Annotated in this window: 45 protein-coding genes and 3 pseudogenes; 16 read left to right on the forward strand and 32 right to left on the reverse strand. The window is 58.5% G+C overall.

The window, feature by feature from the left end:
- The first annotated feature begins 356 nt into the window (after nucleotides 1-356).
- The 3 genes from JAO82_RS12985 to JAO82_RS12995 all read left to right on the forward strand — a co-directional run bounded on the left by JAO82_RS12985 (nucleotide 357) and on the right by JAO82_RS12995 (nucleotide 3,107).
- Entirely contained in the window at nucleotides 357-1,826 is a 1,470-nt protein-coding gene (locus JAO82_RS12985) for a catalase (RefSeq protein ID WP_198686823.1), read from the forward strand.
- A gap of 155 nt (nucleotides 1,827-1,981) precedes the next feature.
- Entirely contained in the window at nucleotides 1,982-2,671 is a 690-nt protein-coding gene (locus JAO82_RS12990; protein ID WP_198686824.1) for an MOSC domain-containing protein, read from the forward strand.
- Between the two features lie 64 nt (nucleotides 2,672-2,735).
- The gene (locus tag JAO82_RS12995) at nucleotides 2,736-3,107 is read left to right on the forward strand and encodes a DUF4189 domain-containing protein (RefSeq protein ID WP_198686825.1); all 372 of its coding nucleotides are present in this window, start codon (nucleotides 2,736-2,738) and stop codon (nucleotides 3,105-3,107) included.
- A 125-nt stretch (nucleotides 3,108-3,232) separates the two neighbouring features.
- Here the strand turns inward: JAO82_RS12995 and JAO82_RS13000 are convergent, their stop codons facing one another.
- From JAO82_RS13000 to JAO82_RS13010, 3 genes are all read right to left on the reverse strand, one after another.
- A complete protein-coding gene (locus JAO82_RS13000) occupies nucleotides 3,233-3,406 on the reverse strand; it encodes a hypothetical protein (protein ID WP_198686826.1) in 174 nt (57 codons plus the stop codon).
- A 462-nt stretch (nucleotides 3,407-3,868) separates the two neighbouring features.
- Entirely contained in the window at nucleotides 3,869-5,674 is a 1,806-nt protein-coding gene (locus JAO82_RS13005; RefSeq protein ID WP_332872530.1) for an amidohydrolase, read from the reverse strand.
- A 126-nt stretch (nucleotides 5,675-5,800) separates the two neighbouring features.
- Complete coding sequence (locus JAO82_RS13010) at nucleotides 5,801-12,319, reverse strand: autotransporter outer membrane beta-barrel domain-containing protein (protein ID WP_198686828.1); 6,519 nt, start codon at nucleotides 12,317-12,319, stop codon at nucleotides 5,801-5,803.
- A 413-nt stretch (nucleotides 12,320-12,732) separates the two neighbouring features.
- Here JAO82_RS13010 and JAO82_RS13015 point away from each other — a divergent pair, with 413 nt between their 5' ends.
- Nucleotides 12,733-13,746 (forward strand): hypothetical protein, encoded by a 1,014-nt coding sequence (locus tag JAO82_RS13015; protein WP_198686829.1) that lies wholly within the window; start codon nucleotides 12,733-12,735, stop codon nucleotides 13,744-13,746.
- Nucleotides 13,747-13,757: 11 nt separating this feature from the next.
- Here JAO82_RS13015 and upp read toward each other — a convergent pair whose 3' ends face one another.
- Complete coding sequence (gene upp, locus JAO82_RS13020) at nucleotides 13,758-14,399, reverse strand: uracil phosphoribosyltransferase (protein WP_198686830.1); 642 nt, start codon at nucleotides 14,397-14,399, stop codon at nucleotides 13,758-13,760.
- Nucleotides 14,400-14,546: 147 nt separating this feature from the next.
- Between upp and JAO82_RS13025 the strand changes: the two genes are divergently transcribed.
- From JAO82_RS13025 to JAO82_RS13035, 3 genes are all read left to right on the forward strand, one after another.
- Nucleotides 14,547-16,826, forward strand: coding sequence for an NADP-dependent malic enzyme (locus tag JAO82_RS13025; RefSeq protein WP_198686831.1), 2,280 nt, complete (start codon nucleotides 14,547-14,549; stop codon nucleotides 16,824-16,826).
- A 328-nt stretch (nucleotides 16,827-17,154) separates the two neighbouring features.
- A complete protein-coding gene (gene prpE / locus JAO82_RS13030) occupies nucleotides 17,155-19,044 on the forward strand; it encodes a propionate-CoA ligase PrpE (RefSeq protein WP_198686832.1) in 1,890 nt (629 codons plus the stop codon).
- A gap of 87 nt (nucleotides 19,045-19,131) precedes the next feature.
- Complete coding sequence (locus JAO82_RS13035; protein WP_198686833.1) at nucleotides 19,132-19,977, forward strand: MBL fold metallo-hydrolase; 846 nt, start codon at nucleotides 19,132-19,134, stop codon at nucleotides 19,975-19,977.
- A 503-nt stretch (nucleotides 19,978-20,480) separates the two neighbouring features.
- Here the strand turns inward: JAO82_RS13035 and JAO82_RS13040 are convergent.
- Nucleotides 20,481-21,548 (reverse strand): hypothetical protein, encoded by a 1,068-nt coding sequence (locus JAO82_RS13040; protein WP_198686834.1) that lies wholly within the window; start codon nucleotides 21,546-21,548, stop codon nucleotides 20,481-20,483.
- The gene (locus JAO82_RS13045) at nucleotides 21,545-22,252 is read right to left on the reverse strand and encodes a hypothetical protein (RefSeq protein ID WP_198686835.1); all 708 of its coding nucleotides are present in this window, start codon (nucleotides 22,250-22,252) and stop codon (nucleotides 21,545-21,547) included. Before JAO82_RS13045 ends, JAO82_RS13040 begins: the two co-directional genes overlap by 4 nt.
- Nucleotides 22,253-22,316: 64 nt before the next feature.
- Here JAO82_RS13045 and JAO82_RS13050 point away from each other — a divergent pair, with 64 nt between their 5' ends.
- On the forward strand, nucleotides 22,317-23,306 hold the full coding sequence (locus JAO82_RS13050) for a hypothetical protein (protein WP_198686836.1): 990 nt from the start codon (nucleotides 22,317-22,319) through the stop codon (nucleotides 23,304-23,306).
- Nucleotides 23,307-23,313: 7 nt separating this feature from the next.
- Here JAO82_RS13050 and JAO82_RS13055 read toward each other — a convergent pair whose 3' ends face one another.
- The gene (locus JAO82_RS13055; RefSeq protein ID WP_198686837.1) at nucleotides 23,314-23,940 is read right to left on the reverse strand and encodes a hypothetical protein; all 627 of its coding nucleotides are present in this window, start codon (nucleotides 23,938-23,940) and stop codon (nucleotides 23,314-23,316) included.
- Between the two features lie 425 nt (nucleotides 23,941-24,365).
- A complete protein-coding gene (locus JAO82_RS13060) occupies nucleotides 24,366-25,058 on the reverse strand; it encodes a winged helix-turn-helix transcriptional regulator (protein WP_198686838.1) in 693 nt (230 codons plus the stop codon).
- Nucleotides 25,059-25,153: 95 nt separating this feature from the next.
- On the opposite strand from JAO82_RS13060, the gene JAO82_RS13065 reads away from it, so the two are divergent.
- Nucleotides 25,154-25,969, forward strand: coding sequence for a methyltransferase domain-containing protein (locus JAO82_RS13065; RefSeq protein WP_198686839.1), 816 nt, complete (start codon nucleotides 25,154-25,156; stop codon nucleotides 25,967-25,969).
- A gap of 300 nt (nucleotides 25,970-26,269) precedes the next feature.
- Here the strand turns inward: JAO82_RS13065 and JAO82_RS13075 are convergent, their stop codons facing one another.
- From JAO82_RS13075 to JAO82_RS13090, 4 genes are all read right to left on the reverse strand, one after another.
- Nucleotides 26,270-27,628 (reverse strand): amidase, encoded by a 1,359-nt coding sequence (locus JAO82_RS13075; protein WP_198686841.1) that lies wholly within the window; start codon nucleotides 27,626-27,628, stop codon nucleotides 26,270-26,272.
- A complete protein-coding gene (locus JAO82_RS13080) occupies nucleotides 27,618-29,036 on the reverse strand; it encodes a TRAP transporter large permease (RefSeq protein WP_198686842.1) in 1,419 nt (472 codons plus the stop codon). The genes JAO82_RS13075 and JAO82_RS13080 overlap by 11 nt, the downstream gene beginning before the upstream one ends.
- The gene (locus tag JAO82_RS13085) at nucleotides 29,033-29,617 is read right to left on the reverse strand and encodes a TRAP transporter small permease subunit (RefSeq protein WP_198686843.1); all 585 of its coding nucleotides are present in this window, start codon (nucleotides 29,615-29,617) and stop codon (nucleotides 29,033-29,035) included. Before JAO82_RS13085 ends, JAO82_RS13080 begins: the two co-directional genes overlap by 4 nt.
- Before the next feature lie 75 nt (nucleotides 29,618-29,692).
- Complete coding sequence (locus tag JAO82_RS13090; RefSeq protein ID WP_198686844.1) at nucleotides 29,693-30,823, reverse strand: TRAP transporter substrate-binding protein; 1,131 nt, start codon at nucleotides 30,821-30,823, stop codon at nucleotides 29,693-29,695.
- 462 nt (nucleotides 30,824-31,285) lie between these two features.
- Between JAO82_RS13090 and JAO82_RS13095 the strand changes: the two genes are divergently transcribed.
- From JAO82_RS13095 to JAO82_RS13105, 3 genes are all read left to right on the forward strand, one after another.
- Entirely contained in the window at nucleotides 31,286-32,305 is a 1,020-nt protein-coding gene (locus tag JAO82_RS13095; RefSeq protein ID WP_198686845.1) for a glycosyl hydrolase family 8, read from the forward strand.
- 157 nt (nucleotides 32,306-32,462) lie between these two features.
- Nucleotides 32,463-33,581 carry an HlyD family efflux transporter periplasmic adaptor subunit gene (locus tag JAO82_RS13100; RefSeq protein WP_332872531.1) on the forward strand — a complete coding sequence of 373 codons (1,119 nt, stop codon included), beginning with the start codon at nucleotides 32,463-32,465 and terminating at the stop codon, nucleotides 33,579-33,581.
- On the forward strand, nucleotides 33,581-35,560 hold the full coding sequence (locus tag JAO82_RS13105) for a glycosyltransferase (protein WP_198686846.1): 1,980 nt from the start codon (nucleotides 33,581-33,583) through the stop codon (nucleotides 35,558-35,560). Before JAO82_RS13100 ends, JAO82_RS13105 begins: the two co-directional genes overlap by 1 nt.
- A 6-nt stretch (nucleotides 35,561-35,566) precedes the next feature.
- Here the strand turns inward: JAO82_RS13105 and JAO82_RS13110 are convergent, their stop codons facing one another.
- From JAO82_RS13110 to JAO82_RS13120, 3 genes are all read right to left on the reverse strand, one after another.
- Nucleotides 35,567-36,139: a hypothetical protein gene (locus JAO82_RS13110; RefSeq protein ID WP_332872532.1), complete on the reverse strand. Its 573-nt coding sequence runs from the start codon at nucleotides 36,137-36,139 to the stop codon at nucleotides 35,567-35,569.
- Nucleotides 36,140-36,230: 91 nt separating this feature from the next.
- Entirely contained in the window at nucleotides 36,231-37,406 is a 1,176-nt protein-coding gene (locus JAO82_RS13115; RefSeq protein WP_198686848.1) for a cache domain-containing protein, read from the reverse strand.
- A gap of 644 nt (nucleotides 37,407-38,050) precedes the next feature.
- Nucleotides 38,051-38,521: a YcnI family copper-binding membrane protein gene (locus JAO82_RS13120; protein WP_198686849.1), complete on the reverse strand. Its 471-nt coding sequence runs from the start codon at nucleotides 38,519-38,521 to the stop codon at nucleotides 38,051-38,053.
- Nucleotides 38,522-38,828: 307 nt separating this feature from the next.
- Between JAO82_RS13120 and JAO82_RS14325 the strand changes: the two are divergent.
- Nucleotides 38,829-39,026: pseudogene (locus tag JAO82_RS14325) on the forward strand (integrase core domain-containing protein); the annotation flags it as partial.
- A gap of 102 nt (nucleotides 39,027-39,128) precedes the next feature.
- Here JAO82_RS14325 and JAO82_RS14330 read toward each other — a convergent pair.
- From JAO82_RS14330 to JAO82_RS13195, 15 genes and pseudogenes are all read right to left on the reverse strand, one after another.
- Nucleotides 39,129-39,419, reverse strand: a complete 291-nt coding sequence (locus JAO82_RS14330; protein ID WP_269812840.1) for a DUF6525 family protein — start codon at nucleotides 39,417-39,419, stop codon at nucleotides 39,129-39,131.
- A complete protein-coding gene (locus tag JAO82_RS13130) occupies nucleotides 39,419-40,054 on the reverse strand; it encodes a DUF1826 domain-containing protein (protein ID WP_198686850.1) in 636 nt (211 codons plus the stop codon). Before JAO82_RS13130 ends, JAO82_RS14330 begins: the two co-directional genes overlap by 1 nt.
- Complete coding sequence (locus JAO82_RS13135; RefSeq protein WP_198686851.1) at nucleotides 40,051-41,262, reverse strand: GTP-binding protein; 1,212 nt, start codon at nucleotides 41,260-41,262, stop codon at nucleotides 40,051-40,053. Before JAO82_RS13135 ends, JAO82_RS13130 begins: the two co-directional genes overlap by 4 nt.
- Entirely contained in the window at nucleotides 41,259-42,350 is a 1,092-nt protein-coding gene (locus tag JAO82_RS13140; RefSeq protein WP_198686852.1) for a CobW family GTP-binding protein, read from the reverse strand. Before JAO82_RS13140 ends, JAO82_RS13135 begins: the two co-directional genes overlap by 4 nt.
- Before the next feature lies 1 nt (nucleotide 42,351).
- The gene (locus tag JAO82_RS13145) at nucleotides 42,352-43,314 is read right to left on the reverse strand and encodes a metal ABC transporter solute-binding protein, Zn/Mn family (RefSeq protein WP_198686853.1); all 963 of its coding nucleotides are present in this window, start codon (nucleotides 43,312-43,314) and stop codon (nucleotides 42,352-42,354) included.
- A 12-nt stretch (nucleotides 43,315-43,326) separates the two neighbouring features.
- Nucleotides 43,327-44,196: a metal ABC transporter permease gene (locus JAO82_RS13150; RefSeq protein WP_198686854.1), complete on the reverse strand. Its 870-nt coding sequence runs from the start codon at nucleotides 44,194-44,196 to the stop codon at nucleotides 43,327-43,329.
- Entirely contained in the window at nucleotides 44,193-44,936 is a 744-nt protein-coding gene (gene aztA, locus JAO82_RS13155) for a zinc ABC transporter ATP-binding protein AztA (protein WP_232897402.1), read from the reverse strand. The genes JAO82_RS13150 and aztA overlap by 4 nt, the downstream gene beginning before the upstream one ends.
- A 124-nt stretch (nucleotides 44,937-45,060) precedes the next feature.
- The gene (locus JAO82_RS13160) at nucleotides 45,061-45,462 is read right to left on the reverse strand and encodes a hypothetical protein (RefSeq protein WP_198686855.1); all 402 of its coding nucleotides are present in this window, start codon (nucleotides 45,460-45,462) and stop codon (nucleotides 45,061-45,063) included.
- A gap of 619 nt (nucleotides 45,463-46,081) precedes the next feature.
- Nucleotides 46,082-46,588: pseudogene (locus JAO82_RS14490) on the reverse strand (ABC transporter ATP-binding protein); the annotation flags it as partial.
- Nucleotides 46,585-47,625, reverse strand: coding sequence for a FecCD family ABC transporter permease (locus tag JAO82_RS13170; protein ID WP_198686857.1), 1,041 nt, complete (start codon nucleotides 47,623-47,625; stop codon nucleotides 46,585-46,587). The pseudogene JAO82_RS14490 and the gene JAO82_RS13170, both read right to left, overlap by 4 nt.
- 23 nt (nucleotides 47,626-47,648) lie before the next feature.
- Nucleotides 47,649-48,044: pseudogene (locus JAO82_RS13175) on the reverse strand (ABC transporter substrate-binding protein); the annotation flags it as partial.
- A 187-nt stretch (nucleotides 48,045-48,231) separates the two neighbouring features.
- A complete protein-coding gene (locus JAO82_RS13180; RefSeq protein ID WP_198686858.1) occupies nucleotides 48,232-49,113 on the reverse strand; it encodes a nickel/cobalt transporter in 882 nt (293 codons plus the stop codon).
- The gene (locus tag JAO82_RS13185; protein ID WP_332872534.1) at nucleotides 49,104-49,751 is read right to left on the reverse strand and encodes a DUF1007 family protein; all 648 of its coding nucleotides are present in this window, start codon (nucleotides 49,749-49,751) and stop codon (nucleotides 49,104-49,106) included. Before JAO82_RS13185 ends, JAO82_RS13180 begins: the two co-directional genes overlap by 10 nt.
- A 2-nt stretch (nucleotides 49,752-49,753) precedes the next feature.
- Nucleotides 49,754-50,029, reverse strand: a complete 276-nt coding sequence (locus JAO82_RS13190) for a metal ABC transporter solute-binding protein, Zn/Mn family (RefSeq protein ID WP_332872533.1) — start codon at nucleotides 50,027-50,029, stop codon at nucleotides 49,754-49,756.
- A 400-nt stretch (nucleotides 50,030-50,429) separates the two neighbouring features.
- The gene (locus tag JAO82_RS13195) at nucleotides 50,430-51,356 is read right to left on the reverse strand and encodes a cation diffusion facilitator family transporter (RefSeq protein WP_198686861.1); all 927 of its coding nucleotides are present in this window, start codon (nucleotides 51,354-51,356) and stop codon (nucleotides 50,430-50,432) included.
- Between the two features lie 351 nt (nucleotides 51,357-51,707).
- Between JAO82_RS13195 and JAO82_RS13200 the strand changes: the two genes are divergently transcribed.
- Nucleotides 51,708-52,406 carry a tyrosine-type recombinase/integrase gene (locus tag JAO82_RS13200; RefSeq protein ID WP_232897403.1) on the forward strand — a complete coding sequence of 233 codons (699 nt, stop codon included), beginning with the start codon at nucleotides 51,708-51,710 and terminating at the stop codon, nucleotides 52,404-52,406.
- A gap of 84 nt (nucleotides 52,407-52,490) precedes the next feature.
- Here the strand turns inward: JAO82_RS13200 and JAO82_RS13205 are convergent, their stop codons facing one another.
- A complete protein-coding gene (locus tag JAO82_RS13205; RefSeq protein WP_198686862.1) occupies nucleotides 52,491-53,246 on the reverse strand; it encodes an enoyl-CoA hydratase/isomerase family protein in 756 nt (251 codons plus the stop codon).
- 13 nt (nucleotides 53,247-53,259) lie between these two features.
- Nucleotides 53,260-54,585, reverse strand: coding sequence for a phenylacetate--CoA ligase family protein (locus JAO82_RS13210; RefSeq protein WP_198686863.1), 1,326 nt, complete (start codon nucleotides 54,583-54,585; stop codon nucleotides 53,260-53,262).
- A gap of 81 nt (nucleotides 54,586-54,666) precedes the next feature.
- Between JAO82_RS13210 and JAO82_RS13215 the strand changes: the two genes are divergently transcribed.
- Nucleotides 54,667-55,587: a LysR substrate-binding domain-containing protein gene (locus JAO82_RS13215; RefSeq protein WP_198686864.1), complete on the forward strand. Its 921-nt coding sequence runs from the start codon at nucleotides 54,667-54,669 to the stop codon at nucleotides 55,585-55,587.
- Nucleotides 55,588-55,934: 347 nt separating this feature from the next.
- Nucleotides 55,935-56,345 (forward strand): hypothetical protein, encoded by a 411-nt coding sequence (locus tag JAO82_RS13220; protein WP_198686865.1) that lies wholly within the window; start codon nucleotides 55,935-55,937, stop codon nucleotides 56,343-56,345.
- Nucleotides 56,346-56,365: the final 20 nt, after the last annotated feature.

Consider the following 56,365-nt stretch of genomic DNA (forward strand, 5'->3'; position numbering starts at 1 on the left):
CCCAAAACCCCGACTCGCACCTTACCCACAGACTTACCCACAGAAACAAACCGGAATCACCCGACTCAACTCAGAACAAAAGCGAATCCCGAAAGTGGATTCGCGGCTCTGAAGGGCCTCGCCACAAGAATCGCCAAAAGCCTTAGTTCGCAACCGCGAATCCCCCGCTATAGCTATAGCGCCGCAAGATCGGGCTTTCAGGAGGGCTAGCGTCCTGATTGCCACCTCCCCGAGACAAGCGTGCGATGCGTAGAAAACTTGCAATGCGCCGATGCTACATTACGGTGAAAAGGGACCGCATCCGTAGGTGCGGATGGTCGGCGCTTGGCCCTCAAGACCGACGGGAGGAGGAAAACATGACTGATATGGACAAGAAACACGGCACCGGATCGACGATGAGCACCGGCGCGCCGGCGGCGAGCGACCGGCATTCGCTGACAATCGGCCCGGACGGCCCGATCATGCTTCACGATGTGCATTTCCTAGAGCAAATGGCGCATTTCAACCGGGAGAAGGTGCCTGAGCGTCAGCCCCATGCCAAGGGGTCGGGCGCGTTCGGCATATTCGAGACAACGGCTGATGTGTCCGCCTATACCAAAGCCGCCCTGTTCCAGCCTGGCGCTACCACAGAGATGCTGGCGCGATTTTCGACCGTGGCTGGTGAGGCCGGAAGCCCCGATACATGGCGCGATGTGCGTGGGTTCTCGCTCAAGTTCTATACCGATGAAGGCAATTACGATCTGGTGGGCAACAACACCCCGATCTTTTTCGTGCGCGACACCATGAAATTTCCGCACTTCATCCGCAGTCAGAAACGTCTGCCGGATTCAGGCCTTCGCGACAATCATATGCAATGGGACTTCTGGACCAACAATCCGGAGTCCGCCCATCAGGTGACCTACCTCATGGGCCAGCGCGGTTTGCCGCGGACCTGGCGCAATATGAACGGCTACGGCTCGCACACCTATATGTGGATCAATGCTGCTGGCGATAAATTCTGGGTAAAATACCACTTTCACACGCAACAGGGCATGAAATTCTTCACCAATGCGGAAGCCGCCGAAATGGCCGGTGCCGATGCCGACTTCCATCGCCGCGACCTCTTTGATGCGATCGCGCGGGGCGAGCACCCGAAGTGGACAATGTCGGTTCAGATCATGCCCTATGATGAGGCCAAGACATATCACATCAACCCCTTCGACCTGACCAAGACCTGGCCCCACGCCGATTATCCGCTGATCGAAGTCGGCTCCATGACGCTGAACCGCAACCCGGAAAACTTCTTTGCGCAAATCGAACAGGCGGCGTTTTCGCCGGGTAATACTGTGCCGGGGATCGGCCTGTCGCCCGACAAGATGCTGCTTGGCCGCGCCTTTGCCTATAATGATGCCCAGCGCAACCGGATCGGCACGAACTTTCATCAGCTGCCGGTCAACCGCCCCAAGGTAAAGGTCAACACCTATATGTTTGATGGCCAAATGGCCTATGAGCACAGCGGCAATGCGCCAGTTTATGCCCCCAATAGCGGCGACCGCAGTTGGGCCGACGAGACCGGGCCGGTCGAGGATGGGTGGGAAGCTGACGGCACCATGGTACGCAGCGCCTATACATTACGTGAAGGAGACGATGATTTCAGCCAACCGGGCATCTTGGTGCGCGATGTCTTTGATGACAATCAGCGCGCACAGCTGGTTGAAACCGTAAGCGGCGCGCTGCTCGCGGGGGTCCGCTCCCCGGTGCTTGAACGCGCTTTCGATTATTGGAAGAATATCGACGCCGAGGTGGGGCTGCAAATTGAGGAACGGGTCAAGGCCGGCGCTGGATAAAGCGCCATTGTCCTGAGACCGAGCAGCGACCGGCTGCGTTGTCGCGACGCTTTTCCCCTGCACTGCACCTTCGGGCGTAACCTGAAGATGCAGTGCATAGGATGATGATTGCCGCTCAAGCAGCTCGCCTTGTCAATGAACTGGATAGATTCGCCATGATCGCGTTCACGATTTCACAAGTCCGCATCGGACAGCTTCGTCCGCTTGGGCCATCGGGCGTCGCCAGCGGCATCTATAAAGAACCCCTCACGGGTGGGGTCATGGCCGAGAGAACCGGTTTCGCAGGGGACGAGCAAGGCGACCGACGGCATCATGGGGGGCCGGACAAGGCGCTTCACGCCTATGCAGCATGCAACTACCCGCGCTGGAGCTCCGACCTGCCCGAACCTACTGCGCAGTTCCAACCCGGTGCCTTTGGCGAAAATCTGGTGATTCAGGGTGCGGCCGAGGCCGACATCGCTTTGGGCGACCAGTGGCAGATTGGCGGCGCACTTGTCGAAGTCAGTCAGGGACGACAGCCCTGCTGGCGGTTGAACCTGCGCTTCAAAAAGCCCGACATGGCTAAGCTGGTGCAAGCAACCGGGCGAACCGGCTGGTATTTTCGCGTGTTGCAGCCCGGTGAAATAGCGGCTGACGATACCGGGCAGTTGGTAAGCCGCCCGCATCCCGCCTGGACGATCACGCGCGTGGCACATCTGCTCTATCATGATTGTCTGAATACAGCGGCCTTGCAGGAGTTTTCCGCCTTGCCCTGCCTGCCTGAAAGCTGGCGCAAGCTGGCCCGAACACGCCTTTCGACCGGTCATGTCGAAAACTGGTCGCGCCGGATCGAAACGCCAGATTAAGTGCTTCCTCCCGTCGCCCCCATTTTAATGGCAATATAAAAGTGCACAACAAGGATTTCGAACAATGACGCACCTGAATCACTTGCTGGCGGCCAGCATCGCATGGCTAGCCATTACTGGCGCAGCGTCGGCTGGTCAGTGCGGGTATGATTATTGCTGGGGTGCGGTCGCGGTCGGGCCGCATGGCGCAACCGGGTTTTCCTACAGTCATGTGACTGAAAAGAATGCCCATCAAGTGGCGATTGAAGGTTGCAATGGCGTCTGTGCCAGGGTGCGGACATTCTATAATGCCTGCGGTGCCATCGCATCGGGCCGCGATGGAGCATGGGGCTGGGCAACCGGGAGAACAAAGCTGGATGCCCAATCCGGAGCACTTGCCCAATGTGGCCAGCACGGAAAGGATTGTCAGATCCAAGTCTGGTCTTGCTCACCCTGAGAACCCGCAGAGCCAACGCAAAACCGCACCACAAGCTAAGAGAGGTATCAGCATTGCCTTTGCGCGGCAATCAAGCTGAGCCATCGCGATACCAGCGCGGCTCAGCTAATCTGCTCAGATCCGGTTCAGTTGTGAGCCGTAGCCTGAGTATCTGGATGTCCATCGAGCCATTCAACCCGGCAGTCGAAGTTCATCCAGTCGGTGTTGTTATTGACGCGCGCCTCGACATCAAGGCGGCGGAGCTTGCTGAAAAATGTCTCGATCTTTTCGTCCGACATGGTGTTCTTCTCATCAGTCATAAATCTTGCTCCTCGGCTCTTCGGCTCTTCGGCATTGCTCCGGTTCAGCGGAACTAGAATGCTTGTTTAAGAGAGCCTGCTGATTGCATATCCGATCAGATGGATCGTCTTTGTCGTTGCTATTGTCAACGTGGCCAAAAGCAGTCGCCTACCGGAAAGTCAATGCCCGGATTGGCGAAACTCGCGTCTTCACAGCTGCGGCGAAAACTGGTGAGGCTTTAAAGGCACCACCCGTCGCGGTGGATTTCGATGGCGTCAGCTTCCCGATCACATCACAGAAAGCTGACGCCTTAAACTAAACTGCGCCGTTTGTTGCTTGGTGTGCCCCATAGGCAAACATAGCTTGCGCAGGGCGGCACCCGGCGAAATCGGGATCAAACCCGCGTCACATAGCCGCCCCAGGCTCACCATCACCACTGTCTGGGCGTAATGCCCACCGGCACCACCCTATTCGACAGCAGATCAGTCGATTGCCATACCTTCATACATCGCATGCAAAAGACGCTCTCCGATCTCCGGGCTTGCGGTAAAGGGCGAGCGGCGCAGTTCGGTTTCCTGAATCGCATCTGGCGCGTCATAGATCACTTTGCCGTTCTTGATTGTCGCCTCCACCCGCAGATCTGCCAGCAGCTCAGGATCTATCGCAGTTGGGTCTTCGGACAGGACGACAAAATCGGCAATTTTTCCAGTTTCGATTGAACCCTTGTCATCCTCTTCGAAATGCTGCCAGGCTGGCCAGATCGTCATCGCCTTAAGCGCCGTCATTACATCCACGCGCTGCCTTGGACCGAGGATGTCGCCCGATCTGGTGCGGCGGGTAACGGTTGCCGAGAGGATGCGCATACTATCGGGAAGTGCCACTGGCGCATCGTGATGTGTACCAAATATCATCCCACGATCCCGAAACCATCCGGTGGGTGAGATATTATCGGCGTTGACCGGCCCAACTGTATGATCGCGGTGCCAATCTCCCCAAAAGAATGTGTGCATCGGAAACAATGACGGGAAGACGCCGAGTTTCTGATAGCTGTCCACCTGATCCTCACGCAAAAACTGGCCATGTACGAGAACCGGCCGATTGCCCGGATCGCCGTATTTTTCCTGCGCCGCGCCAATCGCCCCGATCAACATGTCTGAGGCGCCTTCTCCGTTGGCATGAGTGATAACCTGGATGTTATTCTCGTAGCACCAGTTCACCGCGTCCTGCACCTGCTCCATGTTTATTACAGCATATCCCTTGTAATCTGCTGGATAGTCTCCGACCGGGTCATGATAGGGGCGGTCGCGGAGCGCGGTGAAGCCTTGTGGCGAACCGTCAATGGTCAGTTTGCACCCTCCGACGCGAACATTGTTAGAATAGTCCCGCGAGATATTATCGCGGATGTACTCTCGATCTTCCAAAACGTCGGGAAACGCCACCACGTCAACTGGCAGATCTCCCCGCGCGCCAACAGCTTTCAGGGCTTCGACAATTCCAGCAGTGGATCTTCCATCCTGCGCTGTCGTGTATCCATAGCTGGCCCAAAGCTGGGCTCCGGCACGTGCGAATGCGATAATTCCCTCTTCGCCCAGTTGCCCCAACAAAGGCACCAAAACCGTGAAGAAAGCGTATTCTTCAAGAATTCCGTTCGGCGCGCCATCGGCATCGTGCCGGATCACGCCGCCTTCGGGATTCGGGGTTGAGGCGTCGATACCCGCAAGCTCCAAAGCTTTAGAGTTTGCCACTCCCAGATGGCCGGACTGATGCACGATCACAATTGGCACATCCTGCGAAACGGCATCCAGATCTTCACGCGTTGGATGACGCAATTCGGCCAACTGCGCGTTGTCGTAGCCGAAGCCGATAACCATATTGACCTTGTCGACGGTCTGCGCATTGTCCGTCATCCACCTCCGCAGCGCGTCCTGCAAGCTGGCGATATCGCCGACGCCGCCATCCGGCGGCGACAGCAGGTTCGCTGAAAGCGCCTGAAGCCCCCCCATCACCACGTGCCCGTGACTATCAATAAAACCCGGCAGCATCGTGCGCCCTTGCAGATCAAAGGTTTCGGTGCTTTCACCCCGTAGCTGCTTCAGGTCCGCTAGATCGCCGACAGCAAGGATGCGCCCATCCTTGACCGCTACCGCCTCGGCCGAGGGCTGTGAATCGTTGATCGTCAGGATTGGTCCGCCGGAATAAATCGTATCCGCGATCTCCTGTGCCGAAGCGGCGCCTGTTACAAGTAACACGCTCGCCATCAGCGTGGATCTGAGGGGTAGTCTGGTCATTTTCGGCATTCTCCAATAAGCCAATAAGATAGTATCGTCTTAAATCGTTGTAATTTAGCCCTATATAAGCTTTTGCCTCGGCAGGTCGCCGGGTTATTCGCAAAACCAAGACTTCGAGTAATTGCACTAAAATCGCATCGACAGCCTCAGCGTTGCCATTTGGCTACGATAATTATCGCCAATTTTAGCAATATACTCACCGCTCAATTTGTAATTGTCGCCGGACTTCAGCTCAACCCCTGCAGTAAGATCATACAGACGATCTGGTAGCGCCGTCGTGGATCTGAAACTGAATGCCGTCTGGTTATTGTTGTGAACGGTGACGCCAGTGCTTAGTCCATCGGTCGATCGCCAGGTCAAACCCACAAGCGAATAGACCCGCAGCCATCTCTGATCGCCGAGATTATAGCGCGCACCGGTTTCAATCGCAGGGCGTGCGGCATATGTCCACTGCCTCATGCTATCGACCCGCATGTCAAATGTATCTCCCATCAAATCATAGCCGGACATTGACGAGTGGATTGCATCAACCTCAAGGGACGGGCGCAGATACCAGTCGGGAAAGGCCAATTCATAATCCGCACGCAAACGAAGCCCCGCCGTTCCGACATGCGGTGAAGCTGTCGCGGCCCAGACGGCGTCCCCGACATCAAAGACATGCTCCATGGTATAGCCACCATAGCCGAGATGTGCCGCGCCAGAAAAAAGCCAGGGGCCCATTTGATACTTGAGCGCCAGCGCTGCGGCCACACTGTCACCGGTGTTCTTGGTGAATCCATCAGCGCTCGTGCCTGAAGTCTGGCCGAAACCCAAAGACCCCCCGAGGAACCAGTTAGATGCAAACTCTTTCTGAGCCCCCATGCGCAGGGTGGTCGCGTGGTTGTCAAACCCGTCACCGGCGCTGGAATCTCGGATCTTGCTACGAGAATGACTGATCTCTCCCCAGACGCATTCGGTCTCTTGCAGCAACGTACCCTCACCGACAAACATCGGGCAACTCAGGGCTGACGAAAGCGACTCCGAGGTCGCAAGCGTCATGTGCGCAACCTGCTGTAACTGGGATTCCGGCGAGACGCTTTCGATGGCATCGTCGTAATCTTGCGCTGTATCCGCATTCGCAATTGCGCCAAAGAATCCCGCCGCATGCGCATCGTTGCTGTCCCATGCTTGCTGCCATGCGGCGAGCATCGCATCTTCCGTTGGAGTCAAACTGCGCATGGCCGCCCCGCGAAATGCAGCGCCGTCCACCACCATTCTAAGCGTCCCGTCCGATTCCGTGCTGTAGGTCCACTTTATTGGGGAGGCATCGTTGATGGTGATGGGCTCTCCGCTCAAATTGCGCTCGGCTTTCAAAATGGTGAATGTATCGCCATTCTGTAGATCGCCCGTGATGTAGGGATCAACCCCGCCGCCTTCCTCAAAGACCACGTCCCGCGTGACCGAGATGAAATCGTTGGATAACGTTCCGCCGTCATCGCGCACCACATCCACAAGCAAGCTTCCGCCGTCTTGCACAATAAGATTGCCATCGACCGTGACGGTTGAGACATTCTCTACTCCCCCGACATCGAACTGCCCGGCATTATAGAAGAAATGGCCCGAGCTTGTGCCAAGATCGACAATTCCATCATCAACCGATCTGTAAATAGCGTTGGCATTGTTATAGAACCAGTTGCGCTCTTTTGGCCGACCACTGTTGACCTTGATATCGCCAACCAAAACGCCATTATTAACGATCTCTTCATTGCCGAAAGAGCCGTAGATCGCGGTCCCGGAAAGCGCCTGGACAATTGCGTTTTTACCGAAGGTGATCTTGTTGTCGGTATTCCCGCCATCAACGTAGACCGCCGCCCCTGTTCCGGACCCACCAGTCAGCACACCATCATGCGAGATGCTGATGGCGCGACCCTTGCTAGTGTCCACCGCAAGAGATCCATCCGTGTTTTGAAAACCGCTCTGCGCATAAATGGCATTGGCATCCGTACCGGTCGCGGAGATCGAGCCGACGGTATCAATCGTGATCGCGCCGCCTCTTCCTTTTGAAGCGCCGCGCTTTTCAGCCGTGGTCGCGCCCGCGTTCGCGTTTAACACGGTGATTGCCCCACCGCCGCCGCCAACCGATTGCGCATAAATACCGTGCGACTGTTCGCCAATAGTCGAGATTGTCATGCTGCTGTTAGTTGTCGCGCCTGCCATGGAAATATTGACTGCGCCGCCATCGCCACTGGAACCGCCCTCGTTGCTTTCGCCGCCGAACGTTACCGAGCCGTACAGCGCGTTCGTGGTTCCGACACCGCCATATCCGCCACCGCCGCCGACAGACTGGGCAAATATCCCGTGCGATGCATCGCCACGCGTTGCTACCGAACTCATCGCGCCCAATGCCACGCTCACGGCACCACCTTGCCCTGCTGCACCGCCGCGCCCGCCAAGCGAGAAATCGCTCAATGAGACGGCGCCTTCCTTGCTGGGATCGCTGCCAATGGGTAGAAAACCGCCGCTGGTCGCATTTTTACCCATTCCGCCGCCGCCGCCCACAGACTGGGCAAAAATGCCGATCGAACCGTCTCCATTTGTCGAGACCGCTCCGGTATGAGTGACATTTACCGCCCCCCCGTCACCGGCGGCGCTACCGTTTCCACCGAGCGTCACGGTGATTTGCGGCTTTGGCAAGACCGTGCTCGCATCGTTGAACAGCGCTTCTCCATCCTCGATATCGAGATCTGTCATTGCGGATTCATCGATCAATCCGGCCTGGAGCAACAGTTCCTCGACTGTATGGGATGCTTCCTTGATCAAAGCGGCAAGCTCAGCGTCAATAGCTTCTTCTGGGGGCTTGGTCGCCGGGTCATGGATGTTGACGAAATAGGCACCGCCACCACCGCCGACGGATTGCGCCACAATGCCATGTGCATTCGCGCCGCCCGTGGCAACCGTCCCGGAATTGGTGACCTCGACCGCACCGCCATGCCCTTTCGCCCCACCATTGCCGCCAACCGTCACGGTGGCCGAGAAGGATAGCGAGTTGTCCGTCTGCGAGGCGCCACCCAGGCCGCCGCCGCCACCGACCGATTGCGCGAAAACGCCGTAAGAGCCGTCACCGGCCGTCAGGATGGTACCGCCGTTGGAGACGACAACATCGCCGCCTTTGCCACCGGCGCCGCCCGACCCGCCGATCCCGACAGTCGCATTCAGCTTCTGTTTGCCGCTGGCATAGGCAGCACCGCCAGTTCCACCACCGCCACCGATGGATTGTGCAAATACTCCGAAGGAGTTTTCGCCGAGGGTTTGAATCGTCCCACCGTTAGACGCTGAAATATTTCCGCCGTTGCCACCCTTGCCGCCGCTGCCGCCAACGCTGACATTCACAGACGCACCGATCAGGTCATGTATTTTGGATTCCGCGTCTTTCGAAACCAGGGCGTTTTTTATTTCCTGTTGCGCACTCTTGACGCTTTCAGCCGCCGCCAACTTGACCGCCAACATGGTGAGCAGCGCTGTATTCTTCGCGATTTTCTCGTGAATATCAGCGGCATCTTTTTCCGATAGTTTTTTTAGCTCTTTCCCATAAGCGACGATTGCCTTCAGCGACGCGATTGATTTCTGCAAACTGGCGTCGTCATGAAAGTTGCTGGCTGTGTCCTTGGTATCTGCTAGTTTTTTTGTGACGTCATTAAGCGCAGCGATTTCCGAGAACACCTCAACAATCAGGTCGAAAGCTTCCAGACTGGTAAATCGCGGGTTGACCTCACCGGTAAAGGAACCCCCATTGCCGCCGCCGCCGCCAACAGTCTGCGCAAACACACCATGCGACCCGCTGCCATGTGTTGCGACCGCGCCGGAGTTCGATACCGACACGGTGCCGCCATTGCCGCCATCGCCCCCCGAGCCGCCAATGGACACGTTAAAATCGAGAGTAGTGTCACCGCCGCCCTGATAGCCGCCCGCATCCCCTCCACCACCGCCGATGGAGCGGGCCACGATTCCGCTTGAGTTATTGCCATTGGTGCCGATCGCCCCGGTGTTCTGGACCGACACATAACCACCGCGACCGCCGCCGCCACCAGACCCTCCAACCGCGACATTGGCGGTGATGTAGTTGCCACTAACATCCAGCAGATCCAGCACATCCGCGAAGCCATAATCAGTGAACCAGTCGGCAGAGATTCCCGCATTTGACGCCGCATTGGCGGTGCCGCCATCGCCGCCGCCGCCGCCAACACTGATGCCATAGGCCCCATGGGAAAAATCAGCATGGGTTTCGATTAAGCCATCTTGATTCACTGAAACGTTTCCGCCGCGACCGCCGTCACCGCCCGAGCCGCCAATCGCGACCGAGGTCGCGATGCTGTTGGAATAAGCCAGCAAATCCCCCGTCGAACTGGCCGCGCCGCCGGTGCCACCCCCTCCGCCGATGCTGCGACCGACCAGCCCCGAGGAATTGGCGCCATAGGTCGCAACATGCGCGTGATTGCTTAGCGAGATCGCGCCGCCGTTCCCGCCACCACCGGCCGATCCGCCGATGGCGATGCCAATGTTTACGGCAGGCGTGGAGCCTGTCAGCTGCATGGCCAGCGCATAGGATGAGGCATCGCCAGCAGACCCACCGCCGCCGCCAAGGCTCTGCGCGACAATCCCGGTGGCATCGTCATTGAGCGTGGTGATCGCGCCCGCGTTGACAACGGTGACCGCCTGGCCATCGCCGCCCTCGCCGCCGGAACCACCGACGCTGATCGGCACCGAGATTGCTGGAACCTTGACGGCAGAAACAGCGATCGTCGATGCATCTGCTGCGCCACCGTCGCCCCCGCCGCCGCCGATGCTTTGGGCAAAGATACCAATCGAAGACTGGCCTTCAGTGCGCAGATCCGACGTATTCCCGACCTTGACCGCGCCCCCCTTACCGCCTTTGCCGCCAGATCCGCCGATGGAAACAGCGACTGCGGGAAATAAGAACGCGCCGCTTTTGGTACTGCTCGCCCCGCCCGCGCCGCCGCCCCCGCCGACGCTCTGGGCAAAAATAGCGTAAGATGACCCGCCCGACGTTCGGATCGAAGACCCAGCCGGTACCTTGGAATGTCCCTGCTGTATGGCCGCGCCAAGGTCGCCGATGACTAGATTGCCACCATCGCCGCCGCCGCCGCCGTCACCGCCGATCGAAACCGAAACCAAACTGGGCCAGCCGCCGGCCGAGCCGCCCTCACCGCCATGACCGCCGATTGATTGGGCCTGAATACCATGCGCAGCGGTACCAAAGGTGGCAAGCCGCCCGAAATTCGACACGCTGACCTGACCGCCCGCAGAGCCGCGACCACCGTCCCCGCCGCTTCCGCCAAGGAAGGACAGCCAGCCCGCTTTGCCGCCGTCGCCGCCACCGCCTTTGGTATAGGTACCGGCAGAGGCATCAAAAGCATTCATACCGTTACCGCCGCCGATCGATTGCGCCACGATCGCGGTCGCGCCGTCGCCCAAGGTCGAAATGAGGCCATGGTTCTCGATATCGACCTTGCCGGGCTTTCCGGATGCGCCGCCATCGCTACCGGAAAACACGCCACTTGCCCCCAACCCGCCGTTGCCGCTGACGGACTGAGCCACCAAACCGAAGGCAAAATCGCCGGAGGTCATGATGTTACCGCGCAGGCGCGCCACGACATCGCCGCCGTTCCCGCCGTCACCGCCATTGCGCGAACTCGTGCTAGCAGCACCGCCTGTACCGCCAATGCTTTGCAGCACGACAGCCGGTGACGATGCTCCGGCGGTGCTGATACGGGTATTGACCGAGGTCTCGAACGCAACCAAAGCGCCGTTTCCGCCACTTGCAGCCCGTGCTTTATCGTCAACGGCCTGGTAGCCGCTTTTACCACCTGTGCCGCCGATGCTCTCCAGAATCAGGGCCGGTGCGTTGGCGCCATTTGTCGATACGGTCACCTGTCCCGCACCGGTCTGGGCCACGATTTCGGCACTTACCGCGCCACCATCGCCACCCTTGTTTGTCGCCGTTTGGGAATTGCCTGCACCCCCTTCACCGCCCCACGAGCGAAGACGGGCAATAGCGTAGCGGCTCCCAGACACACCCGTCGATGACCGGATCGTCAGAGAGGTTGCTCCGCCATCACCACCTTTACCACCGGTGCCTTCTACCGTGCGGGGTGGCATAAATTGGCTCGACCACTTGGGCGCCACGCCGCCGGCACCACCCTTGGATTGCAGAAGGATCAACGGGGTTTCTACGGGCAGACGGAAAAACGGGATTTCAAAAAATTGATCTGCTGATTGCGTGACAATTGTTCCACTCTGAACGAAAGATAGCCTGCCGCCATCGCCCCCGTCCGCACCGTCCGCTGTCGGCTTATACGGATGATTATACATAGTGTTCCAACGGTGGCCCCCGTCTCCACCTTTGCCACCCTGAGTCCTTAACCGAACCTGTGTGCCGGTCCGAAGCCGATCGCCCAGGATGCCGAAATTACGGTCATTCATTGATCCGCCGGTATTTCCGGAGGTCGCTTTCTTCTTGTCACTTTTGTAATCGCGCCCGTCTTTACTCTTACTGCTCTTGATGATCGCACCATTGGTGCCAGAGTAATCGGTTGCATGCACCATAGCCCCGTCACCAATAGCGACGACCATAGCCAAGACGCTCACCCCACCCCTCAAAGCAATCGACACTCGGGTTGGCCTAAAGCTTAACATCACGGGAACTCTTTTCTACATAAATGTGCCGGGATAAAATATTCAGACCCTGTCACGCAGCCTGTGGCAACTCAAGAATTTCACGCGTAGAAACAAACCCTTTTACCGATCTATGTGGCGAAAATGCCAGTGGACCGGCAGCCGGTTTCTACTGCGGTTACGTCATTGCGCCGCTTGCATGGTTTCCCTGTCACTGCTGTCGCAGGAGCGCCGCGCCATAAGGATTCGCGCCCCTATGCTCATCTGATCTTGGGGTTTACGTGCTTTAACGGCCGGGAAGTGTAAAATAGGCAGTTTGCCATTCAACGACCATTCAAATCGCTATAGGGTCGCGCAAAGAGCGAGGCACGGCAGACCCACATATCATGACAGCGCTGAAGGAATATCAACGACTTGAGGCCACCGGCTTTTGGCGGGCGACTCCTGAGGAACAGCACCGCGAGGTCATCGTTTCGATTGGCGATGCCACTCTTGTCCTTTCTGATATGAGTGACCGCGCCCTGGCGCATTGGTCGCTTGCCGCGCTGGAACGGGTCAATCCGGGTGTTCGCCCTGCGATCTACCATCCCGATGGCGACCCCGGCGAAACGCTGGAACTCGCCGAAACCGAGGCCACGATGATCGATGCGATTGAACGATTGCGCCGCGCGGTCGAACGCGCCCGCCCTCGCCCCGGACGATTGCGCCAAATCGGTATGCTGGCTCTTTTTGCGCTGTTGGCGACAGCACTGGTGTTCTGGCTACCGGATGCATTGCTGCGCCACACAATTTCGGTGGTGCCCGACATCAGGCGGCAGGATATTGGCCGCGCCCTGCTGACACGGATTGAGCGCAACGCCGGACCAGCCTGTTCCAACGCGGATACCGCCGCGCCGCTGGCCGCATTGGCGCGGCGCACCGGTGCGCGCAAGCTGGTGGTCCTGCGCCGAGCACCCCGCGACAGCCTGCACCTGCCGGGTGGTGTCGTGCTGCTGAGCCGTGCCCTGATCGAAAAACAGGAAGACCCGGCGGTTGTCGCCGGTCACATTCTCGCCGAACGCGCCCGCGCTGCGCAACGGGATCCGCTCGCGCGCCTGCTGGCCAATGCCGGGCCACTGGCTTCATTCCGGCTGCTCACGACGGGTGAGCTTACCGATGCGACGCTTGATCATCATGCCGAGCGGCTGTTGGCAGACCCCGATATCCCGCTGGCCGAAGAGACTCTGCGAGACGCATTCGCTACAGCGCAGGTCCCCTCGGCGCCCTTCGCCCGCTCGCGCGGCAACACCGGCGAAACTATGCTAGCACTGATCAAAGACGATCCGATGGCCGGTCAATACCCCGCCCCTGTCCTGCCCGACCGCGACTGGATACTGTTGCAGACGATTTGCGGGAACTGATCCGCCCTAGGTTATTTTGTGCCAAACATCCGGTCCCCGGCATCGCCGAGACCCGGCAGAATAAAGCCCTTGTCATCCAATTCGCGGTCCACGGCAGCAGTCACGATCGGCACGTCGGGATGGGCCTGCTGCATCCGGGCAATACCTTCCGGGGTCGCCAAAAGGCACATGAACCGAATATTCGTGGCCCCGGCCTGTTTCAGCAAATCCAGCGCCGCAACCGAAGAATTTCCCGTCGCCAGCATTGGATCGACCGCGATCACCAGCCGGTTCTCCAGCGCCTCGGGCACCTTGAAGTAATATTGCACAGGCTGTAGCGTCTCTTCATCGCGGTATAGTCCAACGAATCCGACCCGCGCCGAGGGGATCAGCTCCAGCACCCCGTCAAGCATGCCATTGCCCGCTCGCAGAATCGATACCAAGGCCAGCTTCTTGCCCGCCAGCGTCGGCGAATCCATCGGCTCCATCGGGGTCTCGATACCTCGCGTGGTCAGGTCCAGATCGCGGGTGATCTCATAGGCCAGAAACTGGGTGATCTCGCGAAGAAGCTGGCGGAATACCACGGTCGGCGTGTTCTTATCACGCATCAACGTCAGCTTGTGCTGGACCAGTGGATGATCGACGAGGGTGACATTGTCGGCGGGATTGGACATGGTGGGATTCTCCGGGCGATGGCTGCCCTGCCTTTTACGATCAGCGCGCGTCCTGCCGCAACCCTGCACGGACGCGGTACGCAAATGGTCGGTTCCCACGCGTGGGAAAGCGCGTTAACTAAGGCCCGTATTTACTGGGAGCCACAGATGTCCGACAAACAGACCTTCCGACAGGCCGCTTTATTTTATCACGAATTCCCCAAGCCCGGAAAGCTCGAGATCCGGGCGACCAAGCCACTGGCGAACAACCGCGATCTTTCTCGCGCCTATTCGCCCGGCGTGGCCGAAGCCTGTCTGGAAATTTCAGCCAATCCTGCCGACGCCGCCCGCTATACCGCCAAGGCCAATCTGGTCGGCGTAGTGACCAACGGCAGCGCCGTTCTGGGGCTGGGCAACATCGGTGCGCTGGCCAGCAAGCCGGTGATGGAAGGCAAAGCGGTTCTGTTCAAGAAATTCGCTGACATTGACTGTTTCGACATCGAACTGAACGAAACCGACCCCGAAAAGCTGGCCGAAATGATCTGCGCGTTGGAGCCGACCTTTGGGGCGATCAATCTCGAAGACATCAAGGCGCCCGATTGTTTCGTGGTCGAAAAGATCTGCCGCGAGCGGATGAACATTCCGGTCTTTCACGATGACCAGCATGGCACCGCCATCGTCGTCGGGGCCGCCGCGACTAACGCGCTCTACGTGACGGGTAAGCGGTTCGAAGACATCCGAATCGTCAGCACGGGCGGTGGCGCGGCCGGCATCGCCTGCCTCAAGCTGCTGATCAAGTTGGGCGTGAAGCGCGAAAATATCTGGCTCTGCGATGTGCACGGACTGGTCTACAAGGGCCGCGAGATCGACATGAACCCGCAAAAGGCGGCCTTTGCGCAGGACACCGACCTGCGCACGCTGGATGAGGTAATCGACGGTGCCGATCTATTTCTGGGACTGAGCGGCGCGAATGTACTGACACAGGACATGGTGCGGCGGATGACCAAGCAGCCGATCATTTTCGCGTTGGCCAATCCGGAGCCCGAGATCCAGCCCGACGCCGTGCGCGAGGTCGCCCCCGATGCGATCATTGCCACCGGGCGCAGCGACGTGCCCAACCAAGTCAACAACGTGCTGTGCTTTCCCTTCATCTTTCGCGGGGCGCTCGATGTGGGAGCGACGCAGATCAACGACGCCATGCAGATCGCTTGCGTGGAAGGCATCGCCGAATTAGCCCGTGCCACCAGCAGCGCCGAGGCGGCGGCCGCCTATCAGGGCGAACAGCTGACCTTCGGCCCTGACTACCTGATTCCCAAGCCCTTTGACCGGCGGCTGGTGGCAGTCGTATCCGCGGCGGTGGCACAAGCGGCGATGGACAGTGGCGTAGCCGCGCGCCCGATCGAGGACATGGCGGCTTATCGCGAAAAGCTGCACCAGAGCGTGTTCCGCTCCGCGCTGCTGATGCGTCCGGTCTTTGACGCCGCGAGCACCGCGTCGCGCCGCGTCGTCTTTGCCGAAGGCGAGGACGAGCGTGTTTTACGCGCCGCACAGGCATTGCTCGAAGAATCCACGGTCATCCCGATCCTGATCGGACGTCCCGAGGTCATCGAGACGCGCTGCGAACGCATGGGCTTGAACGTCCGACCCAATCGCGACTTCCAACTGGTCAACCCCGAGAACGACCCGCGTTATTATGACTATTGGACCAGCTATCACAGCCTGATGCAGCGCCGCGGCGTCACCCCTGATCTGGCCAAGGCGATCATGCGCACCAATACCACCGCAATCGGTGCGATCATGGTGCACCGCGAAGAAGCCGACAGTTTGATCTGCGGCACTTTCGGCGAGTTTAGTTGGCACTTGAACTATATCACGCAGGTTCTGGGCAACGCTGATCTGCATCCTCAGGGCGCGCTGTCGCTGATGATTCTGGAAAGCGGGCCGCTGTTCGTCGCCGACACACAGGTGCACCAACTGCCCGACCCTGAAGCCTTGGCCGAGATCGCTATTGGGGCGGCGCGCCATGTGCGCCGGTTTGGCCTTGAGCCGAATATCGCACTGTGTTCACAGTCGCAGTTCGGTACCCAAAACGACCCGGTCGGATCGGGGCCGCGCATACGTGAAGCGATGGCCATCCTCGACAGCGCGCCACGCGATTTCACCTATGAAGGTGAAATGAATGTCGAAACCGCGCTGGACCCCGAATTGCGCGCGCGGATCTTTCCGGCCTCGCGGATGGAGGGCATCGCCAACGTTCTGGTCTTTGCCAATGCGGATGCCGCCAGCGGCGTGCGCAACATTCTCAAAGTGCGCGCTGACGGGCTTGAGGTCGGGCCGATCCTGATGGGCATGGGCAACCGCGCGCATATCGTCGCGCCCTCGATCACACCGCGCGGGCTGCTGAACATGGCCGCCATCGCCGGCACCCCGGTTGCGCATTACGGCTGATTTTACGAGACCCGCCGCCGCGACAAAGAATTGCGGCGGCGGGAAGCCTAGAAAATCACTTTTTAATCGGTTTCACGCCCGGTTTTGCCGGCTTCTGTTTCTTGTCGCCCATGGCAACGCACCCTCTGCTAAATAGGACTAGCACCGCGCCCGTCCCGACTCGCTTTTTAGCATTGGAAACGTGTGTAAATCTGGCATAATTTCGACCTGCCCGAGGTCGCAAATCTGCTCTCCATGCGCCACGGTTGGTCGCCGGGTCATGGTTTTTGTTTCTGTATGAGCATGTGTCCGATCTTTTTTGAGCAAGCAAACGCAGAGGACGCGAGAGATGGGTTATCACGAAATATATGACCGTTGGAAGCAAGACCCAGAAGGGTTCTGGATGGACGCTGCCAGAGCGATCGACTGGGACCGAATGCCGTCTAAAGCCCTGTTCGATGAGAATGCGCCGCTTTACGAATGGTTCAGCGACGGCATGGTCAACACCTGTTGGAACGCGGTGGACCGCCATGTGGAACAGGGGCGCGGCGATCAGGTCGCGATCATCCATGACAGCCCGGTCAGCGGGGTCACGCGGCGCATCACCTTTGTGAACCTGCGCAATCGGGTGGCGCAACTGGCCGGGGCGCTGCGCGCCAAGGGCGTGGAAAAGGGCGACCGCGTCATCATCTATATGCCGATGATCCCCGAGGCGCTGGAGGCAATGCTGGCCTGCGCGCGTCTGGGCGCGGTACATTCGGTGGTGTTCGGCGGCTTTGCTTCCAGCGAATTGGCGGTACGTATCGACGATTGCAAACCCAAGGCGATCATCGCCGCCTCCTGCGGGCTCGAGCCGGGGCGCGTGGTGCAATACAAACCGCTGCTGGACGGCGCGCTGGAGCGTTGCAATCATCAGCCCGATTTCTGCGTGATCTTCCAGCGCGAACAGGATGTCGCGCAACTGGTTGAGGGCCGTGACGTGAACTGGCACGGCTTCCAATATGGCGTGGAGCCGGCGGAATGCGTACCGGTCGAGGGCAATCACCCCGCCTATATTCTCTATACCAGCGGCACCACCGGCGCACCCAAAGGGGTTGTACGTTCAACCGGTGGGCATCTGGTCGCGCTGAACTGGACGATGAAGAACATCTATAACGTCGATCCCGGCGATGTGTTCTGGGCGGCCTCGGATGTGGGCTGGGTCGTGGGGCATTCCTATATCTGCTACGGGCCGCTGATCCATGGCAACACCACCATCGTGTTCGAGGGCAAGCCCGTCGGCACCCCCGATGCGGGTACGTTTTGGCGGGTGATCTCCGAACACAAGGTGCGCAGCTTCTTTACCGCGCCGACCGCCTTTCGCGCAATCAAGCGCGAGGACCCAAAAGGCGAGTTACTCAAGAACTACGATATCTCCTGCCTGCGCGCGCTATATCTTGCAGGCGAACGCGCCGATCCCGACACCATCGAATGGGCGCAAAAAGTGCTGCAGGTGCCAGTCTATGACCACTGGTGGCAGACCGAAACCGGCTGGACCATTGCCGGCAATCCGGCTGGGATCGAACCGCTTCCGATCAAGATCGGCTCGCCCACCGTGGCCATGCCGGGCTATGACGTGCAGATCCTCGATGAGGCCGGCCATCCGGTCCCGACGGGTGAACTCGGGGCAATTGCGATCAAGCTGCCATTGCCGCCCGGCAATCTGCCGACATTGTGGAACGCCGAAGACAGGTTCCGCAAATCATATCTGAAACATTTCCCCGGCTACTATGAAACCGGCGACGCTGGAATGAAGGACGAGGACGGTTATCTTTGGATCATGGCGCGCACGGACGACGTCATCAACGTCGCCGGGCACCGTCTCTCCACCGGTGCGATGGAAGAGGTTCTGGCGGCCCATCCCGACGTGGCCGAATGCGCGGTGGTCGGGGTGAGCGACGACCTGAAGGGTCATGTGCCGGTCGGCTTTTTATGTCTGACCAAAGGTGTGGAGCGTTCACATGCCGAGATCATCAAGGAATGCGTCAAGATGATGCGCGACCGGATCGGTCCGGTCGCTGCCTTCAAACTGGCTGTGGTGGTAGAGCGGCTGCCCAAGACTCGGTCGGGCAAGATACTGCGCGCTACCATGGCCAAAATCGCCGATAACGCCGAGTTCAAAATACCGGCCACTATTGAGGACCCGGCCATTCTGGACGAAATCCGCACTGCTCTGCAGGGGCTCGGCTACGCGCGATAGCGCGCTGGTTCTGCCGGAAGTGCCCCATCGCATTTGCGTTTGTCAAAGATTGATGCGCCAATGCGATCTCATCACGGGAGGCACTTCGTGAACGAAGAAAAACGAATAGACGGCGACGAACTCGTCTCGATCTGCACGGCCTGCGGGACATCATATCCGCCATCCGCGGCGCCACCCCCCTCCTGTCCGATCTGCGAGGATGCGCGGCAATTCGTGCCGGATGGCGGACAGCGCTGGACCGATGCAAAACAACTTGCTTCGCGCCACAGCAACCGCTGGAGCCGCCCGGAACCGGATCTTTTTGCGATTGAAACCACGCCCCGCTTTGGCATCGGCCAGCGCGCATTTCTTCTGCGCACGCCTGCCGGCAATGTGCTTTGGGACTGTCTGGCCCTTCTGGACGATGCCACCCGAGAGATCGTGGCCGCATTGGGCGGCCTCAAGGCCATCGCCATCTCGCACCCGCATTACTACACGACCCTGCAGGACTGGGCCGCCGCCTTCGATGCTCCGGTCCTGCTGCACGCTGATGACCGCGAATGGGTAATGCGGCCGGATCGGCGGATCGTCTTTTGGGAGGGGGAAACGCGCGAACTGGCACCCGGCTGCACCCTGATGCGGTTGGGCGGGCATTTTCCGGGCGGAACCGTCTTGCATTGGGCAGCGGGTGCCCAAGGGCGCGGCGCGCTGTTGTCATCTGACATCGTGCAGGTCGCGGCTGACCGCAAGCGGGTGTCGTTCCTATGGAGCTATCCCAACATGCTGCCGCTGCCTGCCCCTGCTATACGCCGCATTGCAGAAAAACTAAGCCCCGTGTGCTTTGATCGCATCTACGGGGCCTTCGACGGTAAGACTGTGGTGAGCGGTGCCGACGGTATTGTACGCGACTCGGCGCGCCTTTACCTTGAGTTGCTGGCTGGCAGCGGCGACTGAGCCATGCGACCAACGGCTGAGATTGACAATCGGGGCAACCCAAAACCCGATCATGGGGTAGGTTTATTAAGCGATCTGGCCAATCAGATATGCGGCGACAATGACAACCACCGCACCCACATAGGCGGCCACCCCAAGGTTTTCAAAATACTGCTTGTTCATGCTTGTATCCTTTTTTTCGAGCTTCCTTTGCATGATCAATATAGGTCAGCATCTATTACCAAGTAAGCCCCCTGCGCCAGTTTGCCGCTGCAGTGCAGCATTTTTGTAACGCTCCTGCTCAAGTGTCGGGGGGTTTCTTCGTAAAAGCTGAAGAAGTCATCAAAACAAGCTTGGCGGCAGCGGCCTCACCTGCAAGCGCGGTAATAAAATGGCACGAAAATGGGCCGGAACCGCGCAAGGAACATCTCGGCCTATTGCAACCGCAAGCGCACATTCTGCCCGTCCAGCGCGATCACCGCGTAAGTCGCATCACCGCTCATGGCTGGCCGCATCAGCGGTTTTCAATCGTGCAACTCTTTTTCGGACTTGGCGCGGCTGGCGGCATTGCCCTTGCCATGTCGCGCAAAGAGATCACTCAGGATCTGGGTCAGGGCGGCGAGAATCGTCAAAACAGCGAATGCCGCGACGAAAATCGCGCTTGAACTCGCAAGATCAAGCAGGTCAGGACGGACGATCGCGGGGTCGCGCAAGCCGAACTGTCCGAGCCGCAATTCGGTACGGCCCGGTTCGGAAAGCGCCACGACCGTAAAAACCGCAGGCAAATCACCACCAAGAAACGGCGCTACATGGCCGAAAACTTTGACTGGTATCTTTTTATCGTCAACCACCGTTACCTCAACCCCGTGGTGAAGGTGGCCGTCTTTGATGACTTCAGTAAACTGGCGTAACCACCAGGTGAAAAGTGCCGTTTGGCGCGCCTCCCAGCGGCCTTCGTGGAGGTAATGGCGCACACCGCTGCGGATATCCTGCCCGATTGTCGCTGCGCCCTCGAACGTCAGCGCTGCATTGCGAAACCATGCCTTTGCGGGCACCAGAATGAGCGTACCCGCTGGAAGCCCCGGCGGCGTCACCTGCTCGCCCTCCCGATCCGGGTTCCCTGCCTTGCCGCTTGCCTTTAGGAACGGGAAGTCCCTCCCCGTCTCCACGACAAGGGTGCCATCTGGATCAAGTGTCAGACGAACACCAGAATGATCGGGCCACTCAATCGTGTAATCAGTCTGTTTCGAAATTTCATAGATGTTGTCCGGACATGGCGCATCCGGGTTCGCCGCCTCGCGTGGATCGGGGCTGTCGGCGGGTCGGCAGATGATCACTTGATCGAACTGCCAATTGTTGAAATTTCCAGTAAAGACGAGATCAAGAAGCGAACTACGCGCTTCGATCACGAAACTGCGCTTGAGGCCAATGAGTTGGGCCGCGATGAGAGAGAGAGTGACAGCCAGAATTGCCAGTACAAGTGTGAGACGCAGCCAACTCAGGATCTTGCGAAATCTTCTGCCGCCAATACCTGCAATTGCCTGAAATAATCGGCCGATTAGGCTCTTGATGCTTCCTTGCCCATCGGTCATTCCCCGAAAAGGTCCAGGTGAAACACATCAGGCTCTACGGTCTTGCGATTCACATAGCGATACAACTCGATTTCGACCGTTCCCGAGAGTCCCGCATTGTCGAGCACGCAGACGGTATCATAAGCAGACAGGCTCTCTGCGCGCACAGGATCGCAAGCGATGGCCTCGCTGGCGCCGTTGACATAAGCAAAGACCTGATCGGCGTCGAAACTGTTAAACAACAATTCAATTTCGCCATCGTCGGCACCATCCCAGATCGCAACCGTCGGCGTCCCCCGTGCACCATCGCAATCGCCGCTCGTTAACAACGCGGCAACGCCGTGCGCACCCTGCCTTCTTAGATAATCAGCGTGCGCCGTCGAAAACTCAAGACCGACGGGCGCAACGGTCGTTGCATCGGTCCCGCCTGCGTCCTCATAACGATAGCTTTCGCGCACGCTGTAGCGCCCATTGGCCGAAACCAGTTCGAGGCAGACTTCACTTTTGCGAAACTTGTCGGGCAGCCGGGCGGCAAGTGTAAATTTCTCGACATGCCGACCGCCGCGCTGGACGCCTACCAACACGGTGCCAGCAATCGTCGTGGAATTTTCATCCAGCTGCTCTTCCAGCGGCTTATCAACAAGTTTCAAACTTTGGGCAACGGCAGAGTTGTCAGCCAGTGCGAACATCGTGACAATGCTACAGATGGTAATGGCACGAGTCATGAAAATATCTCTGCAAATAGCGCTTACGAGCTTAGCATTTTTTCTGGTTATTGTCAGTGCTGCAATGTCCCAGACGGTTGCGGTGGAAAATGGCGATAACGGCAAGGGCTATGGCTGGATGTTCCGGCATAAGAGCGTGTGCTATGTCATCCTTCCCGAGCACGTGGCCGGGCGCCATCCCCGGATCACGCTCACCTCATCCGCGCCGGCGCTGACCGGAACCGGGACAGTCAGCAAACCTTTCTGGGAGGGGATCGACCTTGCAATCGCCACCGTTCGCGGCGCGATCGAGGAAAGATGTTCGGGAACTCTCTCGGATCTTGCGCTCACGCCTGTGGAACGCGCATCGCGGACGGCACAGCTTGAACGACTGACATCCGCCGGAGAGGTCATGCGCGACCCGATCACCATTGACCATTTTACATATCGGACCTTTACTGCCCGGCGACGACAGGATGGCAAGGCGATCCGGCAAGGAACCTCTGGGGCCTTTGCATTTGTCGGCAACAAACCGGTCGGAATGGCGATAAAGTCGCCCGAAGACACCACCGGGCTGTTCATAAGATCCGATGAGATTCATCTCAACGTAAACCGATATGTTAACGAAATCCGGGCTCCACGTGCAGTGGCGGCTGACACCGTGCCTTCTATGCCCGGCGCCCTGCCACTGGTTCTTAGACGCACCAGCGCGCCGCCCATAAACCCGCAATATGCACCGGAAAATCTCTTGGGGGCGGGGCCTTATGTCTTTGACCTATCGGGCCGCGTCACCATCGAGTTCGATATTCCCGGCGAGGGGGTCAGCGTAATATCGCGCGTCTTGATCACCGCTCCAAGCGGGGGCGACTACTCTCTCCCACACGAGATCTTCGTCGAAGTTTCGCCGTTCCCCGGCGGTGGACGTTATTTTGCTTTGGGGCGCTTCCAGATGGGATTCGACGGTGTCCTTGATACCGGGCGGGTTGCATCGCGGAACGCGCGTCGTTTGCGTCTGACGGTTTTAAACGCCTGGAGTGACGGGCCGGTTGCCATTGAAGAAGTCCGGGCATTCTGACGGTTAATCAGTCGATCAGTTGAACCGTCAGCGGAACAGGCTCCGCGACCTTGTAAATCTTCGCAAAGCCTTTCAGCAGGCCTTCATCTGTTACATCGGTGCGCGCCGCCAGCATCTTGTACTGATCATGGGTAAAATACACGCCGTCGCTGTTGACCGTCACAAAACACCCGCTGCGTGCATTGACATGCAGATAGCAACCGTCGTCTGCAGAATACTCCCCAACCTTGATCTTCCAGTAACCCTGATTTCCGGGCTCTGTCGATCCCGAATAATAGCCCACAACTGTGCTCGTGAAATTCGGGTCCGGATCGTCTCCACCTTCGAATTTCAGAGTCAGGGTCGGGCCGCTTTTCAGGTGTGCTTCGACGGCAGCTCTGCGCACAACGGGATTGGGCGAGAGCAACCCAAACTCAAGCGCCATGCGTGTCAGCTCGGCATTGCCGCTTTCCAGCATGATCTGCATAGCCGCGAGACTACGCTCAGGGTCGGGATCGTTGAGGAGCTCCCCATAAGGATTAAGGGCCGATACACGCTGATCCACCAGCGCCGCGATTTCCTCAGGCGTCGGCGTCTGTGCGGCGACGGACGTGGCGAGGACAAATAATAGGGTCGCGTAAGTTTTCCGTAGCATCGAAACTCCCATCGTTGCGTTAAAACGTGAAGATCAAATCTACTGCCCAAAACTCTGCATGCGTTCAGCTATCTCGGCGGTTCTTTAATACTTATCCCCGTGCCCCCTGCAGTTAACCGCGTTCAATATCAGAGGTGTTTAATAACAAATCTTGCGGGACTTATCATGTTCGGTCAAGCGCTGGTTCAACATGGAAACGGCGGCTTCGAAGAAACAGAGCGATTAGATCAAACCGGCGGTGGTGCCCCAATATTTGCGCGGCGCACCTTTGACTGACGCACGCGAAGCATGGTGGCAGGGTCTGATCTGCCAATGATCTTTCATCCAGTGGCACTTCCCCCGGTGATATTTATGACCTCAACCGGATCAAATCCGAGTGGCAATAAACACTTGCGATCCCTAAGGTTTTAGATTGTGTCAATCGTTCATGCCTTGCGAGGGCGTCTTGAAACTTCCCGCGCGAGCGGGCTGAGATTTAGCCAATCAGCGAACGCCTCTCGGGCCCAAGCCTCTCCGATTACTTCGAGTCTGTTTGACTCAATTGCGGCCGCAAGCCGGATGTCGCCTCTAATCACATGAATCGCATCCGGCAAAGTGCAGGAAAGATAGAGATCCACGTCTCCGCCGGGGTCCTTGAGGCATAGTTCGCATTGCCCCGATTGGTTGAGAAACCACCAAAAGCGCTTCGCCGCTACCTGATCTGTCAGGTCCAGCCGGATAAGTCCCCTGCGCTCGCCAAAGGCCAGCGGATTGGCCGAGCTTTCGATGCTCCACACCAAAAGTCCGAGGTCGATCTCATGGTCTTGAAGATCTCGCCGAGTCCACCTTTGCCCCCAAACGCCAAGAGCCTCAACCAGCGGCACGAAATCCCGCCCGGCTTCGGTCAGGGAATATATCGGATGTCCGCCCTCGGTGGCCTGGCGCTCAATGATCCCCTCGGCCGCCAGCGATTTCAGGCGGCTTGAGAGCAGCGAGGGTGACATGAGTGGAACCCCGCGCTTAAGGTCCGAGAATCGGCGCGGGCCAGCGACAAGGTCCCGTAAAATCAGCGCATTCCACCGCTCACAGAAAACTTCTGCCGCTTTCGCAATGGGGCAGAATTGACCATAGCTTTTCATTCCGGCCAACGGTTTTTGCTACAGATATAGAACTATACCATATCACCTCTTGAGACGCATACTGGAGCTTCCAAAGCAGAAAGGAGGACGTCGCCATGAGTTTTCCCGAAAATGCAGCCACGACCGGTCAGGTCACGGCGACGGCGGCTGAAATTTACGATGCGTTCTTTGTCCCCGCCTTGTTTGGCGAATGGGCCAGACCGTTATGCGATGCCGCAGGCATCGCCTCTGGCGTTCGCGTGATTGATATTGCCTGCGGAACCGGCGCAACGACACGCGCCGCTCAGACTGCGGCATCTCCCGGTGGCGAAGTCATGGGGCTTGATCGCAACACTGGTATGTTGTCCGTTGCACGCGCCCGGTCGCCTGATATCGCATTCATCGAGGGACGCGCCGAAGCACTCCCCTTTCCCGACCAAAGCTTTGACGTGGTGCTTTGCCAGTTTGGCCTGATGTTCTTCGAGGATCGGGCGGCGGCCCTTCAGGAAATGCGTCGGGTCTTGCGCCCTGACGGGCACGTAGCACTCTCTGTCTGGGACCAAGTTGAGACGTCGCCGGGCTATGCCCGAATGATTGCTCTGCTTAACCGGTTGTTCGGCAAGGAGGAGGCCGACGCACTCCGCGCGCCCTTTGTGCTTGGCAAATTACCTGAATTGCAGGCTCAGTTAGCCAGGGGCGGCATGCGCGGTGCAAAAATCAGCACGCAAACCGGAATGGCGCGGTTTGAATCTATTGCCGAATGGGTTCGGACGGACGTGCGGGGCTGGACTCTAGCGGACATGATTGACGACGATCAATATGCAGCATTGGCCGACGCAGCGGAGCGGGAATTTGGCGATCTCACCAGCCCGGACGGACTGGTATGCTTTCCAGCTCCGGCACATATTGTGACGTGGCCATCGCCTCGGTAGGAGGCCCTCAACCATGAAGAGCAGCGCGTCGTAGGCAGTGCCAACGCCTGCTCCTCCATAACGCTCGGGCATCTCAATCCATAACAACCGCAAAATGAAAACAGAACCAGAACCGGGCCACTGGGTCAGTGGCGCTTGTTGCGACTTGACGTGACAAAGTCATAGGCGACCAAGGCGAGCGTTATGAGGATAACAATTACCAAGTCAGGGCTGGGCACTTCAAATGCAAGGATTAACAAGAACGCCGCCAACGCGGCATATGCAAAGAGCGCAAGGATAGGATTCATATTCTTTTACCCCTCATGGTGAAGCGCCGTCCGCCCAGTTGAACAGCCATTGCGCGGTCCGCATGAGCTTTGCGTCATTGTGGCGTGCGCCGACCAGCTGCACCCCCATGGGCAGTCCTTCTTGCGAGGTCAGCAACGGCAGGCTGAGGCAGGGAGTGCCGCAAAGCGTCCAAAGACCGTTGAAGATAGGATCGCCAGTTGTCTCAAGCCCCCGAGGGGCCGGGCCTGTCGCGGCCGGGCACAGGATTGCATCACAGCGCGCCAGCATCACGTCAAGCGCGGCATTCAGCAGCTTGGGCGTATCACGCGCCGACAAATAATCGCGGGCAAGCGTGGCATTCCCTTGTTCGATCGCTTCACGGGTCTCCTTGCCCAACTGGTCTTTTCCATCACGCCAATAGGGGTAATAGTGATAGGACATCTCGACGAAATTGATCAGCTTGCGATGCTCGGCAGCGGTGTCAAAAAGAGCTGGTAACGGCAACTCAAAGGCCTGATCGCCTAGCGCTTTCACCAGTTCGTCGAATGCGTCACGCAATTGCGGATCTGCGTCGTCCCATCCGGGGGGGCGCAGAAAACCAAAAAGCGGCGGCAGCGGCGGCTTTGACTGGGCAGCGTCAAACAGGGCCGGTGCGGGTTCCGGACAGGTCGCCGGATCTTCGGCATCGTAGCCAAAAAGCACCTCTGCCAACAAAGCGGCTCCGGCGGGGTCGCTGGCAAACACGCCGACTGTGTCGAGCGTGGGGGATTGCGTCAGGAGGCCGCGGCGCGGGATGGCGCCAAAAGTCGGCTTGTAGCCCGTGATTCCGCAAAACGACGCCGGCCTGATGATGGAGCCGCCGGTCTGGGTACCTATGGCCAGCGGCACCATAGCGGCGGCCACCGCAGCGGCCGAACCCTGCGACGAGCCACCCGGCGTGTGGGCCAGATCATGGGGATTGGCAGTTTTGCCGGGATGCATGAAGGCAAGCTCCGTCGTGACGGTCTTGCCCATGATGATCGCTCCTTCTTTCTTGAGTTGCTCGACGATGAAGGCATCTGCGAGCGGCACCCGCCCGGCATCAAGCGCACAGCCGTTTCCAGTCGGGATACGGGCCGTGTCGATGACGTCCTTGAGACCTACTGGCAGCCCGTGCAAACGCCCCAAGGGACGGCCAGCGCGGCGATACGCATCGAGATTGCGCGCCTGGGTGCGGACGAATTCGGGATCGAACCACGCCCAAGCGCCCACTTCGGGCTCGCGCGCCTCAATCTGCGCTATGTAGGTTTCCACCAAGGTGATCGCATCCAGCGCGCCCGACGCCAGCCTTTCGCGCAACAAGGCGGCGCTGGGAGGATTGCCAATGGCGAACTGCCTTGCTTCAACGTCCATAAAATTGCTCCGGAATATGAAACACGAGCGACGGGAAAAGATATATCAACACCATCGACAGGATGACACAGAACAGAAACGGCATCACGCCGCTGAAAATCTGCGTCAGGCGCAGCTCGGGCGGTGCGATTCCCTTAAGATAGTAGGCCGACATGGCCATAGGCGGCGTCAAGAAACTGGTTTGCAGGTTAAGCGCCACAAGGATTCCGAAAAACAGCGGATCAATATCGAATACGGCAAGCAGCGGCAAAAATATTGGCACGAAGATAATGATTATTTCAGACCATTCCAGCGGCCAGCCCAGCAAGAAGATGATGATTTGCGCGAGGATCAGGAACATGATCGGCGACAGGTTCAGTGACTGCACGAATTCCGAGATCACCTGCTCGCCGCCCAGATACGAAAACACCGCCGAAAATATGTAGGAGCCGACAAACAGCCAACACACCATCGCGGTAGTGCGCACCGTGAGATAGACGCTTTCACGCATTCGTTGCCACGTCATGGCGCGATAGACGAAGGCCAGAAATATCCCGCCCAATGCCCCAATCGAAGCCGCCTCGGTTGGGGTGGCAAGGCCGAACAGGATAGACCCCAGTACCGCCAAGATCAGAAAGGCGAGCGGCACAAAGGACGTAACGATCATCAGCAGCAGCTTGCTCATCGGGATGTTCGGCACTTCGTTTTCGGTGGGACGCGGGGCCGATGATGGCTGAAGTATCGACCGACCGATGATATAAACCAGATAAAGGCCAACCAAGGTCAGCCCCGGCAGCAAGGCAGCCGCATAAAGCCTTACGATCGAGACGTTGGTTGCCGCCGCATAGACGATCAGCATAATTGAGGGTGGTATCAGAATGCCCAGCGTGCCGCCTGCGCAGATGATGCCCGCCGCAAAGGAAGGATTATAGCGCGCTTTGAGCATTGCCGGCAGCGCCAGCAAGCCCATCAGCGTTACGACGGCACCAACGATGCCTGTCGCCGTGGCAAAAAGCGCACAGGTGATCAAGGCGGCCACACCCATCGATCCGGGTAGGTTTTTCGAGGCGATGTTGAGCGTCGTGAACAACCGATCCACGATGTTCGAGCGCTCCACGATATAGCCCATAAACAGAAACAGCGGCACTGCTGTCAGCACCTCGTTCGACATCACTGTAAACGTTTGGTTTACAAATAGATCGAATACTCGGTTATTCAGAAACCCCTCAAACCAAGTCGACCATTGCTCCCATTGCCCCGCCGTTTCATCTAAGCGGTCAAAGCTGCGCCACATGCGGCGCGCGTCAAAATAGGCATAATAGCCAAAGCCGATGCCCATCGCCATCAATGTAAAGGCAATCGGAAAGCCGAGGAATACGAAGGCGATGAATAACCCTAGCATCATCAAAGCGATTTGCGGATCGGTCATGTACTATGCTCTTTCTCGGCTTTATTGACCGCCCGCATTATGAGGTCTTCGGTTTCGAAAACGTCCTCATCTGCTTCCAGCCAATCATTGTCTCGCATTGCCAAAATGCATCGACATACTTGCGCGATACCCTGAATAAACAGCAAGATGCCCGCAGCTACGATCACCGCCTTGAACTGGTAAATCGGTACACCGGCCGGGCTGTTGACCGACACTTCGCCGTATTGCCATGATCGGGCGGCATATTTCCAACCGGACAGGATCAGGGCCGTTACACCGGGGAAAAAGAAGATCAGATATAGTAAAAGATCGATCTTGGCCTGAGACTTGGGCTGCAAGAGCCGGTAAAGGAAGTCCCCCCGCACGTGCCCGCCGCGCGACAGGGTATAGGCACCGCCCATCATGAACAGCGTGCCGTACATGACAAAGGAAACATCCAGCGCCCAAGCAGTTGGTTTGTTCAGCGCGTAGCGGACAAAAACTTCGTAACCGGTTCCGAGAGACATCAGGAGAATCAGCCAAGCAAATGCCTTTCCGAACCAAGCGGAAAGGTTATCGGCGAACCGAATGAAAGCTATCATACTCCCTCCCATAGCGGCCAAAGGATCCCCGGCACATAACGTGCCGAGGACCGTCTCATGCTTCTTTCATCTCTGTCAAAGCTTGAGCTTACCGGGGAAGTAATGCTCATAGGCCAGCGCATAATCGGGCGAGTTCATCAGCTCATAAAAGCCGACTATTTCGGCCCAAGCCCGCTGGCTGTCTAGAATCTTTTTCATGAACGGATCGCCTTCCAACATGGGAATCAGATCATCCCAGCCCTTGAGCTCGGCATCAAGGATCTCTTTGGAAGTACGATGCACGGTGACCCCGGCCTCGTTCTGGAGCCATTGAAGATCTTCTGAATAGCGCCGCATGGCTTTGTTGGTATTCGCGGTCGACGCCGCTTCGACGCCATATTTCAGGATCGCCTGAAGGTCTGGGTCAAGATCCTCAAGAAAGGTTCTTGAGAACAGGAATTCGAAGGCTTCGGACGCTTGGTGATAGGACGACAAGTAATAGTTCTTGGCCACGTCCTGCGCCCCGAAGTCCTTGTCAGACGATGGGTTGTTGAACTCGAACGCGTCGATCACGCCGCGCTCCATCGCGGGAACGATTTCGCCGCCCGGCAATTGCGCTACCGACATGCCCATGCTGGCCATCAGATCAGCGGCTAGCCCCACGGTACGGTATTTGAAACCGTCTATGTCGGCGACAGTGTTCACTTCGCCCTTGAACCAACCAAAGGGCTGTGCCGGCATCGGGAAGCCAAGATAACCGACCACATCAAGCCCCATGATATCCTGGGTCAGCTCGCGGTAAAGTTCCTGACCACCGCCTTCATAGAACCAACCGAGCATCGCGGTCGACGAGCCACCAAACACCGGACCGGTGCCGAACAGCGAAGCAGCTTTATTCTTGCCATACCAATAGGCGGAAACGGAGTGCGCTGCATCAATCAAGCCATCATTTACGGCGTCCAACACCTGGAATGCTGCGACCACAGCACCTGCTGGCAGCACATCTACCTTCAGGCGACCACCCGACATTTCCTCCACCCGCGTGGCATAATCACGAGCAAAGTCCTGCCAGATATTGGCATCGTTCCACGATGTCTGCATCTTGAGAACAATTGGCGATTGCGCCAGTACCGCCGGTGCAGCAAGCAGGCCGCTGGAAGCAACTCCCCCGGCAACGGCCGATTTGGTCAGAAACGAACGCCGATTAAAGTTTTTACTGTTTAACATACTTTCTCCTCCCAGAGCGATCGCACGTTCACTCTATGCAACGTAGGCAAGAAACGACGATCTAGGATATCACCTTAACGTATCGATTTTACTTGGCAAGGAAACAGACGCGAGAGCGTGGCAAATGCATTGAACACAGTATGATCCGAGCCTTCTGAAACGCAGGGCAATCCCCAATGGCTTCGTGATCTTCGCTGAGTTTCTCAGATAAACAGAATCACAATAGTTTGGGTTTACTCAATTCATCACTGATTGAGCTTAAGGGTTTAACCCCACGGTTTGATAGTGCGACCCTCTCGGTACATTATTGCGCAGTGCCCGGTATCCGCCACAATCAGGGCGCATGATGTGCTTGTGCATCGACATTTAAATAGCGCCCCTCCATCAAGCCCGCGGCACCGGCGTGAAGCGGAGCGCGTTAAGCCCCTCCTTCTTTCCGCAGCCTTATGATAGGTCTCACCTATGCACAGTGCGCCTTTTCACCGACGTGACCTACTCCTCGCTTTCGCTGGCCTTGCCGCAGGACCGGGGTGGGCGCTGACGACCAGCGAACAGGCTTGGGACAGTTGGAAGGCCGCCTTTGTCGAGGACGATGGACGTGTGATTGACGACGAGCAGGACGGCATCAGCCACTCCGAGGGGCAGGCCTACGGCCTCCTGCTGGCGCAGGCCTTCGGCGACCGCGACACTTTCGAGCGGATCGAAACTTGGATCCGCGCCACGCTCGCCACCAGGCAGGACGCTCTCATGGCTTGGAAATGGCAGAACGGTGCGGTGCGTGACTGGCGCAACGCCACCGATGGCGACCTGCTGCGGGCTTGGGCTTTGCTGCGGGCAACCCGGGATTCAGGCTGGTCCGGACATTTCCGCCAGGTGCAACGTATCAGCAGGGATCTTGTGCGAATCTGCTTGGCTCCAGACCCACGCGCCTCCGACGAGCCGCTTTTAAAACCCGCCGACCAAGCGATGGCGACAACGGCCTCGGTCATCGTGAACCCATCTTACTACGTCTTTCGTGCCCTGATCGAACTCGGCCAGGCCACGAACCAGCCAGCATTGATACGCACCGCTGCCCATGGCGAACGGCTTCTGACCGATCCCGGCGCACTGCGCGACTGGATAGAGGTCCAGCCTGACGGTCTGGTACCGGCGCACGGGTTCGAAGATTGCTTTGGCTGGGATGCTCTGCGCATTCCGCTCTACCTCGCCTGGTCAGAACGCACTGACCACCCCGCACTCGCGCGTGTGCGCGATAGATTTGCGGCGACCTCTTCGCCAAAGCATGTCGCCACGGTTACGGGTCCTGATGGTCAGATGCGCCAACACAGCGATGCACCGGGCTTTCGCGCGGTGGCGGCTTTGGCAGCGTTGCGCGCCCCTGGCCCGGCTGGCCCACCCGGGCAGGGCTACTATCCCGCGACCCTTGGTCTGCTGGCACAAATTGCATGGCGGGAAGGTGTAAAAACGCCACGTTCCCACTAATTTCCCGCATGTCGGCTCGAACAGTTGGATGCTTGCGGCTAAAGTTCCTTGCTCGCGCCGATATCGCCTGCCGTCGGCGCCGATCCACCATCGGAGAGCCTACATGAAGCCGTTTCGCCTGATACTCAGCATTACTCTCATTGCGCTGGCAACTTGGGTGATCATTGCCGAGCAGATGGCCGGCGCGAGCGCGGATGCCGTCATCAACGCTCCGGTAGTGACAATTCGTGCCGACACAGCTGGTGACATCTCTCTTTCCAATCATCCCTTCGGCGCGCGTGTGCAGGAGGGTGAAACCATCGCAACCGTCACAGATCCGCTGGTGGATACGGTACGCTTGAATGACCTGCGGATGGAACAGGCGTTTGCCAAAGCCGAAGTCGCGCGTCTTTCGGCTGACCTCAACAGCACCCGTGCGATGCGCGATCACTTTAATGACCGTGTCGCAACCTTCCGCGGCGCGCGCCTCGAAGAACTGCGTAAGCGGCTGCACCATGCGCGCCTGAGACTATCTATCCTCGAAGGCGGAGATCTGCCTGACGGGACCGATCAGCAGATCATCGACCTCGTGAATAAGTTGCCCGATCGCCTGCCGCAGGAGCCGGGCATTGCCCCGTTAATTCTTGATCACGCCCGGGAACGGGTTGAAATTCTCGAGATCGCGCTGAATGCGGCCGAGACGGGCATATTTCTTGGCGACGGTTACAATGGTTCCTCTAACGCAGAACAGCGCGCCACCGAGCTGCAGACCGTGATCGCGGGGCTGGAAAACAGCTTGGCGGAGGCGCGCAGCCGGCTCAATGCGCTTTCTATCCGCAGCCAGCGCGAAACCCTGCGTGTCAACACTGCGAGCGGCGGAGATATCCGCTCTCCGGTCAATGGCATTTACTGGGAAATCCTGCAGTCCGATGGCGTCAACGTGCAGCGCGGCGATCCGATCCTGCGGCTGATAGATTGCGAGGCAACCCTCATAACCCTGTCCGTCACCAAACGGGTGTTCAACACCTTGCGCATTGGCGACCCCGCTTCCTTTCGCCTGACTGGGCGCGAACATGTTTTTGACGGCACTGTCGCCCGGCTCGCCGGAACCGGGGCGAACACAATCTACCATAACCTGGCCGTCGCACCCTCACAAAAGCACCTCGAACGCTTTGACGTTGCGCTGTTGGTGCCGGGGCTGGCCGCCGACGCCGAGCACGGCTGCTCTATCGGACGCACCGGACGTGTTTTCTTTAGTACACGTCCGCTCAACTGGTTCCGGACCCTGTTCGACTGATGATTCCTTTCCCGCACCTTGGTGAATTGGGCTCTGCGACGATGCACCTTTTGCTGGTCATCGGCGTGGCGGGGCTGCTGCCGACTCTGATTGACCCCAAGCGCACGTTGCACCGGTCGCTTCTACTTGGGGTGGCCGCCCTTTTGGCGCTGCGCTACGGCTGGTGGCGCGCGACAGAAACGCTTGCGCCCTTGGCGTTTAGCTTCGACACCGTCGCAAGCTGGTTGCTATTCGCCCTCGAAGCCTTTGCCATCGCCGGATCGCTCAGCGCCTTCTTGATCTTGTCACGCGTCAAACTACGCAGCGACGAGGCCGACGCCCACGCGCAATGGTGGGGGGCGCAGGAGCCGCGGGTTGCGATCCTGATCGCCACCTATAACGAGGGGAAAGATGTCCTCGAGCGCACCATCGTCGGCGCAAAATTTCTGCGACACCCGAATAAGGAAATCATTGTCTGCGATGACAAGCGCCGCGACTGGCTGCGCGACTACTGCGCAGAAATGGGCGTGCGTTATCTCCGGCGGCCCACCAACGAGGGGCAAAAAGCCGGCAATATCAACCACGCATTGGAGCGTTTAGCCGAGGATCCAGTGCTACCGGACTATGTCGCCGTGCTCGACGCCGACTTCGTTCCACATCGCGGGTTCTTGTCTCGCACGCTAGCACTGTTTCACGACCCCGGCGTCGGACTAGTGCAGACACCGCAGCATTTCTTCAATGCCGATCCGATTCAACACAACTTCAACCTCGGCCGGTCTTACCCGGACGAGCAACGCTTTTTCTTCGACCACGTGCAGCCGTCACGCGACGCTTGGGGGATCGCCTTCTGCTGTGGCACCTCGTCTATCTGCCGCTGGGAGGCACTTCAGGATATCGGCGGATTCAACACCGAGTCAGTGACCGAAGACTTCATGCTGACCCTTGCGTTGCAGAACGGCGGTTGGAAAACTGTCTACTTGGCAGAACCGCTGACCGAGGGCCTCGCCCCCGAAGGGTTGAAGGAATACGTCGCACAACGGGCGCGCTGGTGCTTGGGCCTGATGCAGATCGCGCGGTCTTCTCTGGGTCCACTGGCACCCAGCAAGCTCCGGATGCGTGACCGATGGAGCGTGGTGGATTCGATGCTTTTCTGGACAACCACCTTCCCCTTTCGCATCGCCGTCATCGTCTTTCCGCTGCTGTATTGGTATTTCGATGTAATCGTGGTGAATGCCCGCCTGCCAGATGTCATCAGCTATTTTGGCACCTATTACCTCTGGATTCTAATGTCCTTGAACCTTCTCAGCCGTGGCATTGTGGTGCCAATCCTCAATGACGTTAGCCAATTATTGGGTGCGATCACGATCAGTCGCGCGGCTTTTACTGGACTGTTCAAGCCGCATGGCCATCCTTTCTCCGTTACCGCCAAGGGCGGAGATCGATCGAAGGTGGTGGTGCAGTGGCGCATGATGATGCCGTTCCTCGCAGCCTTCGTGCTGACTTTGTCGGGGCTGCTCGTTGGCATTTTCTTTGACCAGTTCGCCACCTTTTCGGCTGGTGAGGGCAAATGGGTCATCTTGTTTTGGAGCCTTTATAACCTGGTATTGCTGGCGGTGACCTGTCTTGCCTGCATCGAGCGACCGCGCCGGGAACTCCACGTCGCGGCCCAACCCGAACGCGCGACATTTGCCGTTAGCGGGCGCCAGCACCAGCTTTGGATCACCTCCCTAACGATGGACACGGTGCGCATCCGCGGCCTGAAAGTCCCGCTTGCAACCCGTGGGCAACTGATCATCGACGGCATTCCGGGCAGTGTCCAAGCCTGTGCCATCGCGGAAGTCGAGGATGGCCTGCGCCTGCAACTGCTGCCAAGCGACGACCAACGAGAGGCTTTTTTTGTCAAGTTCTATGCCGAAGGAAATGAACCCGGCGTAACTCAGGTCCGCGTCCACGCGCTCATAAAGGATTTGACGCGGCGTTTCGGACCGCGTCGGAGATGACCTCCTTCAGTAGGTGTTGACCGACAGACCAAGGAAGACCTCTTCGGCCTTAAAACGGTAACCTCCACGCAGGCTGACCGGCCCGTCATCCAGCTGATAGTTCACCGCAAACGAATGTTCTGAATAGAAATCACTGCCGCCGGCTGTCAGATCGACGGACAGCCCTTGCCCATTGCCAAGCTGAGCCAGTGCAAACCAGTCACTGTCAATTGTGTTGAACTGCCCTGACAAGAAAGCGAACCCATAGCTCGTCGTTTGGTAGCGTTCCACGACCAGTTTGATACCGACCGACAGGCCACGCCGTGCGGCGCTGGTGCCGAGGCTCGGGCCGATCTTCGCGGTACCAATATTCTCGACCGCAAAGTCGCGCAACAGGTAGGTCCCAGCGCTCCAGCCGCCCTTGTAAGAGGAGTAATTCGCTCCAAAACTGAGCTTGTCGCGGGTGGCCGCAACAACCGCGTCGGAGGTATTCGACGCCAGATCGAGTTGTAAAAACGTACCTTCTGCCTGCACGGCAAAAGCCGAGCCAATGAGCAGGCTGCAGGTTGCTAAAAATAGGGAATGGGGCGCCTCGGTCACGAATTTCCTGTGCATGGGGATTGTGGAATGGTGGCCTGCAACCTGGCCGCAAAGTCTGGTGATCGCAAGAAGTCTCTCCCGCCGCGCTTGTTCAAGATTCGCCTCCGCGCTTGGTGCGCAGCCGGTCGCCTGAAGTTGGCTTTGCTCGCTCTTCCTGACCAGCACCGGGATCGAACGGCGATGTTTTTGAATGCGATGGGTGCAGCGTTATAACGGAAGAGGTTTGATCTCCGTGCAATTCCTCGCGCAACGCCAACTTCCCCTGGATACGTACCAGCGCACGCGACAGCAAGATGGCCTCATGGGAGCTGCGGCTTTCGACTGGGTATTCATAGGCGCCGTTGGCCGTGACAACGGCGGTCGCCGTTAACTTTTCCAACGGTCCCAGCAGAATACGCAGGACAAGCAGCGTTGCACCCAGCACAAAGAACGCGGCAATGACAACTGAGATGATCACACTCCTGAGCAGGCTCGGCAGAACGTTTTTCAGGCTGTCTCGGTCCAGCACGGCAAAGACCCGCCAGCCAAAATCAGGAAGCGTATCGCTGAGAAAGCTCGACGTGAAGGCATAGAGATCCTCAGCTTGATCCAGGGCACGGAATGATTCGGCCGCACTTTGACCGAAACTGGCTTGGGTCAGGATGGCATCGGGTAAGGGGCCGGGAGCATCTCGGGTATCGACAATATAGGTGCCCGCCCGATCCTGTATCACGACGTCAATGTGAAGCTGATTGCGGGCCTGCACCAACATGGAGCGAACCCAATCCATGCGCAGACTGTAGACCATCACGCCGACCACCTCGCCGGTATCGGCGTTATGCACCGGCATAAAGAGATCCAGAAGTGACTCGCCCTTGTCTCGTCCGCTCTGCCTCAGCAAATCGCTGGAATAGACACTGCCCACATTGGGACCGCGTAGACCTTCCTGATACCAGTGACGTTCGCTGACATCCTCCCCTTCACGCAGGCGATTCGAGCCCGAAATAATGGTGCCGCTTAGGTCTACCATGCCGGACCAGGCCACTTGCCCGCCGGTTTGCACGACAGTATCCATAATGTCGTTGAGATCTTGCTTGGGTGCCTTGCCGACATGGCGGGCAACGGCTTGAAGGCCCCTCCATTCTCGTTTCATGGCCGTGTTGAAACTGAGACTGATAGCATCGGCGCCACGCAGGACGATGTCTTGCTGCAATTGCTGCTGCGCCTCAGTCAAGCGTTGTGTGACGGTGACGGCGACGAAGACCGCAGCACAGAAGACGGATACCAAGACGGTTATCGCGATTCGAGTAAATGCGCGTGGCGAAAAACTATTGGACAAGACTCGTATTTCCCCTTTCGTCTCCGCATAGACCGCCCGCGACGCCAACTTCGCGCCTTCGGCCGTCCAAAAGTCTCGAGAAATTCAATAAATCTGATGAAAGTTGGCCAATCTCACCAGATGTGACGCCCCTATCCCATTGCATAGCAGAGAACAACTGAAGCGCTTGACGGACATCGGGCCATATTGGCAGCGGTATTCTCGTCGGTATAGCTGAGCAGCAGAACGGCCGCCGCGCCTAGCGCCAAGCTGGCGCCGATGCCGATGCCGATGAGGATCAGGCGGTGCGTGTCGAGCCCGCCGTGCAAGCGAGCGCGATCACGGTGCGGGCCATCAGCGCCCCGCCGTGACGCCGACCACGTCGCTGAAACGCAGCGTCACGTTATCAGGCAAGGCATAAAACAGAACTTCGGCGACCGAAGTCGCTGCCCTCAAAATGCACATGCGCGAGCATGGGCGCAGGCAAGATCGCAAGCGCCAGAGCCATCACGATCGGGCCAAGGATTTCCTAAGCGATCCATTTGGGGGGTGTCACCATTCACCAGTCTCTGGACAGTGATACCGACCATCGCCGGTCCGGCAAGATCACCCTCTTAATGGCCGTTACCCGGCGCAGTGATTGTCAACCCCGGTGCGGGACCTTCCAGATCATGGGCATCCTGACCTTCGGCGGGAATCTCGATCCACCGCTCGGCTGCCGTCGCACATTCCTGAACGGCCGGAAAATAGAGCGTCGTTCCCACCGCATGCATGTCGGTCAACTTGGCCCGGAAGGAAAACTGGTCGAAATGAGCATCTGGAAGCTCCCCGGCCCAGATCAGTTCCTGCACGCCCTCATTCATGGTAGTGCCATAGTAATCATAGCTGTTTTCATAAGGTCCGGTGATGATCTCAAGCGACCAGTCAGGCTTGGGCATGGGTTTGACGGCAATCACGCCTTCGGGGATTTTGACGCGCAGTTTCTGCGTGGCCTCTGCGGCATGGGGCATCTCAAAGCTGACATGCGCAAAGGCTGCCGGGGCGGCGATCGCCAGTGCCACAAGGCTTGTCAGGATGGTCTTCATGATAATTCTCCATATAGGTTATTGGGTTGCGTGCTCCCCGCAAAGGGGCGCGCTCATTCCTGAACCTGCACCAGTGCTTTGCTGTGTTGGTTTTAATGCCAACCATGCGGCCGCTGCGTTCAATAAACACTCCGCGCTCCTTTTGCTAAGATTCGGTCAATTGGATGTCTCGGCGAAGGAAAGGTTCCCGACTATTTCTAAAAAATTAAAGACTTGCGGCGCCGTCCGCCAGCTTCCCGGCAGAGCGCCAATGCTCAACCGCCCTCATCGGCCAGCAGCACCCGTCCACCAGAGAGAATGGAGCTAAGGTAAGATCGAACGGTGGCGCCAGATCGATGCCTTTGTCGAGTATTACAACAACCAGCGCTACCACGAGAGCCTTGGAAACCTGACGCCCGCCGACGTCTAGTTTGGGCGCGCAGAGCAGATCTTGAAACAGCGAGAGAAGATCAAACGGAAAACAAGGCTCACCCGGCGCTTGCGCCATCAAACTGAAAACGCATAAACTCAATTAAGAATGAGCCAGAGCCTCCAAACGAAAGCACGCTCCGATGCCTCAAATTATCTGACGACGGACACCACCGCATCAGTTCACAGCTACATTCAGTCATTGATCCACCTTATCCGCAGCGCGAGGGTGATCTCTACCCCAAACCTTCCCAGCGTCCTTGGCGACAAGTCTCTCTTGAAGCCGGTTAAGTTCCTGCAGTGCGCTGGCCCTGTCGCTTGTGCGCGCCACCGCCTTATCAAATGCGCGCCGGACCGACCGGGGTCGCCACGGTAAGATGGCGGAGGCCAGCCATGCGCGCAGTTCTGCCGGCAGTCGGTCATACTCGCGCATGGGATCCTCGCTGCGCCGTTTAAGCTTCAGGCTGGTGGTCCCCCGGTTCCCTGCCATCAGGCGCCATCCTCGCGGTCGTCAATCGGATCGAGGACCAGAACCGAACGCGTCTCACCCGTCCCTGAAATGGGTGGCGAGCGGTGCAGCAGGCCCGATTTCGGATGCTCGGGCCAAAGAGTGCCGCGCATCAGGATCGGCGACCCAGCCGGAACGGTGAATATCCGTCCCGGTTCGGCGCCGTCGGTCGAGATGCCGTACTGGGTTCCGGTCCCCCGATACGTGCAGATGAGCCGTGCTGTGACCGCGTCGGTGTGGAACTTCCAGCACGCATTCGTCGTCACCACGTCCAGCCGCAAGCGCAACCACTTGGCCCGCATCACTCCAGAAAAAACATCAGCAAGTGCCGCGATGTCATCCACGAGACGGTCGCGCTCAGCACCTGCCGGCGTCCTCGATGCCTCACAGATCTGCAAAGCTGCGTCGCGCACCGCGTCCGGGCGCAGGATCATCCGCGCTCGGGGGAGTTCCTCGGGGTCCAGTGCGTCGATCCAGGTCTGGAATTCCGGCACCTGCTGCCGCGGCCAGATCGCCGCCGCACAGCTTGGACTGCGGATCACTGACAGCGTTTCGGGGGACTTCGCGACGCCGACGCCAATAACAGCGTCCTTTACCACCTCTCGAGCCGGGTTCATGCTGCGGCTTCCGCGCGCCGCCAAAGCGGAAACGGATCTGGCAGGTCAGGCAGTGCGTCGGGTCCGGATGCCACGGCATCCGGCAGCAACGCGCTGTCGAGGCGGTCTTTGAGGGCAGGCCAATCGATTCCCGCTCCGATAAAGACGATTTCCTGCCGACGGTCGCCCCACGGCTCCTGCCAATGGGCCTGCAGATAGGTGCGGGCACCGTCGTGATCGGGCCAGCGCTCTTTTGGAACGACGGCCCACCAAGTGCCGAGCGGCTTAACCGAAGAAAGCGCCCCGGCGAGGCTGAACTCGGCCACCCAATCGGGGCGTGTGGCAATCCAGAAATGCCCCTTGGCGCGGATCACGCCCGGCATTTCACCGTTCAGGACCGACAAGATCTTCTCGGGGATGAACGGCCGCCGCGCCCGGTAGACGTAGCTGGCAACCCCGTATTCCTCAATCTCGGGAACGTGATCGGCAAAGCCGTAGAGCTCCTTCGCCCACATCGGATGTTCGTGGGCTTTCTCGAAATCGAACAGGCCGGTGTCGAGGATCGCTTCGGCTGCGACATCCGAGTGGTTGGTCTCGATGATCCGCGCATCCGCGTTCAGGCTGCGGATGATCTTGCGTGCCGCGTCGGTGCGCTCCGGCCCTGCATCGGTGACCTTGTTGAGAATTACGACGTCGGCGAACTCAATCTGCTCGACCAGAAGATTGACCAGCGTGCGCTCGTCCTCCTCACCCATGGTCTCGCCCCGATCGCGCAGGAAGTCGTGGCTGGAATAGTCCTTCAGCAGGTTCACCGCATCCACGATTGTGACCATCGTGTCGAGGCGGGAGACGTCCGAAAGGCTCGCGCCGGCCTCGTCGCGGAAATCAAATGTCGCTGCGACCGGCAGCGGCTCGGAAATGCCGGTGGACTCGATCAGCAGGTAATCGAAACGGCCCTCGGTGGCGAGCCGACGCACCTCGTCCAGCAGATCATCGCGTAGAGTGCAGCAGATGCAACCGTTTGACATTTCCACAAGCGTCTCGTTGGTGCGGCTGAGTTCGGTATCAGCGCGCACCAGATCGGCGTCGATATTCACTTCGGACATATCGTTGACGATCACCGCGACGCGCCGTCCGTCGCGGTTGTTCAGCACACGATTGAGCAGCGTCGTTTTGCCGGCGCCGAGAAAGCCGGACAGCACGGTAACGGGAAGGCGGGTGTCTGTCATAGAAGGAATACCTCTTTCTGAATGTCGTCTGTTTCCTCACGCGGCGAGCGCGCACGCAGCATGTCGAGGCTGCGTTGAAGTTCCGGGCGGGAAATGTCGCGGGCGATCACGACGATGCGTGAGCGGCGGTCGCCACCGGGCCAATCGTGCAGCGGTACCGGTGGGTCGAAGATGTGCTGCACACCATGGAAGACGAAGGGCATTTCGATATCCTCGAGGAAAACAATGCCCTTAACGCGCAGGATGTCGGGGCCGCGCAGCGCGATCAATGTGTCGAGCCAAAGATCGAAGACGGCGTCGGGGATCGGGACATCGAGGATGATCGAGGCGCTTCCGATGCGGACGTCATGTGGCGATGTCGGCATCTGCGTGCTCTTAGCCTTAGCCAGGCCGGAGAGGTTTGCGAGCGGGTCCTTCATCACTGCCGGCGCGCGAGCCCACTCCAAAACATCGGCGGGCTTGGCGCTTTGGCGCAAACCGCTGAGCCCCCAGAGTTGCTGAGACGCACCCGCGCCTTTGACAGCATGCAGAATGCGCACACCGGGGTTGATTGCTCGGAGGCGCTCTTCGATTTTAACCACTTGGTCAGGCGCCACGAGGTCGGTCTTGCTCAGCACGATCAGATCGGCCATCGCCACCTGCGACACGGCCTCGAATTGCGCATCCAGCGTCGCGGGGCCATTCGCGGCGTCCGCCACAGTGACAACGCCGTCCATGCGCGTTCGCTGCGCCAGAAACGGATCGACCAGAAGCGTTTGCAGGATAGGGCCGGGATCGGCGAGGCCCGTGGTTTCGATCACGACACGCTCAAAAGCCAGTTCCCCGGTATCGCGCCGGGCGAGAAGGCCCGCCATGCTGCGCGCGAGATCGCCCCGCACAGAACAGCACAGACAGCCCGACTGCATCAGCACAATCTCCTCACTGCTTTCCTCGATCAGATCATGGTCGAGCCCCGCCTCGCCAAATTCGTTGACGATCACAGCAATCCTTCCTGCCGACGCATCGGACAGGAGCGCATTCAGCAACGTCGTCTTGCCGGCGCCGAGAAAGCCGCTCAGCAACGTCACAGGGAGGCGGGGATCAGTCACCTCAAGACCCCAGTGCTTGCGCGAGCGTCGTCGCGTTATGGCGCATCATGTCGAGATAGGTTGGCGCCGGACCGTCCAGCTCAGAGAGCGCTTCGGGATAGAGTGTGCCGCCAATCGTGGCACCGGTCTCGTTCGCGATCTGCTCGAGCAGGCGGGTATCGGAGATATTCTCGAAGAAGACCGCGGTAATTCCTTCGTCGCGCATCTGTTCGATCAGGCGGGCGACGTCCTGCGCGGAGGCCTCGGACTCGGTGCTGATGCCGTGCGGCGCCAGAAAGGTCAGCCCGTAGTCGCGTGCGAAATACTGGAAGGCATCATGCGAGGTGACGACAGTGCGGCGATCTTCGGACAGCCCCGCAACGATGGACCCGATCTCGATGTCGAGCGCCTCAATCTCGGCGACATAGGCGGCGCGGTTTTGGTAGAATGTGACCGCGTTCTCGGGATCGGTCTGCGCCAGCGCGGCGGTGATATTGTTCACATAGGTCACCGCATTAGCCAGACTCTGCCAGGCATGCGGATCGTATGCACCATGGTCGTGATGCCCGTGCGCGTCGTCGTGGTCATCATCGCCATGCGCGTGGTCGTGCTCGTCGTGGTCATCGTCGTAGGCGATCGGCTCGATGCCTACCGTTGCCACAACATGGGTGCCATTGAAATCCGTGGCGTCGATCAGCCGGTCGATCCAGCCCTCGAATTGCAGACCATTCACCACGAGGATCTCCGCCTCGCTCACCGCGCCGGCCGCCTGCGGCGTCGGCTGGTAGACATGCGCGTCGCCATTGGGGCCGACCAGCGTCGTGACGGCCACATGCTCGGCCCCGATGCGCTCTACCATGTCACCGAGGATCGAGAAGCTAGAGACCACACGCGTCGGCTCGGCGGACTGGGCGGCGAGCGGCGCAACAAGTACCAGCGCCGCCAGTGCGGTGGCGGATTTGAGAAGGGTTCTTCGAGTTGTCATTGGAATGTCCTTTCAGGTTTCGAAGTGATGACGTGGCAGAGCGCGCACGATAAGGCCGCCCACTGGTCCGAAGACCAGCGACAGCACATAGGCGAGCCCAGCCACGAGGATGATTGCCGGCCCGGAGGGCAGACTGTAATGATAAGAGAGCAGAAGGCCGCTCAAGCTGGCGAGGATCGCAACCACTATCGCCGCGACGATCAAGCCGCCAATACCCGTCGCCCAGAACCGCGCCGCCGCTGCGGGCAGGATCATAATGCCCACGGCCATGAGCGTGCCAAGGGCCTGGAAGCTGCCGACGAGGCTGATCACAACCAATGCGAGGAAGCTGAAATGCGTCACCGCACTCAATCCACTGACCGAGCGTAGAAATTGCGGGTCGGCGCACTCCAGCACCAATGGGCGGAACAGGAGTGCGAGTGTGAAGGCTGACAGGCTGGCGAGGCTGCAGAGCAGGATCAGCGCCGCGTCATCAAGCGCCAGCACCGTGCCGAACAGCACATGCATCAGGTCCACATTGCTGCTGCGGGTCGACACTATCAGCACGCCGAGGGCGAGCGAGATCAGGTAAAAAGCCGCGAGACTGGCATCCTCCCGCAGCGCGGTCATGCGCGTCACGAATCCCGATAGCAAGGCCACGGTCATGCCGGCGATCATGCCACCGATGGTCATTGCCCCGAGCGAGAGGCCCGCAAAGAGATAGCCGACGGCGGCACCCGGCAGAATGGCGTGAGCCATGGCGTCTCCCGTCAGGCTCATCCGCCTGAGCATCAGGAACACGCCCACCGGCGACGCGCCAATAGAGATCGCGATGCAGCCGAGGAGCGCCCGGCGCATGAAGCCAAAATCGGCAAAGGGCTGAATGACCGCGTCCCAGATCATGCCGCATTCCTCACGCAGATTTCGGCATCTGTGTCCGGCGCTTCGGCCATGGACCGTGCGCGGAACTGGTTCTCGGCCGTCAGCACATCCGCCGTCGGGCCATGCGCGACAAGCTCGCGCGCCAGCATCATCGTATCGGGGAAGTATTCGCGCACCGCCTCGAAGTCGTGCAGCACGGCGAGCACCGTGCGCCCTTCGCGGTGCCAGCGCCGCACAACGCCAAGAAGGTCTGCTGTGGTGCGAACGTCGATCGCAGTGAACGGCTCATCAAGCAGCACCAGCTGCGCATCCTGAAGAAGGACACGCGCAAAAAGTGCGCGCTGCATCTGACCGCCCGATAGCGATCCAATAGGGCGCCCCTCGAAACCCGTCAGGCCCACGGCCGAAATCGCGTCGGCGACGCGGCCGCGCTGCTGCGGGTGCAGCCGACCAAAGGGACCGATCTCGCGCCAGAGCCCCATCGCAACCAGATCAAGCACCGATATCGGGAAGGAGCGATCTATATCCGATTGCTGGGGGAGATAGGCAATGTCGTCGCGGCCGAGCGCACCGAAGGTAATCCGACCTTCCAGCGGCGTGAGCGTCCCCGTCACCCCCTTCAAGAGCGTCGACTTTCCGGCACCATTCGGGCCGACAATGGCCGTCAGACTGCCCTCGGCGATCTCGGCTTGAAGGTGATGTACCGCCGGGTGACGGTCATAGCCAAGCGTCAGGTTCTGGAATTTAAGCACAGCGGTCATCGCGCCCCCGGCGTCGAAGTGGCCCAGAAAAAGCCAGCCCAAAGCAGAGACACGACCAGCGCCACGCCGATCAAGCGGGGCACAGCGCCAAGAAGGAGCAGACGAAACATTGCTCTTTGATCCGTCATGCCGGCACCTCTCCTGCACCAAAGGATGGAAAGCGCCTACGGATCTCGGCCGCGTGGTGTGATGGGTGAAAGCCGAATTTCCCGGCAATACTAGAAAGTTCTGTGCGCAGGTCTGGCGCGACTCTCTTCTTAACAGACCCGCAATTATCCCAGATCGATAGGATGGGTACATGCTGGTGCCGGACGCGCTGGCTGGCAATGAAGGCGCTCATCGAGTCGAGGCAGCTCACGCGCCTATATTGCGTCAGCGCGGCACGTGCCCGGTAGGTCGAAGGCGATGCGATCTTGAGATTGCTCGCGCGCAGCTCGCTGAACAGGTTGTCGGCGAACAGCGAATCATCGCGGCGTCGTAGTGTCTCCAGCACATCCATCTGCATTTTCTTTCTTCCCTTGCCCAAGATCCGCCTCCGTACATTCACGGGGGGACCCATATGCAATGTTATCACATAACACAAGTCCAGCAGAAAATAAGGCGCCTGGCGTCAATGCTCCTCATCCAGTTCAGCACGCTTACGCCTGATTCCGCATCACCGTGTAGTCGCCCGTGATCGCGACGACGGCCGATCCATCCGGCAGCATCTTCGATGCTTCTGCCGCATTTTGCGACCGGCGGCCTTGCCGCCACGAGGCATCCACCGCATCGGCTCAGGCAGCTATGACGAGTTAATTAAGTCTTGGCAGCAGTTACAGTCTGACAATACCGGACACCTCAGAATACCCTAATCGGGGCGCACATTACTTGCGCGTCCTCTCTGTTTCACACCCAAGACACTGAAAGCGGAACAGGGTTGAATTATCGGCTGGATCGCGCAGCGGGGTGGCGCGGACCCGAAAGATGGCGGCAAGACGTTCAGGGGTTAGCACCTCTGCTGGTGAACCGCAGGCGATAAGGTGCCCGCTTTCCATCACGCCCAGCCGGTCGCACTCCATAGCTTGGTTAAGGTCATGCAGCGCCAGGATCACTGTGACCGGCAAACGGCTGACCAGTCGCAAAAGGGCAAGCTGGTGATGAATATCCAGATGGTTTGTCGGCTCATCGAGCAGTAAAAGGCGGGGGCGCTGCGCAAGTGCGCGGGCTATCTGCACTCTTTGACGTTCGCCGCCTGATAACGTGGACCACCCCTGCGCGACACGGTCTGCCATTCCAACAGCGTCCAGTGCTTCGCGCACGATATCGGCGTCTTGAGGCCCGAACGGGACAACTGCCGAAAGCCATGGTGTCCGGCCCAGTTCCACCACATCGCACACGCTCAATGCATCCGACGTCTCGACCTGCTGTTCCACAAATGCAATGCGCCGGGCTACTTCCTGGCGGGACAAGCTCACCAACGGAACATCATTCAGCAGGACCGAGCCTTCGGCACGCGGCACCAATCCCGCCATCAGGCGCAGTAACGTGGATTTACCAGAACCATTTGGCCCAATAAGGCCAAAGGTCTCGCCGGGCGCAATATCCAGCGTCACATCTGACACGATTTGACGCGCCCCTGCTGCCCAGCCAAGCGCTGTTGTTGCCAGTCTCATAACCGCCTCCGGTTATGAATAATAATCAGTGCGAAGCCGGGTGCGCCGACAAGTGCCGTCACCACCCCGATTGGGATCACTTGACCGGGGATCAACATGCGCGAGACGAAATCGGTCGCTATCAGAAACACCGCCCCTGCCAGCGCCGAAGCCGGGATTAAACGTGCATGACGCGGACCTACTACCAAGCGTATCGCATGAGGGATCACCAACCCGACAAACCCGATGGAACCCACAAGGCTGACCATGGTTGCCGTCATCAGCGTTGCCACGCCGATCAGCATGACCTGCACACGCCGCACGGAAACCCCAAGCGATGCAGCGGCATTTGCACCAAAAGAAAATGCATCCATCGAGCGCACGAACGCCAAGCATACCAAAAGACCGAACCCCGCCGCGGGTAACGCTAGCCAGACATCAGGCCAGCGTACCACCGAAAGATTTCCCAAGAGCCAGAACATGATGCCACGTGCCTGTTCGGCATTCGCGGATTTAGCAATGAGAAAAGATGTTATCGCATTGAATAGCGCAGATCCGGCGACACCTGCCAGCACCAGTTGGGCCGAGCCACCCCCCGCCGCGCGAGCCAAGGCAGCCACCAGTATAAACGCGAGAACCGCGCCTGCGAACGCGCCGCCTGAGATACCAATCATCCCGCCGCCCAACCCAAGGATCGTTACTGCGACCGCCCCAGTAGAGGCCCCCGCAGACACACCCAAAAGGTAGGGGTCGGCCAGCGCATTGCGCACCAATGCTTGCAATACCACTCCTGAGAGCGCCAAACCTGCACCACAGGCCGCCGCGACCAGCGTGCGCGGCAAGCGGTAATTCCAGATAATACCGGCATCAATCAGGTCGACCTCATATCCGGCACCCCACAGATTGTTGGCAGTAACCGCTGCCACCATTGGAAGCGGCAACGGTGTTTCGCCAATGGCAACCCCGGCAAGGACTGCCGCCAATAGAACGATGCCTCCCGGCACGCCCCACAGCGCCACTGGACGCAGCAGTGCTCTCAACACAGTTTTGCGCGGCATTACGCCGGATACCAATGGATAGCTCACTCCAATTCAAACGCTTGTAGCGCCTCGGCCAATGTTTCCAAAGCATCCACATTGCGGATCGAGGGGTCCATAGAATGGCCGTCAAGAATAACAATGCGGTCATTTTTCACCGCATCCATTTGGCTGGTTACTGGGTCTGACTTCAGGAACTCCAGTTTCTTTTCCACATCATCCGCCGGGAATCGGCGACGCTCCATCCGGGCCAGCACGACAATGGAGGGATTGGCGCGTGCGATGCTTTCCCAACTGACAGTTGGCCATTCCTCATCGCTTTGCACGACGTTTCTTAGGCCCAGTTTTTCCATCATATATCCAGGGACACCTTTGGCTCCTGCAACATAGGGGTCAATGTCCAACTCGGCAGATGAGAACCAGAATACGGACGAAACATCGGCCACATGAGGAACGCAGTCGCCTGATCAGAAGCCCACTCAAGGGCACCACCTGAGGGATGGTTTTTCGCCTGCTGATTTGGCTGATGACCAGCCTCTGGCAGGTAATCGCTCTGCTAATAACACCTGCCAGAGCGGAACCATACGCCGCGATGGCCGCATAAAGCCATTGTTTAGCTCGACCCCATTAGCTCAGATATGGCAGCAACATGCCGATACTGACGGCGGCAATCACGATTCCACCTGTAACATGCAGCGCGGCGGAGACGGTGTGAACGCCATTGCCGCCTCGCGCGGTAAGTCCCGCAAGTCGCCGCGCCGCAACGCCAGAGATGGCAATCGTCAGGTTGAACGCGGCAGTCCCAAGCCCCATCGCGATTACCGCAAGACATCCTATAGCGAAGGCGTTGAAACGTGCCGCGATAACGAGAACGAAGAGAGCGCCCGTGCAAGGTCTCATCACGATGCTGGCAATCAACGCGATCGCATCGCGGGCCGAGGTAAGCGTCGTCACGTCATTGACGCTTGGACCGTGCGCATGACCACAGCAGACGTGTGCTGTATGCTTGTGTTGGCCCATTCTGTGCCACGTCCGTAGACCCCGTAAGATCAGAACTCCGCCAATCGCAGCAATCGCTGCATAACTCGCGGGCGCGAGCCAGATTTCGGTTATGTTCGCCAATTCACCAGACTGTATTTGCAGCAGGAAAACGAGGCTTCCCACCAATAAGATGGCTGTCGCGGCCTGAGCGAGGCTAGACAGTACAGTCAGTATGCCAAGTCGCTTCAGAGTCGCGCTACTGGCAAGGGCCGCCCCGCCAATCAGGACCTTCCCGTGACCTGGCCCAAGTGCATGGAAGAAACCATAGGCTGCAGTTGCACTGCACAATGTCCAGATCGCCAAGGGATCGCCGGCCTGAATACCCCGTAACGCGCCAGCCATGGCATTTTGGAACGTGCGCTGCTCGCCAGCGGCCCATTGCTGAACCTCCAACCACGGTACAAAGCTCCACCCGGTGGCACCAATTACCAACACGCACAGGATAATTATTCCGAATTTCACCCACATGTCAGGCGAACCTCATCAGAAAAGAGACGTCCGACATTCTGCTGTGTGGGCATTTCTTCGCGCGACAGGGCGGCAAGCAGCTGTTGCAGTTCACTTTCTGCTGCGCTTGGCTCAAATGAAATGATTTGTGCATAGCAGTCTTCTGGTAGTTTTTGGCCGTCGTTCGCTGGCAGGATAGTATAGGCGTAATAGAATACGGGGTCATATAGACGCAGAATAGCAGGCGTACTGTCGATGGTGACAGGCTGTGACAAGGGCAGTTCGAAAGACACTTCCAACCGATTTTTCTCAAGTGTGACCACCGCAGCTTCGGGTCGCCCAAGCGGGTAATCTTGTCCGGCGACTTCGAGGTAGGTATCGCCTTTGTATTCCGGACCCCAATTCGTTTCACCCTCTATGACCGCCGCTCGGTCTTCGTCGTTCAGAAAACCGTCACCGTCTTTGTCCAAACTCAGCGTTTCAAAGAGGATCAGCGTCGTAAATTCATCATAGGTCCACGATATATGAAGCGCCCTTAAGTGCCCGCTGTCATCAAAGATGAACCCTGTGCGGGCATCAACGAAGACATGAGGATGTGCCTTGGCAGGATCACCAAGGCACATCAGACAAAGCAACAGGCTCCAGAAACTACGTACCACGCTCAACCTGTGTTTTGGTTTCGGTCAATGCCCTTCCAGAACAGATCCGCGACTTGCAAAGACTGCGTTTCAGATGGGCGAAGGCTGTATTGATGTGGGGTGGTTCCCTGTCGCATTATCAAGTTAGGCGTGCCGAGTCCTCCCATCAACCGCGCGACCAATGAGTGTACAGGGGCAATATCAGCAGCAATTTTGGAGACGTTCGCAAAAGCTGCGCCACCCATCAAAATAGCGGTGAATGTAAGGGAAAGAGGGTTTCTCGACATCGGGCTCTCCATGTAATCTCACTGCTTTACGGATGAGCTATCTGAGGTGTGATAATATGACAAGTGACGACGGCAAACTAAACACCGAAGACGGTCCTCTGTTGTTTGACGTCAGCACTCGTGGGACAGATTTGAGGATTTGAACAACGTCACACCAGCCGACGTATACTTTGGCAGGGACAAAGCCATTCTAAGAGAAAGGGAGAAAATCAAGAAACAGACAATCCAATGCCGCCGCTTGCAACATCAAAAACAAGCCGCATAATCAGTCACGCAACCGAACCAGAGCCTCCAATGTTCAAGCCGCTCTGATGTCCCATTTTATATGACGACGGACAATCCAGGATTGTAGCAGCTCTCCGATTACTGAGATTTAAGTCCGAGTTGCAACGCTCGCATCAGATCAATTCGGTCAACCAGCGCGATCGGGGTCGGTGGTGAAGGCGATGGTCAACCAGCGCTGGCGAGGATCACCGCCGACAGCAGCGCCTATACGGTCGCGGAGCGCGTCCCATTCTTCGAGTCGGCGTGGCGGTTGATCGGTGGGAACGATAAAATACAGCTCGATCTGCGTACCACGACCCACGCGAGCGGCATAGGCGCGATGGCCGCGAAAGCCCTCTTCGCTCATGATTTCATCGGCGACCCGCTCAACCTTTTGCAACAGATCGTCTGGGGTTATCAGCAGCACCTCGGCCACCGCGCGACGCAGTGTGCGGATCGGAACGGGCACCAATACCAGCCCAACCAGCAGCAGCACCGCCGGGTCGATATAGGGCAAAAGCCAACTGTAATCCGAGCCGTCAAGCATATATCCGATCGCAAAGGCAATCAGCAGCGACAACGTGATGCCGCCCGCCATTATCCAGCCCTGCACGTCCATTTTGATGAAGTCAGACCCGATCCGGCGATTGGCGCGATGCTCATACCAGCCCATTCCTGCGCATATGGCGAAGACAGCCACTGCGTAGGCAATAGCGGGACCAAATTCAATCGTCCGCCCGCCGCTGAGCAAGCTCATCACGGCGCTGAAAATAGCATAGATGGTGACACTCAGAAGGAGCGTTGCGTTCAGCGTCAGAACCAAGGGCTCAAGATGCCAAAAGCCCATGCTGAATCGACGACGAAGATGCTCGGGTAAATCATTTGTAACCGTTGAGCGTGTAATCAGCCGCGCGACAAATAACGACAGCACCGTCATCGCTGCATCGACCAGCGAGAATACGCCATCGAACAGGATCGCGAATGAACCCGACCCGATGCCAAACACGATGCCGAGCACAGATACCAGCAGGATCGCAACGAGCGATCGCTTCAAGATTGTTTCTTCGGTCGGCATTTGGATCCTGTTTCTGCTCGTTGAGTTCCGCATCAAATAAAACGGAACATCAGAGCGGTTTGAGTTTAGCATGAACCCCCGCTGAAGTGGTTCGTCGACGCGGTTGGCGGGATGCCCGCGTGCGATGGCCTCGAACTTGGCCTGAAGGCATCAGATCATATAGTCGATCGAGGCGGTCCTCTCGAAAAGCAGGGCGCTAAAACATTAGCGTGGTGGCAATTTGTTGGCTGTTAGCATTGGTCAAGGAAGGCTCCAAGCCGACTTCGGCTGCGGCGCAACGTCTCATGGTACGACACCTTATCAACCTCGGGTTGTCGTTGTGGGAGGGCAGGACGGATTGGAGGAGCTGTCATGGAAACACCAAACTTGGCCGCCATCCGGGCGCTTCGCCCCGCTCGGAACAAGGGGCGCACCGTCGGTCAGAAACGACCGTTGAAGCCACAGCACCTATGGGCAAGTCGCGTACGTCTTGAGCTCGCGGCGAACCATCGCGACCTTGCGCTGTTCAACATGGCCATCGATAGCAAGTTGCGAGGCTGCGATCTGGTCAAGATGAAGGTGATCGACATTATGGCGTCTGGTCAGATCAAGAGCCGGGCGTCCGTCTTGCAGAGCAAAGCCCGAAAATCAGTCCGTCTTGGGGTTTCAGAAGGCACTCGAGCCTCGGTCGCGAAGTGGATGCAGGACCCGCTGATGATTGGGTCCGAATATCTCTGGCCGGGACGGTTCCCCGAGCGCCTGCACATCTCGACGCGCAAATACGCCCGAATGGTGCGCGGCTGGGTTTCTGCAATCGGGCGGGAGTGCTCCGCCTACGGCACACACTCGATGCGGCGGAGGAAGGTCACCCAGACTTCCAAGAAAAAGGGCAACCTACGTGCAGCCCATCGCCGCCAGCACACCGGTCATGGCAATATAGATGGGTGGTCACAGGCGGGCATACAGCCTGTGACCCAAAAGGACCGCCACTGCCGGCGACGCAAGCGCGATGTAGTAGGTCACGCTCGCGGCACTGCACGAGACGACGAACGCCTGTTCCATTGCCATTAGCAAAGCTGAAAATGAGTGCAGAGTGCCAAGTATGAACGACAGCAACGCGACGCCCAACACCGGCTGTTTCGGGGTCTACGACGTTCATTTTCGACGGGATTCTATGAAATCCTTGAGCGCCTTCTGGGTGCCTTCCGAGCGGAAGCAATCGGAATCATAGGCTTCCTCAAGGGTTAGGACCGAAGCAAAATCCGCATCCGCTGCCATATAGAAAGACCGCTTAATATTGCGTAGGCCGCGTTCGGGAAATGCCGCAATCCGTTCGGCCATCTCGCGCGCAACAGGCTCAAGCTGATCGTCCGCGACCACCCGGCTAACCAGACCTACGCGCAGGGAGGCATCGGCATCGAGCATGTCGGTGCTCAGGGCCATGTCCATGGCGACACTCAGGCCAACCATTCTGGTCAGCAACCAGGTCAGGCCGCCGGTTGGGCTGAACCCCATATAGGCATCCGGCAGGCCCAGTTTTGCGGATTTTCCAGCGATGCGGATGTCGCACATCAGCGCCACCTCCAGCCCGCCGCCCAACGCAAAGCCGTTGATCGCCCCGATGATCGGCTTGTCCAGCGACAGCGCCTCGCGGGCGAGAGCCTGGTAAAGGGATGCGGCCTTGCCAAACTCCGCCTCGGTCATCTTGTCCATGGCCTTGATGTCGGCACCCACACTGAAGGCCCTGCCGGTGCCGGTTAGGACCAGCACCCTGACATCTGCATTCGTCTTGGCATCACGAAACAGATGGCGCAGCTCTTCAAGATCCGGAATGTCAAACGCGTTGAGCGCCTCGGGCCGATCGATCACCGCCCATAGAACACCGTTGTTGAGCTCTTGTTTAATGGCCATGGTGCTTTCTCCTTCAGATTGGATAATTGCGCAGAACGCGTTTGGTTTTATGTTCCGAGGCAATTGTCCCTTGTCTGACAAGCGCGACTCGCACAGCGAATGCAGCTTTGCGGCTGACCAGCGCTTCGGTCTCTCTGACCAGCGATTCATGCTCTGAATGCGGTATGTCGTGGGCAACCTCGGCAATCAGGCGCGGCGCGTAGTCAAACGGCGGCGGTGAATCGAGAGCAATCTGGAACTCGCCCGTCAGGCGCGGCAGCAGATCGTGTAAGACATCCTGCACGGCCGTGGGGAAGATGTTCACGCCCTTGACCACGAACATGTCGTCGCTGCGCCCTTGTGTGTGAAATCGAAGCCCAGTGCGCCCGCAGGCACAGCGGCTGGTCTTGATCTCGACGAAATCATGGCTGCGCAACCGCAGCAATGGCGAGGCTTGACGCCTGATCGACGTGTAGACCAGTTCGCCTTTTTCGCCGTCACGCATGGGTTTGACCGCACCGGTATCAGGGTCGATCAACTCGGGGATCACATAGCCCTGGCCGCAGAAATGCATGCCGTCATGATGTTCGCATTCAGCGCTCTGGCAGCCAAGTTCGGCAATGCCGTAGAGATCATGGGTGCTCATGCCCCACAAGTTTTCGATCTTCTGCCGATATCCCGGCACCTGCAGCCCTGCCTCGCCCGAGAAGAAGCCCTTCCTGATGTTCAGGCTCAGCGGATCGATACCGGCCTCGGCCGCGACATGGGCGAGCCGCACGGCATAGGACGGCGTCGAATAGAGGCATTTGTCGCCGGGAATGTCGGCAAACATGTCCAGCAGCGCGCGTGATTTCCCGACCCCATAGGCCAAGACGGTGGCGCCAAGATGTTCGAACGCCATGTGGTCCATAACCCCGCCGGCGTAGATCGAGTAATTGAAACAGTTCAGCACCAGATCGCCGGGGCGGCAGCCCAGTATCCAAAGCGCGCGCGCGCCCATTTCGCTATAGGCTTGGACATCTTCGCGGGTCCAACCGATAAGCATGGGTTTTCCCGACGTGCCACCGGTGCCGACCATCCGCACAATATCAGACCTTGGCGCACATTGATGCGGACCGATCAACGCCCCCTCGCGCTGTGCCCGCGCCAGATCCTTTTTCTCGGTGAACGGCACCTGTTCCAACGCTTCGTGGCAGGTGATGTCGCCGGGCCGGATCCCTGCAGCGTCAAGTTTTGCGCGGTAATAATCGGATTTCGCGTATAAATATTCGATCTGTCGGGCCAGAAGCGGCGCTTCGAAATGGCGCAACTCTTCTTCCTGCAGGGTTTCGATGTCGATGTTCCAGAAATCACCATCCATGGCCATGCCTCATGCAACGAGTATCGATGTTGCTCATCAAATCAAATGCTGGGCGTTTGTGCAGATTGAAAATTCTCATCTTTGGCATACGATGAGGTTATGGATCACTTGAGTCGTACCCTTCCACCGCTGCGCGCATTGATCGCCTTTGAGGCGGCAGCGCGATGCGGCAGTTTCACCGCCGCCGCGCGTGAGCTGAATGTCAGCCAGCCTGCGGTCAGCCGTCAGGTCAGGTCGCTGGAGGATGCGCTCGGTGTTGCAGTCTTCGCTCGCGAACATCGGCGTGTCGTGCTGACCGGCGCCGGAAAGATCTATTTTGACGCAGTGACATCCGGGTTCGCCAGAATCGTGGAAGGGGGGCGGGAGGTTGCGCAGGCCTATCAACCCAATCGCGTGACCATCTACGCCAATTACGGTCTGGCAACCTATTGGCTTATGCCGCGCCTGAGCGAGTATCAGGCGGCCAATCCCGAGGTGGATATCGCGGTGTGTACGCTTGAGTGCGAGCAACGGCTTTCCGACAGCGAACCGGAGATTGCCATTCGCTTTGGGGGCGGAAACTGGAGTGACGGAGATGTCAGGTTGCTGTTCAGGGAACGCAGCTTTCCTGTCTGCAGTCCCAGCTACCTCGATGGCAGGGCGCCGATCCGATCGGTGGCGGATCTGCTACAGCATCAGCTCTTGAGGGTGCAAACTGATTACAAGCCCTGGCTTGACTGGGTGGGGTTTTTTCGCGCATGTGGGCTGGCTGCCGGTCAACTTCGCGGCCCGACATACAACAATTACACGCTGGCCATTCAGGCTGCGATCGCCGGCAGAGGAATCGCAATCGGCTGGGACCAGATCCTGGACGACTACCTACAGCGCGACTGGCTTGTTCGACCGATTGAGCAAGTAGTCGCTACCGATCGAGGCTATTACATTGTCGCCAATCGCAAGGCGGGGTGGTGTGATGCGACCAAGGACGTGTTGGACTGGCTCAACGCCGGGTCCACCAAGTAAGCTCCGTTCTGATCGACATGCTCGGCCCTAACCGGCCTTTCGGCTTCGGCCCAGTGCCGCATCGCAGCTTCCCCAGACCGGCCATTCGTCAATCGTGCAGCATTTTCGGGACCGAAGGTCGGCAGAGCGGACGAAGCCGACTTTGACTGGTTCTGATCGAACTGCTGATTTCGGCGCTTCGCTACATCGACAGACCTGAAATAACAATCCGTAGTCGCAGCGGTCAGCTGCAACGCCGCAGAAAGAGCGCTCTTTCTGTTAGCGGTGCCCGGAAGCATTATTCCGACCGCGCTAACCCCACATCACACCTTGGAGTTGAGCAACAACTTGCCTATGTTTTGTGCCAAGTGCGCGAATTTAAGGAATTTATAGTGTCCCGTTGGTCTGACGAATTTGAAAAACATCCCATACACGAGCTATTGAATCAAGCTGACGAGTACCTGGAAACAGAAGTGGAAGACACGGACGCGGAGTTTGAGGACGAACGTCGACGACTGAAGAATGTGTTGGGCAATCTGCGCGAAGTTGTAGCCGGATTGGACCCAGAGTTTTATCCCAAACAGTTTCTAGATCAAATTCACCAGCATTTCACTCCCCATGTGCTTGGGCAGCTTCAAGCCTATTCAGCCAACCCAGCTGTTGCCCAACTGCGCGCTGCGAACGACCAAGCGACAGCGCAGGTGGCTGACCTGCCACTGAACTTTCATCCATGCGGAACCGGAGCCCGTTGGGTTGATACGCCGATTGGCGCGATGTGAGCAACCGGCAGCGGCGCGGA

Origin of the sequence: Pontibaca salina (assembly GCF_016307205.1) — a bacterium.
Lineage (GTDB): Bacteria > Pseudomonadota > Alphaproteobacteria > Rhodobacterales > Rhodobacteraceae > Pontibaca > Pontibaca salina.

Excerpts from the sequence above, each read along its gene's own strand:
- JAO82_RS13105 (WP_198686846.1), top strand. The coding sequence starts at position 33,581 with ATGATTCCTTTCCCGCACCTTGGTGAATTGGGCTCTGCGACGATGCAC.
- JAO82_RS13130 (WP_198686850.1), bottom strand. The coding sequence starts at position 40,054 with ATGAACCCGGCTCGAGAGGTGGTAAAGGACGCTGTTATTGGCGTCGGC.
- JAO82_RS13195 (WP_198686861.1), bottom strand. The coding sequence starts at position 51,356 with ATGCCGACCGAAGAAACAATCTTGAAGCGATCGCTCGTTGCGATCCTG.
- JAO82_RS13015 (WP_198686829.1), top strand. The coding sequence starts at position 12,733 with ATGACAGCGCTGAAGGAATATCAACGACTTGAGGCCACCGGCTTTTGG.
- JAO82_RS12985 (WP_198686823.1), top strand. The coding sequence starts at position 357 with ATGACTGATATGGACAAGAAACACGGCACCGGATCGACGATGAGCACC.
- JAO82_RS13050 (WP_198686836.1), top strand. The coding sequence starts at position 22,317 with ATGTCCCAGACGGTTGCGGTGGAAAATGGCGATAACGGCAAGGGCTAT.
- JAO82_RS13145 (WP_198686853.1), bottom strand. The coding sequence starts at position 43,314 with ATGACAACTCGAAGAACCCTTCTCAAATCCGCCACCGCACTGGCGGCG.
- JAO82_RS13190 (WP_332872533.1), bottom strand. The coding sequence starts at position 50,029 with ATGGAGAGCCCGATGTCGAGAAACCCTCTTTCCCTTACATTCACCGCT.
- JAO82_RS13005 (WP_332872530.1), bottom strand. The coding sequence starts at position 5,674 with ATGACCAGACTACCCCTCAGATCCACGCTGATGGCGAGCGTGTTACTT.
- JAO82_RS13200 (WP_232897403.1), top strand. The coding sequence starts at position 51,708 with ATGGAAACACCAAACTTGGCCGCCATCCGGGCGCTTCGCCCCGCTCGG.
- JAO82_RS13080 (WP_198686842.1), bottom strand. The coding sequence starts at position 29,036 with ATGACCGATCCGCAAATCGCTTTGATGATGCTAGGGTTATTCATCGCC.
- JAO82_RS13170 (WP_198686857.1), bottom strand. The coding sequence starts at position 47,625 with ATGCCGCGCAAAACTGTGTTGAGAGCACTGCTGCGTCCAGTGGCGCTG.
- JAO82_RS13055 (WP_198686837.1), bottom strand. The coding sequence starts at position 23,940 with ATGCTACGGAAAACTTACGCGACCCTATTATTTGTCCTCGCCACGTCC.
- JAO82_RS13205 (WP_198686862.1), bottom strand. The coding sequence starts at position 53,246 with ATGGCCATTAAACAAGAGCTCAACAACGGTGTTCTATGGGCGGTGATC.
- JAO82_RS13075 (WP_198686841.1), bottom strand. The coding sequence starts at position 27,628 with ATGGACGTTGAAGCAAGGCAGTTCGCCATTGGCAATCCTCCCAGCGCC.
- JAO82_RS13045 (WP_198686835.1), bottom strand. The coding sequence starts at position 22,252 with ATGACTCGTGCCATTACCATCTGTAGCATTGTCACGATGTTCGCACTG.
- aztA (WP_232897402.1), bottom strand. The coding sequence starts at position 44,936 with ATGACCGCTGTGCTTAAATTCCAGAACCTGACGCTTGGCTATGACCGT.
- JAO82_RS12995 (WP_198686825.1), top strand. The coding sequence starts at position 2,736 with ATGACGCACCTGAATCACTTGCTGGCGGCCAGCATCGCATGGCTAGCC.
- JAO82_RS13000 (WP_198686826.1), bottom strand. The coding sequence starts at position 3,406 with ATGACTGATGAGAAGAACACCATGTCGGACGAAAAGATCGAGACATTT.
- JAO82_RS13085 (WP_198686843.1), bottom strand. The coding sequence starts at position 29,617 with ATGATAGCTTTCATTCGGTTCGCCGATAACCTTTCCGCTTGGTTCGGA.
- JAO82_RS13065 (WP_198686839.1), top strand. The coding sequence starts at position 25,154 with ATGAGTTTTCCCGAAAATGCAGCCACGACCGGTCAGGTCACGGCGACG.
- prpE (WP_198686832.1), top strand. The coding sequence starts at position 17,155 with ATGGGTTATCACGAAATATATGACCGTTGGAAGCAAGACCCAGAAGGG.
- JAO82_RS13040 (WP_198686834.1), bottom strand. The coding sequence starts at position 21,548 with ATGACCGATGGGCAAGGAAGCATCAAGAGCCTAATCGGCCGATTATTT.
- JAO82_RS13180 (WP_198686858.1), bottom strand. The coding sequence starts at position 49,113 with ATGTGGGTGAAATTCGGAATAATTATCCTGTGCGTGTTGGTAATTGGT.
- upp (WP_198686830.1), bottom strand. The coding sequence starts at position 14,399 with ATGTCCAATCCCGCCGACAATGTCACCCTCGTCGATCATCCACTGGTC.
- JAO82_RS13025 (WP_198686831.1), top strand. The coding sequence starts at position 14,547 with ATGTCCGACAAACAGACCTTCCGACAGGCCGCTTTATTTTATCACGAA.
- JAO82_RS13060 (WP_198686838.1), bottom strand. The coding sequence starts at position 25,058 with ATGAAAAGCTATGGTCAATTCTGCCCCATTGCGAAAGCGGCAGAAGTT.
- JAO82_RS13150 (WP_198686854.1), bottom strand. The coding sequence starts at position 44,196 with ATGATCTGGGACGCGGTCATTCAGCCCTTTGCCGATTTTGGCTTCATG.
- JAO82_RS13095 (WP_198686845.1), top strand. The coding sequence starts at position 31,286 with ATGCACAGTGCGCCTTTTCACCGACGTGACCTACTCCTCGCTTTCGCT.
- JAO82_RS13135 (WP_198686851.1), bottom strand. The coding sequence starts at position 41,262 with ATGACAGACACCCGCCTTCCCGTTACCGTGCTGTCCGGCTTTCTCGGC.
- JAO82_RS14330 (WP_269812840.1), bottom strand. The coding sequence starts at position 39,419 with ATGGCAGGGAACCGGGGGACCACCAGCCTGAAGCTTAAACGGCGCAGC.
- JAO82_RS12990 (WP_198686824.1), top strand. The coding sequence starts at position 1,982 with ATGATCGCGTTCACGATTTCACAAGTCCGCATCGGACAGCTTCGTCCG.
- JAO82_RS13210 (WP_198686863.1), bottom strand. The coding sequence starts at position 54,585 with ATGGATGGTGATTTCTGGAACATCGACATCGAAACCCTGCAGGAAGAA.
- JAO82_RS13120 (WP_198686849.1), bottom strand. The coding sequence starts at position 38,521 with ATGAAGACCATCCTGACAAGCCTTGTGGCACTGGCGATCGCCGCCCCG.
- JAO82_RS13090 (WP_198686844.1), bottom strand. The coding sequence starts at position 30,823 with ATGTTAAACAGTAAAAACTTTAATCGGCGTTCGTTTCTGACCAAATCG.